Genomic DNA, 53,292 nt, shown 5'->3' on the forward strand with positions numbered 1-53,292 from the left:
GTTATATCCCGATTTTGAAAATAGTAAGGAATATTCAAGAATATTTTTCTTTAATCAAATATTAAATAACTTAAATAATTGCAATCATTTTTCCAATAAAGTAAGTTTTTTTGAAAAGAGAAATAAAGTTAAAGCAGTCTTAAATTCTGATATTTACACCTTTTCAAAACCAGCTTTAAATTTAAGTTCAATTAATTTTCTACTTAAATTTTTAATTCGTTTTAAAAGTTACATTGGAATTGTAATTTTCTATAAATTATATCAAGTATTAAAATGAGAAAGAAAAAAATAGTAATTATTATGAGTGCTTTAAATGGAGGTGGTGCTGAAAAAGTACTTATAGACTATTTACGTAATTTTAATTACTCAAAGTATGAAATCGATTTGTGTTTAGTTATTAATGAAGGAATCTATTTGAAAGATATCCCAAATGAGGTGAATAAGTATTATTTATACCCTAAGTTTTCAATTTTTCCATATAGGATAGAGCATTGGTTTTCTAAATTTTTAAACTGGAATTATTTTCAAAAAAGAAGAGTAGATACTATTTTTAAAAATAAAAAATATGATGCTGTTTTATCTTTTATGGAAGGCACTCCATTAAAGTTTCATCAATACTTTATTAAGAAATCTAAAAGACATATTACTTGGATACATATTGATTTATTTAAATTTCATTATTCTTTGTCTAATTTTAAAAATCCTAAACAAGAGTTAAGTTTATATAACCAAATGAATACTCTTGTTTTTGTGTCAAATGAAAGCGCCAATCAATTTGATAAATTATATCAAGTAAATGCTGAAAAAAAAATAATTTATAATTTAATTGATAAAGCAACGATTTTAAAAGGAATTGATGTGAATGTTAAAAAGAATGATTCTCAGTTAATTAAAATTGTTGCAGTCGGTAGATTAGAAATTCAAAAACGTTTCGATAGATTAATTAACGTAGCTAAATTGTTGAAAGAGCAAGGTTTGATTTTTCAAATTTCTATTATTGGAGAAGGTAGTCTAAGAGAACAACTTCAAAATCAAATTCAAGAAAATAATGTAGCAGATAATGTTAATTTAATAGGATTTGTAAAATCTCCATATAATATAATTAATGAAAATGATATTTTAGTTGTAACTTCAGAAGCAGAAGGTTTTTCGTTAGTTGTTGCAGAAGCATTGTGCTTAGGTAAAGCTGTTGTTTCTACTGCAACAGCTGGTCCTGTTGAATTATTAGAAAATGGCAAATATGGAATTGTTTGTGATCATAATGTTGAGAGTATTTCAAATGCTGTAAAATCTTTAATCATTGATAAGAATCTTTTGATAAAATATCAAGAATTAGCATTACAGCGAAGCGCAATTTTTGATGTAAAAAAATCAATTCAAGAATTTGAAAGTATAATTTGTAATGGATAAAAAAAAGATACTTTTTATTGTTAGCAACATGGAAAGTGGAGGAGTTTCTAAAAGTATGACTTCTTTATTAAATGCTATGGATACAACTCAATATGAAGTAGATATTTTTATAACAAATCCATCAGGTGTTTTTATGGAGTTAATTCCATCAGACATAAATAAAATTGTAGATAAAAGAACACAACTTTTATTGTCTTCTTTTCCGAAAAATTTAGTCAAATTATTAAAAGATGGATTTATTTTAAGTTTTTTTATTCGAATGATTGTAGCTAGCTGTATGGTTTTCAATAAAGCTTATGGTGCATGGATATTATCGCGTTTTATATATAAAATAAATAAAGAATACGATTTGGCTGTTGATTATAATGGACAACATCAATTGTATTATTTAGTTGATTTTATTAAAGCAAAAAAGAAAGTCAGCTTTTTTCATAGTGATTATTCGCAATGGAATTATTATTATGCTATGGATAAAAAATATTATTCGAAAATTGATGAAATATTTACAATTTCTGAGATTTGCGTTACTGCATTAAAAAAATATTTTCCAAATGAAAAACATAAGATAGGTTTATTTGAAAATATTTCTTCACCCATATTAATTGAAAAACTTGCCCATCAATTACAGCCTGATATGGTGGCAAATTCTATTTTATCTGTAGGGCATTTGTCTCTCGCTAAAGGTACAGCATTAGCGTTAGAAGTGGCCTTTATTTTAAAAAATAGAAAAGTTGATTTCAAATGGTATTTTATAGGAGCAGATTCAAAAGATAAAGATTACCTGAAACTTGTTGAAGAGTATAATATTCAAGAAAACATCGTTTTTTTAGGTGTGTTGGTTAATCCATATCCTTATATTAAAGCTGCAAAAATGATAGCACATTTGTCTTATTTTGAAGGTAAATCAATTGCTTTAGATGAAGCTAAAATTATGAAAAAACCTGTTGTTGTAACTCAATTTTCTACAGTTTCAGACCAGTTCAAAGAAGATTTTAATGCTTCAATTTGTGATTTTAATGCTGTCAAAATTGCTGATTCAATAGAAGAATTATTCAATAATAAGGAGTTATGTAATAAATATTCCTCAAATTTGAACTTGGAAAGCATCGATAATAGTAGTGAAATTAAGAAACTATATAAATTAATAGATTAATTTGGACACATTTACGTCACATGATTGGATGGTTTTTTGGAGTTACGGAAGTTTCTTTTTTGCCTTTTTATGCGCTTTTAGATTAATTTTTAATAAAGAACGCACTACAAGTGATATACCTTATTTTCCTTATCAAATCATTTATGTATTAATAGTGTTTATTGCTTTTTATTTTGCTTTAGAACCTATAGTAATGTATTCTGATAAATGGAATTATGAAATGATTTTTAAATCCATTTCTGAAAATGATCCCTATAGGATAAATACAGAAAGCGGATTTTATTTTTATAATAAACTAGTTTCTTTTTTTTCAAATTCAAGCTTTTTTTACTTTTTTGTTACCGCTATGGTTTATTTGTTAGGGTCTATAAAATTTATTAATAAAGTTTTTGATTCTTCAACTAGATATATTGTTTTTGTCGTTATTATTTCTTCACTAGGTTTTTATAATTATGGGACCAATACGATAAGACAAGGGCTTGCTTTAGCTGTATTTTTATATGTTTTTTTTGAAGTAAAATTAAATGTAAAAGTCATTTTGGTATCATTATTAGCAATTCTTTTACACAAAAGTATATTGATTTTAGTAACGATAAACTTTATGTTGAAAATATATAATAGAAAAGATAATTTTATTTCAATATGGATTGTGTTTCTTTTTATATCTTTTGTTTTTGGGAGTGTGTTTGTAGATACTTTTGGAGAATTTTTAATGGATAGTGATCAACGTATGATAAGCTATTTAAACGATACTTTTGAAAATTATCAAACAGGTTTTAGAATAGATTTTTTAATTTATTCTATGATACCTATTGTTTTTGGATGGCTTGTTAAGAAAAGAGGTTTTCAAGATGTGCTATTTGATAAAATTTTTTCTTTATATGTACTTGTAAATGCTATTTGGTTATTAGTAATTACATTACCATTTACAGATCGATTTGCTTATTTGAGTTGGTTTTTAATTCCATTCCTATTTATTTATCCACTTTCTAAAATGGTTGTTTTCAGAAACCAAAATTTTTTTATGGCAGCAATAATTATGTTTTTAGCGACAATAAATTTAATAATTTCTACAAAATAATGATTAGTGTTTTTACAGCAACTTATAATAGAGCACATACTTTAACTAGACTTTACCAAAGTTTATGTAGCCAAAGTTATTTAGATTTTGAATGGATTATTGTTGATGATGGTAGCTCTGATACTACTGAGGAATTAGTAAAACAATGGCAAAATGAAAACAAAATCAAAATTGCTTTTTTAAAACAAAAAAATGGTGGAAAACATAGCGCTTTTAATAAAGGAGTACAACTAGCGAAAGGCAATTTATTTTTTAATGTTGATAGTGACGATTATCTATTGTCTACATCTTTAGAAGTGATTAAAGGTACCTATGAAAATGCTTCTAAAAAGTATAATATTGCGGGAATAGCAGGAAGAAGGATGTACGAAAATGGTACTATAGTAGGTAATCAAAATTTTGACGAATTACTTTCAAATTCTATTGATATTAGATACCAATATGGTGTTATTGGTGATTTAGTTGAAGTTTTTGAGCTTGAGAAATTGAGAGAATTCTCTTTTCCAGAAATTGAAAATGAAAAATTTTGCCCCGAAGCTTTAGTTTGGAATCGTTTGGCTACTAAGTATAATTTGTTTTTTTTTAATAAGGGTATTTATGTAACTCAATATCTGCCAGATGGATTAACTGCTAAAATCACAAAGATTAGAATGGAATCACCAATTGCTTCCATAAATTATTATGGTGAATTAGAGAAATATGATATTCCTTGGTTGCAAAAAATCAAAGCAAATATTAATTTCTGGAGATTTTCTTTTAATTGTCAATCAACACTGTTTAATCACTTTAAAAAGGTAAAAATAATATATACAATTATTGGTTTGCCAATTGGTTTTATGATGTATGTAAAAGATAAATTATCGATATGAAAATTCTTCAAGTCATAAATTCTCTTGCCACTGGAGGTGCAGAAAAATTAATTTTAGATACAATTCCTCTATATATTCAACAGGGAATTGAAGTTGATGTTTTGTTACTTTGGGATAATGATTGTATGTTTACTAAAGAACTAGAAAAACTAAATTGTTCCAAAATTTATATCTTAAAGAAATCATCCAATTATAAAGATATTTATAAGTTGTCTCATGTTTTTAAAATAGCTAAAATTTTAAAAAAGTATGATTTAGTACATGTCCATTTATTTCCAGCTCAATATTTTGTTGTTCTAGCTAATATGTTGAATAGAAATAGGGCTAAACTTCTTTTTACAGAGCATAATACTACTAATAAAAGAATTCAGAATAAACTTTTTAAACCTATTGAAAGATTTATCTACAAGCGCTACACTAAACTGATTTGTATTTCTGATGAAATTAAAAACATCTACTCACAATATTTAAAGAATCAAATCGGAAAATTAATTGTCATTCAAAATGGGGTATCTATTGAAACTATAATCAATGCAAAACCTTACAAAAAAACGGTTTTAAATGCTAATTGTTTAGAAAATGATATTGTGTTGCTTCAAGTAGCGGCTTTTAGACCTCAAAAAGACCAATTAACACTTATAAAAGCTATGGAATATCTACCGCCTAATTGTAAGTTGTTTTTAGTAGGTGATGGTGTAAATAGAAAGAAATGTGAGACCTATGTAAACCAGGAGAACTTAAATAATAAAGTTTGTTTTTTAGGTCAGCGTTCCGATATTCCAAGATTATTAAAATCGGTTGATATTATAGTGTTATCAAGTCATTATGAAGGTTTGTCATTGTCTTCTATTGAAGGAATGTCAGCAGGAGTACCTTTTGTAGCTTCTGAAGTCCCCGGTTTAAAAGAAATAGTTGGTAATTATGGTGTTCTGTTCCAAGAAGGTGACCAACAAGACTTAGCAGATAAAATAAATCAATTGTTGATGAATGAAGCACATTATTTGGAAATTGCCACTTCATGCCTTGAAAGAGCTAAAGAGTTTGATATAAATATTATGGTTCATAGACATATTGAATTATATACCAAAGTTTATGAAGCCTAAAATTATTCGTATTGCAACAGTAGCGATGTCTTTGAATATCTTATTAAAAGGACAGCTAAAGTATTTGAATCAATTTTTTGATATAAAAGCCGTTTCAGGGTATGATGCCGATTTGGAAATGGTGAATGAAAGGGAAGGTGTGGAAATTATAAATTTGAAAATGGAGCGTAAGATCACTCCAATTAAAGACTTTATATCCTTACTAAAATTGTATTTTTTATTCAAAAGAGAAAAACCAACAATAGTACATTCCATAACACCTAAAGCAGGGTTGCTAAGCATGATTGCTGCTAAATATGCTGGTGTGCCTATTCGTATGCATACTTTTACAGGATTGATTTTTCCTAGTAAAAAAGGACTAATGAAAAAAGTACTAATAGTAATGGACAAAATACTTTGTTATCATGCTACTCATGTTTATCCCGAAGGCAAAGGAGTTCAGATGGACTTGATAAAATATAAAATAACGCATAAACCTTTAAAAATAATTGCTAACGGTAATGTTAATGGTGTCGATTTGGATTATTTTAATCAGAATAAAATTTCTACAAACGAAAAAAATGAGTTATTAAGTAATTTAGATATAAAAGAAAATGATTTTGTCTTTTTATTTGTTGGTCGTTTGGTAAAAGATAAAGGAATTAACGAATTAGTAACAGCCTTTGCAAAAAGTCAAGATGAAAGTGTTAAACTAGTTTTAGTTGGTCCTTTTGAGCACGATTTGGATCCATTACTTCCAGAAACCTATTTGGAAATTAAGAATAATAAGAATATTATTTCTGTTGGCTTTCAGCAAGATGTAAGACCTTATATGGCAATTAGTAATGTTTTAGTTTTTCCTTCCTATAGAGAAGGTTTTCCAAATGTAGTCCTTCAAGCAGGAGCTATGGAATTGCCTGCAATTGTTTCTGATATTAATGGTTGTAATGAAATTATTACTCATAATAAAAATGGAATTATCATTCCCGTTAAAAATTCTGATGCTATCTTTGCAAGTATGATAGCAATAAGAGAAGAAAAATTATATCAAAGCTTGAAAAATAATTCAAGAGAAAAAATTATAAATCAATTCGACCAAAATGTAGTTTGGCAAGCATTACTTGAAGAATATAATAAAGTCATTAATAATGTATAAAAACTTTTTCAAAAGAACAATAGATTTTTCTTTTTCCTTATTAGGATTTATATTCTTGAGTCCTGTTTTTATCATAATCACTATAAGTTTATTTTTTGCCAATCAAGGCAAGCCTTTCTTTTTTCAAAAGCGGCCAGGTAAAAATGAAAAAATCTTTCAGATTATAAAATTCAAAACTATGAATGATAAGAAAGATGCAAACGGCAATTTATTGTCTGATCAAGAGCGACTAACTAAAATAGGCTTATTTGTAAGAAAAACTTCACTAGACGAAATACCTCAGTTGCTTAATGTAATTATAGGCGATATGAGTTTAATTGGACCTAGACCTTTACTGGTTCAATATTTACCTTTGTATAATGATTTTCAAAAGCAAAGACATTTAATTAGGCCAGGAATAACAGGTTGGGCACAAATCAATGGTAGAAATGCCATCAGCTGGAATCAAAAATTTGAATATGATGTATGGTATGTTAAAAATTATAGTTTTTTACTCGATTTAAAAATAGTATTTTTAACCATAAAAAAGGTTTTTGTAAGAGAAGGTATTTCTCAAGAAGGTGTAGCGACAATGGAAGTTTTTAAAGGTAATGTATAAATAATGGAGTCAAACTATTATATTTTTGGAGCAAGTGGACATGCAAAAGTGGTGTTAGATATTTTATTCTCTAAAAATTATCAAATTAAAGCGATAGTTGATGATAATCCTAAAGTTGAAGATTTATTTTCAATTCCTGTTTTAAAAAATGAAAACATTCCACTTTCGGAATATTCAAAATTTGTGATAGCTATTGGTAATAATGCAATTAGAAAAGAGATCGTAGAAAAATCAACTTATAATTATTTTACTGCTATTCATACAAAAGCTTGTGTTTCTGAATTAGCAACCATTGATGAAGGAACCGTAGTAATGCCAAATGCAGTGATAAACGCAGCGACTAAGGTAGGAAAGCATTGTATTATAAATACAGCAAGTGTGGTTGAACATGATTGTGTTATATCCGATTTTGTACATATTTCACCTAATGCTTCTCTTGCAGGTAATGTTATTGTTGCAGAAGGAGCACATATTGGTATTGGCGCAAGTATTATACAAGGCATTACTATTGGAAAATGGGCTACAATTGGGGCTGGAGCTGTAATTATTGATAACATCCCTGATTATGCAGTAGTTGTTGGAAATCCAGGTAAGATAATTCGATACAATGAAAATGAATAAAAAAAGAATTTTTGATTTAGTATTAGCTATTATCGCTTTGCTAATAGTATCATGGATTCTTTTAATTTGTATTGTATTAGCTACAATTGATACAAAATCGTTTGGTTTATTTTTGCAAAAAAGAATTGGTCAATATGGTAACCCATTTCTCATTCTAAAAATAAAATCGATGCACGATGAATCTAAGAAAGTAACTTCTTTCGGCCGTTTTTTAAGGAAATCTAAAATTGATGAGTTACCGCAACTAATTAATATTTTAAAAGGAGAAATGAGTTTTGTGGGACCAAGACCTGATATACCAGGTTATTACGATCAGTTAAAGGGTGAAGCTAAAAAAATTCTTGAACTTAAACCGGGTCTAACCTCAGAAGCTTCTATAAAATATGCCAATGAAGATGCTATTTTAAGTCAGCAGGAGAATCCACTTTTGTATAACGATACAGTTTTGTTTCCAGATAAGGTAAAAATGAACTTAGAATACTACTATAAGCGAAGTATTTTAGTAGATTTGCAAATAATTTTAAAAACTATTTTTAAAAGATGAAACCAGAAAAAATTTGGCTTTCTTCTCCACACATGGGAGGAAACGAACAAAAGTTTATTGAAAAAGCCTTTGAAGAAAATTGGATTGCTCCATTAGGGCCAAACGTAACTGGTTTTGAGGAAGATTTACAAAAATATTTAGGAGAAGATTCATATGTTTCTGTTTTGAGTTCAGGTACTGCTGCAATTCATTTGGGATTAATTCATTTAGGAGTTGGACTTGGTGATGAGGTTATTTGCCAAACATTTACATTTTCAGCTTCTGCAAATCCAATTGTTTATTTAGGTGCAACTCCTGTTTTTGTTGATAGTGAAGAAGAAACTTGGAACATGTGTCCTATTGCCTTAGAAGAGGCTATTAAATCAAGAATTGAAAAAGGTAAAAAACCAAAAGCAATTATTGCAGTTCATTTATACGGTATGCCTTTTAAAGTGGACGAAATTCTACAAGTCGCTCAAAAATATGATATTCCCGTTTTAGAAGATAGTGCAGAAGCGTTAGGAAGTACTTATAAAAAACAAAAATGTGGCACTTTTGGGACCATATCCATTTTATCATTTAATGGAAACAAAATTATCACCACTTCTGGAGGAGGAGCATTGGTAACCAAACAAAAAGAAATAAAAGAAAAAACCATTTTTTTAGCTACACAAGCTAGAGATAACGCTCCACATTATCAGCATTCTCACATAGGTTATAACTATAGGATGAGTAATATTTGTGCAGGCATAGGAAGAGGTCAAATGGAAGTTTTAGATTTGCATGTTGAAAAAAGAAGAGCGATGCATCAATTTTATAGTGATTTTTTTGCATCAAATAGCGAAATTTCAATTTTAAAAGAACCTAATTCTGATTTTTATTCGAATCATTGGTTAAGTGCAATTATATTGCCAAATTATGCTACTAGAGAAGCATTGCGTTTAGCCTTTGAAAAAGAAAATATTGAAACTCGACCGCTTTGGAAACCCATGCATTTACAACCTGTTTTTAAAGAGTGTTTGTTTTTTGGTAAAAATACTGCTGAACAATTATTTGAAAAGGGACTTTGTTTACCATCTGGATCAAATTTAGAAGAGGATAATAAAGAAAGAATTACTGAAGTTATAAGATGCTTTTTTTAGTACCTTTGCAATTATAATGAAGTAAGAATTAATGATAAAATTAAACGAAAAGTTGTTTTCAATAGGATATCTACCAAGGTGGATTATTTTTTGTATTGATATATTTATTCTTATTCTTGCTAATTTATTAACATATGTTATTTTAATTAGTTTAACATTAGAATTTTATAAAACAATTTCTTTAACAAATCAATATCTAATGATATTGATTGTAAATATTATATTTTTTAGAGTTTTTAGGACTTTCTCGGGTATTATTAGGCATTCCACATTTATAGATGCAGTTAAAATATTTTTTGCTAGTTTTTGCTCATTTCTAGTTTTAAGTATTTTAAATTATGGTAGTTTTTTTGTATTTCAAAAAAAGATATTCCTTTTTCCAGGGTTAATTATCAGTTTCGTATTATCCTTTACATTTCTATTTTTTTTTAGACTAATTGTAAAGTTTGCATTTGAGATTAATACTACTGATACAAAGAGTTTGATAAGAACTGTTGTTTATGGTTCCGATGCGAATGCTATAGCAGTTGCGAATGCTGTTAAATATGAAATACCCACTCGATTTAAAATTGTCGCTTTCTTAGATAAATCGAGATACAATAAGTCTAAAAGCATTTTAGGGTTGCCTATTTTGTATAAAAATAAAAAGGCTTCTGTTTTATTGCGTTCTATGGGAGCAAAAGCGTTAATTCTTGCAGAAAAATCATTAACAAAAGAAGAGAAAATCAAAATTGTAGATGATTGCTTAGAGAATAACATAAAAGTGTATGTCGTTCCAATTATTTCTGATTGGGAAAATAAAAGTGAAATTTCTAAAAAAATTAAAAACTTTGAAATTCAAGACTTATTAGAAAGAAAACCTATTGTTTTAGATAATAAATTAATTTCAAAACAAATTTCAAATAAAGTCATCCTTATTACGGGTGGCGCAGGTTCTATAGGGAGCGAAATTGTTTGGCAAGTACTTGAATTTAATCCTGAAACGATAATTATTTTTGATCAAGCAGAATCGCCATTGCATAAATTGTGTATTGAGATTTCAAAATTTGAAAAAACGACTAACATTATTCCTGTAATAGGTGATATTAGAAATAAAGCCGTTTTGAAAAAACTATTTGAAAAATATCAACCTAATATGGTTTACCATGCTGCTGCATATAAGCATGTTCCTTTAATGGAAGAAAACCCATCAGAGGCAATTTTTACCAATGTTTTAGGAACAAAAAATTTAGCAGACTTATCGTTAGAATATAACGTGAAGAAATTTGTTATGGTTTCTACAGATAAAGCGGTGAATCCAAGTAATATAATGGGGGCAAGTAAGAGAATTGCAGAAAAATATGTGCAATCTTTATATTTCAAATTTAAAAATGATGAAAAGAAGATTACTAAATTTATCACTACTCGTTTTGGTAATGTTTTAGGTTCTAATGGTTCTGTAGTTCCTCTATTTACAGAGCAAATTCAAAAAGGAGGACCAGTAACGATTACACATCCTAAAATTATTCGCTATTTTATGACTATTCCTGAAGCATGTCAATTAGTGCTTGAAGCTGGTTCAATGGGAAAAGGTGGTGAAATTTATATTTTTGATATGGGCAAACCCGTAAAAATAATAGACTTAGCCAAAAAAATGATTCAATTAGCGGGTTACGAACCTTATAGAGATATTGATATAGAAGTGGTAGGACTAAGGCCTGGTGAAAAATTATATGAAGAATTATTAAATGATGCTGCTAAAACATTACCTACGCATCATGATAAAATTATGATTTGTCAGGAAATGCATGAAAACTACGAAGAAAATCTTATTAAGATAGCTAATTTGATTGACCTGAGTAAGTATTCGAGCGATATAGAAATTGTGTCAGAAATGAAACAAATTGTGCCAGAATTTAAGAGTATGAACTCCATTTATGAATGTTTAGATAAGTAATTTAATTTTATCTATTCTATATTTGCAAAAAAATAACTCTCAGAATGAAATATTTTACAAAATTTTTTTATGTCGTAATTGTATTAAGTTTGTTTTCCTGTGCTTCAAGAAAAAAAATAGTGTATTTACAAAACGCTAGTACAGAATCAAATAATCATTCTTATGAGCCTTATTTGCAATCAGATGATGTCCTTTTAATTATTGTCTCATCTGAAAACCCTGAAATAGCTGCACCATATAATTTGAAAAGCGTTTCTATACAAGGTAACTCTGAAGAAGCTATAAATTCCGAAAGACAACAAACTTATATTATCGATAATAACGGGAATATTGAATTTCCAATTCTTGGAACAATGCATCTAGGAGGTCTTACGAAAACACAAGCAGTTCAAAAAATTAAAAATGAATTAAAAGAACATGTGACTGATGCAGTTGTTAATATGAGAATTCTTAATTTTAAAGTATCAGTTTTAGGAGAAGTAAATAAACCAAGTAGTTACAATGTTAAAAGCGAAAGAATTACATTGTTAGAAGCACTTAGTTTAGCTGGAGATTTAACAGTTTATGGAAAAAGAAACAATATTTTGTTAATTAGAGAGCAAAATGGAACTAAAATTTTAGAGAGAATAGATATTACTAAAAGTGATTTTATTAATTCTGAGTATTATTATTTAAAACAAAATGATGTAATCTACGTAGAGCCTAATAAAACTAAAATTAACTCCTCATCAATTGGTCCAAATATTACAGTAGGTATTTCCGCTTTGTCACTTATTGTAACGATTATTGCTTTAACAACTAGATAAAATGCAAAATTTACATTCAACAGAAAATACAATTAATCAAAGTAACTTTAACATTAAAGAAGAAGTTGTAAAATATATAAAGCATTGGAAATGGTTTGCACTTGGACTTTTTATTTCACTTATGTGCGCATATCTTTATTTAAGATACACTGTAGCCAATTATAAGGCAGTAACAACAATTTTAGTTAAAGACGACCGAAAGGGAAATATGGTGTCTGAACTTTCTGCTTTTTCCGATTTAGGATTAATTACTAATATGAAAAGTAATGTGGATAATGAAATTGAAGTTGTTAAGTCTAGAACACTTGTTGAATCCACTATAAAAGACTTAGAATTAAATATCTCTTATTTTACACAAGGAAGAGTGAAATGGGAAGAATTGTATAAAAAATCGCCCATTAAAATTATTGTTGTTAAACAAAATAATGATTTTGGTAATCACAATCATTTTTATAGAATTGAAAATGTAACTAATGAATCTTTCTCCATTTTTGATAATTCTGATACAAAAATGGGGACATACAAATATGGAAATGAATTTAAAATAGAAGATAATAAATTTATTGTTTTAATAAATGCACCAGAATTTGTTAAAAATAACTACAATGTTGGTGTTCAGATTAATCCAATTAGTCAAATCGCTGAAAGTTTTAAAAGTAGATTAAATGTTGCGCCCTTAAGTAAAAACACAAGTGTTATTGAACTAAGTATAATAGACCCTGTTAAAGAAAAAGCCGAAGATTTTTTAAATGCATTAGTCATTAATTATAACAACGATGCTATCGAAGATAAAAAATATATCTCAGAAAACACTTCAAAATTTATTGAACAAAGACTAAGTATTATTTCTGAAGAATTACAAGATGTAGAAAAGGATAAAGAAGTTTTTAAAAAAAATAATAAGATAACAGATGTTGTTTCAGAAGCGGAACTATACTTAGAAAACGCTAGCGATTTTGAAAGAATGCAGATAGAAAATGCTACCCAACTTAGAGTGGTAGAAACTATGATAAAGTATGTAAATTCTTCAGATACAAAAGAACTCATACCTGTAAATATTATAGGACAAGAACAAGGAGCAAGTCAATTAATTTCGGAATATAATGCATTAGTATTACAAAAAAATAAACTTTTAAAAACGGCTGGTGAAAAAAATATTCTAGTACAAAATTTAGACGCAAAGATTAATGCGTTAAGAGGTAGTGTAAGCTCAAGCTTAAATCAATTAAAATCATCTTTGCAAATTAAAAGAAATGATTTGTCTAGACAAAATGCCATTTTAAGTGGAAAAATTTCTCAAATTCCATCTCAGGAAAGAAATTCAAGAGATATAGATAGAAAACAAAATATAAAAGAATCTCTATATTTATATCTTTTACAAAAGAGAGAAGAAACCGCTATTTCACTGGCAGTAACCGCCCCAAATGCGAAAGTAATTGATGCTGCAAAAGCTTCAAAAAATCCAGTTTCTCCCAATAGAAAAATGATTTATTTAGGAGCTCTATTCTTAGGAATTTTAATCCCTTTTGGGATATTGTATTTGATTGATTTATTTGATACTAAAATAAAATCACGTTTTGATTTAGAAAAGAATACAACGATTCCATTCTTAGGTGAAATACCAAAATTGGAAAATAATCAATTGATTATCGATAGTACAAGTAGGACAAGTACAGCAGAAGCAATCCGAATTGTGAGAACTAATTTAGAATTTTTATTGACAACTGTACCTGAAAATGAAGCAAAAATAGTTTTCTTAACTTCTACTTATCCAAAAGAAGGGAAAACATTTATATCTGTTAATTTGGCTTCAACAATAGCGCTTTCAGAAAAGAAAGTATTATTAATAGGACTCGATATTCGTAATCCTAAATTAGATGAATACTTAAAACTAAGTGCTAAAGGAGTTACCAACTTTTTATCATCTAAAGAGAATAATAATATTAATGAATTTATAACTAAAATAGAAGGTTTTAAAGATTTATATGCATTGCCTGCGGGTATTATACCACCTAATCCAGCTGAATTATTGATGAATAAAAAAGTAGGTGATATGTTTGCCGAACTTAAAAAAGAATACGATTACATTATTGTGGATACTGCACCAGTTAGTTTAGTTACAGATACATTATTAATCGCTAAATACGCAAATGCATTTATCTATGTAACAAGAGCTAATTTCTTAGATAAAAGAATGTTAGAATTACCAGAACGCTTGTATAAAGAAAAGAAATTACCTAACATGTCCATCTTAATTAATGATACCGAAATCAATACTAGTTATGGTTACGGTTACGGTTATGGTTATGGGCAAACGATGGAGAAGAAACCGTGGTATTCACTATCGTCTATTTTTAAGAGATAAGATAGATTTGTTACTCAAAAAATAGATTATTCTGCATAGCGTTTTCTAATTTTTCTAACGACTTTATAATTACTTTATCTTTAAATGATAAAATGTGGTTTTTATGATGAATATCCGAACCTGTAAAATTAATTAAATCTTGGGTTAATAATTTTTCAGCAATCAGACTAACTTCTTTTCCATAGTAACCCACGGTTGAAAGTAAGTTCAATTGAAATAAACATCCGGCTTTTTTTAATTTTTCATATTGAGAAAAGTTGGAATGAAAGAATGTATATCTTTCTGGATGAGCTAAAACGGGTTGGTAACCTTTTAGTTGTAATTCGAAAAGAATTTCAAAAAGTTGAATAGGAGCATTTAGATAAGACATTTCTACTAAAACATAATTGTTTTTAAGAGTTAATAACGGCTCTTTTTCAAAACGATTTACAAAACTTTCATCCATAAAATATTCTGAAGCACATGCCACTTGAAGACGGTAACTCTCATCAGGTAATTCTTTTTCAACTTTTGATAAGCTGCCTTTAATTGAATCACTAGTATTATCCCAAATAGTATTCATAGTATGCGGAGTAGCAATAGCTTTTTTAAAACCAAAACTTAACATCTGTTTCATAAGAAATTCAGAATCATCAATAGTTTTTGCTCCATCATCGATACCTGGTAAAATATGCGAATGAATATCTACATAAGAATCAGGTATAATTTCGTATAATTTCGGTTTAGATTTAAATAAGGAGAACATAATAGCAATTTTTTTTGCAAAAATAAGTTTATTACATAAATAAAATAGATTAAGTAGCTTATAAAACTTCCTAAATTATATAAAATAGTTTATTTTTGGAGCAATTCTAATAAAAGATCCCAATCTATATGAATAAACCAGAGCAGTTTGCTGAAGAATGGTTATTTGAGATAAGACCTAAAAACAACTTTTTATCTTTAAACTTAAAGGAAGTTTGGAGATATAGAGACTTATTATTTCTTTTTGTAAAAAGAGATATTGTTACCGTTTATAAACAAACGGTTCTTGGACCGCTTTGGTATTTAATACAACCTTTATTTACAGCCATTACATTTACTATAATTTTTAATAATGTTGCAGGAATTGAAACAGGAAATATACCTTCCTTTTTATTTAATTTATCTGGAATTATAATCTGGAATTATTTTGCAACTTGTTTAACCGAAACATCTGATACATTTAAAAAAAATGCTGCCATTTTTGGGAAAGTCTATTTTCCAAGGGTTATTATGCCTCTTTCTATTGTTATTACTAACTTGGTTAAATTAGGAATCCAATTACTCATTTTTATTAGTTTTTATGTTTATTATTTATGTAAAGGAATGCCTAATGCAATTTCTGAAACAATTTTGCTTTTTCCCTTTTTAGTAATTGTAATGGGATTTTTAGGACTAGGATTAGGTATGATTATTTCTTCTTTGGTTACTAAATATCGCGATTTAACTTTTTTAGTCACTTTTGGAGTACAGCTATTAATGTATGTATCAGCGGTAATGTATCCTATGGCTTTAATTCAGAAAAAATTACCTCAGTGGGGGTGGATAATAGAATACAATCCTTTAGCATATGTAGTTGAAACGTCTCGATATATTTTATTAAGAGAAGGTAATTTGTCCTATTTCGGACTCCTTTACACACTCGTTTTTACTATTGTAATATTCTTGTTTGGATTAGTTATTTTCAATCAGACAGAAAAAAAGTTCATAGATACGGTTTAGGAGAGTTGTGAGTTATGGGTTTTGCGAAATACTATTTTAATTTATGAGTGAAAAAAAGTCGTATAAGGATTTAGAAATATATGTATTGTCATTGGAATTGTTTTTTAATATTCATTCTTTAAGTTTGCAATTGCCTAAATATGAGCTATATGAATTGGGAAGTCAACTGCGAAGATCTTCAGATAGTATCGTTTCTAATATAGTGGAAGGATATGGACGTAGAAGATATAAAGCTGATTTTATTCGGTTTTTAGTGTTTTCACATTCAAGCTGTTTAGAAACGATCAATCATATTCATAAAATTAGTATTCTTTATCACGACTTAAAATCAAATTTTGAACCGTATATTGAAAAATATGAGTTGTTAGGAGGGAAAATTTTCAACTTTATTAAATATGTTGAACAGAATTGGAATGAGACAAACTCATAACCCAAAACTCATAACCTAGAAAGAATGAAAAATATCATATTAAAAGTTGAAAATATTTCGAAACAATATCGATTAGGTGTTGTAGGAACCGGAACGCTTAGTCATGATTTAAATCGCTTTTGGCATAAAATAAGAGGAAAAGAAGATCCTTATTTAAAAGTAGGTGACACCAATGACAGAAGTACAAAAGGGAATAGTGAATACGTTTGGGCGTTACAAGATATTAACTTTGAAGTGGAACAGGGAGAAGTGCTTGGGATTATTGGAAAAAATGGAGCTGGGAAATCTACATTGTTAAAAATATTATCTAAAGTAACCTCACCAACTACAGGTTCTATAAAATCCAAAGGAAGAATTGCTTCCTTGTTAGAAGTGGGAACAGGTTTTAATCCTGAATTAACGGGTAGAGAAAATATTTACTTAAATGGTGCTATCTTAGGAATGACCAAGAAAGAAATAACTTCAAAATTAGATGAGATTATCGAGTTTAGTGGTTGTCAGCGTTATATAGATACACCTACGAAAAGATATAGTAGTGGAATGACAGTTCGTTTAGCCTTTGCAGTAGCCGCTTTTTTAGAACCTGAAATCTTAGTGGTTGATGAGGTTTTAGCTGTAGGAGATGCTGAATTTCAAAAGAAAGCCATTGGTAAAATGCAAGATATTTCAAGAGAAGGTGGTAGAACAGTTTTGTTTGTTAGTCATAACATGGCTGCAGTTAAAAGTTTGTGTACTAGAGGTGTTTTAATTGAAAAAGGGCAAATTGTTGCCAATGGAGATATTGATGAAATCATTTATAGATATATAAATTCTGGAATCGAAAATGATATAAATGGTGTTGTAGAATTTGAACAGGATAATAAGCCAGTATTCATAAATAAAATATCTATTGAAGAGATCGATTTACAGAATAATTTTACTTTGACTAGTCGATTAAAAATGGGGGCAAAAATGAGATTAAATTACGCTATTAAAGTAACAAAGCCTGTTTTAAATTTTAAAACCAGTGTAATTATAAAAACAGCATCAAATATTGTAATTGCATCGATTAGAAGTCATGAAATGATTAATGAAAATTTGATGTTCGAAAAAGATAGCCAAGTTTCTTTATATATCAATGATTTAAAATTAATGCCTGGCGATTATTATATCACTATAGCAATTGCTGATACACATGGGCCACTACAGATACTTGAAAATTGTTTTACTTTTTCAATTATTGAAGACGATGTTTTTAAAACAGGGAGAATACCTAAAGGAAACAATATAATTTATTCTAATGCAGAATGGGAATTAAATTAAAAATAAAAAAATGGATTTCTAGAAAATTATCAACTATTTTAGCTTATTCGCATACACCACCATATACAATTTCTAGCAATAGCAAAGTTGAAGCTGGTGTTGAAAGTTATCATAATGGGAATCTAATAGTTAAAGGTAAGGGGCTTTTTAAAATTGGTAATTATTGTGCTCTTGGACAGGATATAAAAATTATTTTATCAAATCATGTTTATAATTATCCGTCTTTGCAGTACAATTTTTACAGAAAAAGATTCAATGAATTACCTTATAAGATGGATAAAGGAAACATAACTATAGGTAGTGATGTTTGGATTGGAGATAATGCAATATTATTGCCAAATATAACTGTAGGAAATGGAGCAATTATTGGAGCTGGTGCAGTAGTAACAAAAGACGTTCCAGATTTTGCAATCGTTGGAGGTAACCCTGCTAAAATTATAAAATATAGATTTAGTGAAGCTCAAATAATTGAAATTAACAATAAGAAATGGTGGAATTGGGATAATGAAAAAATTATTAAAAATAGGGACTACTTTTTTAAATCTCTTGATGAGTAATCAACCAAGAGTCTACTGGTGGTCAATGATTTATGAAAAAAAGTCCAATGTTGAAAATTTTGGTGATTATTTGACTCCTTATTTAGTAGAAAAATTAACTGGTAAAAAACCGATCTTGTTTTCTCCAAAAAGTAAGTTCGCTAGATTTTTTAAGCATAGTTTGATGGTGGGTAGTATAATTAGTAGATCAAATAATAAAACGTTGGTTTGGGGAAGTGGAATTATTAAGAAAGATGATCAAATCAAAGGTGGTAACTTTTTACTGGTAAGAGGACCAAAAACAAGAAAGAGACTAGAAGAGTTGGGATTAAAATTTACTACTAGGTATGGTGATCCTGCCATTATTTTACCTAAATTATATTCTCCTAAAATTGAAAAAAAATATGAAATAGGTATTATTCCTCATTTTTTTCACTATGAGGAATTAATATCTAATTATAAAAATGATGGTTCAGTATTCTTTATTAATCTTTTGACTAATGATATTGAGGAGGTTATAAAACAAATTCTTTCATGTAAAAAAATTATATCTACTTCTTTACATGGAGTCATTGTATCACATACATATAAAATTCCTGCTATATGGTGGAAATATGCTCATTTAAATGGTGATGATATTAAATTTTATGATTACTTTGAATCTGTAAATTTGAATGTGACTAATAATTATCAACAATATTCTTTAGAGGAAGTAATAAAAATAGCAGATTATTATTTGCCTGAAGATGAAATAGTAATGCAAGTAAGAAAAGATATTTTGGAAACTTTTCCTTATAAAATTAAAAAATTAAACTTTGAACTCTAAACAAATCAAATACTTATTCAAATTATATCTTAATGCATTTTTTTCAAAATGTCTTTACGTTTTATATGTTAAGAATAATCCAGTTATAATTAAAGATATAGAGTATAATTTAGAACATCGAAAAATTAAAAAGAAAAATGGTTTATTTAAAAATTTTTCTCATTTAATGATCCATTATCCAGAATTTGTGTTTGTTTTTTTTAAAAGAATTAATAAGAATGGAGGATTCTTTTATTGGTTTTATAATAATCAAACTTTCTGTTGTAAAATATTTTCAAGTACCACTATTGCTGGTGGTATAGTTTGTTATCATCCATTTGCAAGTGTAATTAATGCTAAAGAAATTGGAGAAAATTTTGTTTTTAGAAACAGTATTACGATAGGGAACAAAAACAATGATAATTCCCAAATACCTACAATTGGAAACAATGTTGAAATTGGTGCAAATGCCGTAATTATTGGTAGAATTACTATTGGGGATAATGTTATTATTGGTGCAGGAGCAATAGTAACTAAGAATATCCCTTCAAATTCTATTGCATATGGTAATCCTTTAATAATTAAAGATAGAATAAATGTCTAAAAAACTATCAATAATTACACCTCATAAAGACGATATTGATGGACTTTTTTCAATTTTTAAAATGTTATCCAATCAAACGTCAAATTATTGGGAATGGATAATTATTGACGATTTTTCTTCTGAAAAAAACCGATTAATATTAAGAGATTTTGAATCTAATCTTCTTGATGATAATGTAAAAGTTATTTTCAATAAAGAGAATTTCGGCCCATCGAAATCAAGGAATACAGGTGTTTTTTATGCTACATGTCAAAATATTATATTTTTAGATTCTGACGATGAAATTACTCCAAAATTTGTACAACACAGATTAATAACAGTAAACGATTTTACCGTTTTTTTGAATTTTAAAATTAAAGATAAAAATGGACAAATTGGAAGCTTTTCTAATATTAATACTGATTTTTTGACTAATTTTTTAAAAGCTAAATTTTCTTGGCAAACTACTGCAGTATTATGGAATAAAGATTTTTTGCAATCGATTAATCTATTTAACGAAGAATTAATACTACTAGAAGATATTGAATTGGTTATTAAAGCATTGTTTATAAGTAAAAATTTTAAAGTACTTTATGATAATGAGGTAGATTATTATTATTATTTAAAGCCTATTGATATAAAAAAAAGGAATATTCAAAAAGTGGCTACATCAGTTGATATATTAGTAAATTCACTTTGTAATAATAAAAATTTAAATCTTTCAAAAAGCGAATTAAAATTTCTAAGCAGTTATTATTATCTTTCAGTAAAATATATTTTTAGATCTAAAGAATATGGTAAAATAAAATTTGTTTATGGCAATTTAAATACTATTTTTAAAAATAAATGCATTAACTATAAAGAGTATATATTGGGTAACATAATTTTAAAATTATTTTCGCTCAGATTAATAAAAGATACTATATTCTTAAGGATAAATAGATACCTATATAAAAAATAATATGGATAGACTAACGGATCAAGATTATTGGGAAAAATATTATTCAAAAGCCATTACCCAAAAAAGTCAAATTTCAACAGTAGTTTCGGAATATGATAAATATTGGGATATTTTGATAAATCAAAATGATAATAAGGAAAAAAAAACAATTATTGAATTAGGAGGTTATCCAGGAAGATATTTGGCTTATCTAGCTGATAAATATAATTTAACTCCTACTTGTTTAGATTTTAATTCAGATACCATTAAAATTAAAGAAAGTATGACTGCTTTTGGAATTGAAGATTATAAAATTATTCAGGCAGACATCTTAAATTTTATCCCAACAGAAAAATACGATATTGTAATATCAAACGGTTTTATAGAGCATTTTGAGGATTTTAAAACTGTTTTAAATAATCATTCGAACTATTTAAAAAAAGGGGGAACTATGCTTGTAATGATTCCAAATAAAAGATGGCTAAGGAAGTGGTACGGTTATTTAGTAGATTATGAAAATTTAAAAGCACATAATTTAAGATGTATGTCAAAAAATACATTTAAAGATTTCGCACAAAAAAATAATTTAATTTTAATTGAAAATACTTTTTTTGGAGGATTTCCGTTTTCCGTGCATCAAAAATTAAATTTTTTTCAAAAAATAGTTTACAATGCTACAAGAGCAATTTTTAAAAAAGCAAATCCTTTTCTAAAAAGAAACCCATCTGCTTTTTACAGTAGTTCCTTAATTTCTATTTACAAAAAAAATGAAGACTAAAATACTTTATACTATTCCAAATTTTGACACAGCTGGAAGCGGTAAAGTGCTATACGATTTAGCCAAAGGACTAAATAAAGATAAATTCGAGGTCATTATTGCATGTTCTAATAATAAAGGAGCGTTTTTTAAAGAAGTTGAAAATTTGGGATTGCCAATATTTATTAAGCCAATAACAAAACCATTACGCCCTTATTATTCTTTTTTATTTAGATTAAAAGAGGATATAAGTTTTATAAAAAAACATAAGATTGATATTGTTCATTCTTGGCATTGGAGTAGCGATTGGTCTGAAGTATTAGCTGCCCGATTAGGCGGAGCTAAATTTATTTATACTAAAAAAGCAATGACTTGGGGTAATATTCATTGGAAAATAAAAAGTTATCTAAGCAATTTTATTATTACTATTAATGACGAGATGAAAAATTATTTTCCAAATAAGAGTTCTCAAAAATTAATACCCCTAGGATTAGATACAAATTATTATGATCCCAATTTATTTGTACAAAAAAAGGATAATTCCACTTTTAAAATAATAACAGTTGCTAATTTGGTTCCAGTAAAAGGAATAGAAGTGTTAATTAATGCTGTTAAATTGATTAATAATAAAAATATTTATCTTGAGGTTGTGGGAGATGATAGATCAACATATGCCTCAGATTTAAAAAAAAAGGTTATTGCTCTTGGATTAGAAAACCATATCTCTTTTTTAGGAAAACATAATGATGTGAGACCTTTTCTTGCTCAAGCAGATTTGTATGTAATTCCTACTTTAAATGAAGGACGTAAGGAAGGAATGCCTATGGCTTTAGTAGAAGCTATGTCTATGGGGAAATCTGTTTTGGGTTCAGATATTTCTGGAATAAATTATGTTTTAAAAGACTTTAAAAACTTATTGTTTGAAGCAAAAAATGAAAAACAATTGGCAGAAAAAATTAAGGAATGTTTTCAAATGACTATGGAAGAAAGAGTAAATTTAGGTAATCGATTAAGGCAATATTGTTTGGATAATTTTTCTTATGATGAATTTATAAACAACCATGAAGCATTATATACTAATTTATTAAATTAAAAGTGAAACGTTCTTTTCAAAATCCAATTATTCCTACTTTACCAACTTTTATTGGTGAAAAACAGACACTTAATTATAAAGCAATATGTGTATTTGCTGCTACAGGATTCTTTTTGGATCAAGATACTTATTATAATGAACAAACAGCTCTAAAGCCAGCAACTAATTATATTCTTAATGGAAATAAAATAGAAGATGAAGTTACCTATTTTAAATGGTATTACAATCCTATTGAGAGACCATTGCAACAAATAGTACAAGAGTTTGCTGAATTATTTGAAACAATTATTAAAGAGCAAGTCCAAGACCAAATTGTAATTTTACCTTTGTCAGGAGGATTAGATAGTCGCACACAAGCTGCAGCTTTATATCATTTAGGTAATGAAGTGAACGCTTATAGTTATGAATTTCTAAATGGACATAATGAAACACTTTATAGCGAACAGATAGCAAAAGCATGTGGCTTTTCATTTCAAAAGTGGGTTGTCCCAAAAGGCTATTTATGGGATAAAATTACCGAACTAGCTAAAATTAATAACTGTTATTCAGAATTCACTCATCCTAGACAAATGGCTTTTATTGAAAAGTATGCTCAAATGGGTGATGTTTTTAATTTAGGACATTGGGGAGATGTTTTATTTGACGATATGCATGTTGAAGAAGATTTATCCAATGAACAACAAATTGAAATATTGGTTAAAAAAGTAGTTAAAAAAGGAGGTATAGAATTAGCAAATTCACTTTGGAAATCTTGGAATTTGCAAGGAAATTTTGAAATATATTTGAAGGATAGAATTCGAATCCTACTTGAAAATATAAACATTCCTACAAGTGCCAATGCTCAAATAAGAGCATTTAAAAGCCTATATTGGGCACCAAGATGGACAAGTACAAATTTGTCAATTTTTAAATCGGTAAAACCTATTTCTTTGCCATATTATGATGACAGAATGTGCAAATTTATTTGTACGATTCCTGAAAAGTATTTAAATGGGAGACAAATACAAATTGAGTATTTAAAATTAAGAATGCCTGAGTTAGCCAAAATTACATGGCAAGAAAAAAGACCATTCAATTTATACACATACAAGAATAATAAATTTCCTTATAATTTTCCTTTTAGGGTGCTAGACAAACTTAAACGTATAGTTTCTTCTAAAAAGTTTATTCAACGTAATTGGGAATTACAATTTTTAGGAGAATCAAATGAAAAAGAATTAAAACAATGGTTGTTTGAAAATGATAATTTCAAAAATCTGGTAGAACCACAATTGGTCTTCGAACACTATTCCAATTTTAAAAATAGAGATGCTGTTTATTATTCACATAGTGTAAGTATGCTGTTAACTTTATCTTTGTTTGCTAAAATTAACCAATATGAAAAGTAAAAAGATAGCCATTTATTCAGGTGAAATACCATCTACTACTTTTATTGAAAGATTAATTATGGGTTTAGCAGAATCAAATAATAAAATTTATTTGTTTGGTAAACAAAATAAAAAAATTGACTATCCCAAAAAAGTGAAATTAATTACTTATTCTAATAAAATAAGTAAAGCAATATTATTATTTAAATATACAGTTTTAGTAACTATTTTTAAAAATAAAGACAAAAAGAAATTAGACCAATATATTCAACTTCAGCCAAATAATATTAGGATTAAAAAAATAAAATACTATCCTGTTTTATGGCATAGCCCGGATATATTTCATTTGCAATGGGCTAAAGGTATAGAAGATTGGATGTGGGTACAAGAATTTGGGATAAAATTAGTCTTAAGTTTACGTGGTGCTCATATTAATTATTCACCAATCACCTTTCCTAAATTTAAAGATATTTATATATCTTGTTTTCCAAAGATTGATGGTTTTCATGCTGTCTCAAATGCTATTTCAAAACAATCTCTTTCTTATAAAGCTGATGAAAAGAAAATAAGAACTATTTATAGCGGTTTAAACTTAGATAATTTAAAATATGAAGCTAAAGAGTTTGAAGATTTAACTAAGAATTTATCTATTGTTTCAATTGGACGAACTCATTGGGTTAAAGGCTATAATTATGCATTAGATGGAATGAAACATTTAGATTCTAAAAATATTTCATTCAATTACACAATCGTAGGAATAAATAATGAAGAAGAAATTCTTTTTCAAAGAAATCAATTAAATTTAGAATCTAAAATTTTTTTTAAAAATCAATTGCCATTTCAAGAAGTTTTAGAATTAATTAGAAAAGCACATATTATTTTGCTTCCTAGTGTGGAAGAAGGAATTGCAAATGTAGTTTTAGAAGCTATGGCTTTGGGAACTTTAGTTGTTTCTACAGATTGTGGAGGAATGCAAGAGGTAGTAAAAGATGGAGAAAATGGTTTTGTTGTTCCTGTAAGAGATGCTCAAGCTATAGCTCAAGCTATATTGAGAGCTAGAGATTTAACATTGAAAGAGTATAACGAAATGACAAAAAATGCTAGATTGATTATAGAAAGACAACATGCTACAGAAAAAATGATAGGTGATTTTAATTCGTTTTATAATATCATTTTAAATAAAGAACTATCATGAAAATAGGTATTGTACTTCCTTCAGTTCCTGCATATTCTGAAACATTTTTTGTTTCAAAAATAAATGGTTTGCAAGAAAATGGCTTTCAAGTAGTATTATTTGTAAATGATTACCAAGAGAATTCCAAAATTAATTGTCAAATAATTTCTGCACCTAAATTTTCTAAAAATAAACTTAAAAATGCTTTTATAAGTATTTATTATCTTTTTAGAAGCCTTTTTTTAAAATTTAAACCCGTAAAGAAAATGTATTTTTTGGATAAAAAGGATAATTTGTCTTTTTCTGATAGGATAAAGAATATAATTATAAACAGTCATATTTTAAATCATGAATTGGATTGGTTGCATTTTGGTTTTGGTACAATGGCTATTTATAGAGAAAATGTTGCAGAAGCAATTGGAGCAAAAATGGCAATTAGTTTTAGAGGGTTTGATCATTATGTGTATCCATTAAAAGATAAAAAATGTTATGAATTGGTATTCTCAAAAAAAATCAAATTTCATGTCTTATCTGAAGGGATGAAGAAAGATTTACTTAGTTTTGGAATTGAAGAAAAAAATATTGTTAAGATTACACCAGCTATAGATGAGAATTTGTTTTTCAGCGATTTAAAATTTGTTGATAAGCCAGTTTTTTTAACTATTGCGAGATTGCATTGGATAAAAGGACTAGATTATATAATTGAGTCTTTATCAATTTTAAAAGCAAAAGGACACAATTTTGAATATAGAATTATTGGTGAAGGCATTGAGAAAGAAAAATTACAATTTCTAGTGCACCAATTAGGATTGAATGATAAAGTGGTTTTTTTAGGAAAATTATCACCAATTCAAGTTAAAGAGGAATTAGAGAATGCTTCTTATTATATACAATACAGCCATCAAGAAGGTTTTTGTAATGCTGTCTTAGAAGCCCAATCCATGGGTAAAATTTGTCTAGTAAGTGATGCTGACGGACTCATTGAAAATGTAATAGATAATGAGACTGGATTTGTAGTGCCTAAAAGAAATTCAGAAATTTTAGCCAATAAAATAATATTAGCCTTAAAGTTGGGTACTGATGCAAAAGAAATATTAATTAATAATGCAAAAAAAAGGATAGCAACTAATTTTAGTATTGAAGATCAAAAAATAAAATTTATCGATTTTTATAAAAACCAATTCAATTGAAAATATTTATAGCACATAAAAACATACCAATTGAGAATGTAAAAAACCTATTTATATTGGTTAGGCCTTTCTATTCTTCGCATTGGAAAGATGACTATGAATTTATTGGTATGAATGGTTTGTCAATTTATATGACTTCTTCAATCAAAGAAGCAGATATCATCTTATTACCATTTTCAATTAATTATTATTTAAATACAGGAAAAAAACATTTGTTATTAGAAATAAATACAATTGGTATTCAGGAAAATAAAATGATACACTCTTTTGTTAGTGATGATTTTGGGCCTAAATATCCAGAATTTTCAAATATTATTTATTACAGAATGAGTGGATTTTATTCTAAATTAAGTAAAAATAATAAAGGTTTTCCTGTAGCTTTATCTGATCATTTTCAACGGTTTTATACTATTGACAATCCAATACCTAAATCTAAAAATGTATTACCTATAGTCGGTTTTTGTGGACATGCAACTAGAGATTTTTCAAAGCGAAATAAAGAAATTATAAAATGTATTATTGAAAATATTAAAAGATTTGTTAAAAACCCCTTCAATCGAGTTTATGAGCCACTTTTTGCTTCAGCATATGAAAGAGCTACAGTTTTAGAATATTTAGAAAATTCTGCTTTAATAAAAACAAATTTTATATTTAGATCATTATATAGAGGAGGAGCAAAATCAGTAGAAGATAGGTTAAAAACAACATTAGAATATTACAATAATATAAATGAATCCGATTATGTGCTTTGCATTAGAGGAGCAGGTAATTTTTCGGTTCGTTTTTATGAAACTTTAATGATGGGTAAAATACCTATTTTTGTAAATACAGATTGTTTATTACCTTTTAATAATAAAATAAATTGGAAAAAACATGTGGTTTGGTTAGAATGGAAGGATAGGAAAAACATAGCTAAAATTGTTTCTGGGTTTCATTCCAAATTATCAGATGAGGATTTTATTAAATTACAGTTAGAAAACAGAAAATTATGGAAAGAAACACTTTCTATAGAAGGAATGCTAGAAATGATTTCAAATGATATTTAGTTACTTAAAATATTTAAAACCTATTTGGTATTTTAATTTAATGCCAAAAGTTGATCATTGTTATTTTCCATCAAAAAAACAATTGGAAGAAGATGATTTTCATCTTGAAATGGATGATAATTATATTTCAGAAATAGCTAAATATCACGATTTAGCATGGCAAGCATTTCAATCAGGTTTTATTTCAAATAAAAATGAAAAAGGGATAGATGTTTGGGGAGGATATAATTTTTCTCCCGAAGATGAATTTCGATTCTTGAGAAAAAATTTCCATAGAGCTTGGGTAATTTATGTTTTGCTTATTAGGTTGTTTTCTTTTCATAATCCTTTTAAAGAAATCAAGGGGTTTTTAAAAACGAGTACCATAAAACGAGTTGATTATTCAAAAAACATTTTAAATAATTTATCTTATGATAGTTTTGTAAGTCCTTTAGTTGCTTCAAAGCCCTTTGTATCGGTAGTAATACCTACTTTAAATAGATATGAATATCTCAAAGATGTTTTGAAAGATTTAGAAAAGCAGACATATCAAAATTTTGAAGTGATTATTGTGGATCAAACAGACGATTTTAAAGAAGAATTTTATAGCAATTGGAAACTAAATTTAAAATTTTGGTTTCAAAAAGAAAAAGCATTGTGGAAAGCAAGAAATGAAGCCATTCAATCTGCAAAAGGAGATTATATTTTATTATACGATGACGATTCATTAGTTGATGAAAATTGGGTTTATGAGCATTTAAAATGTTTAGATTTTTATCAAGCCGATTTGTCTTCTGGAGTTTCTATTAGTAAAATAGGGGCAGAAATTCCTAAACATTATAGTTATTTTAGATGGAGTGATCAATTAGATACAGGTAATGTGTTGTTGAAAAAACAAATTTTTTATAGTATAGGTTTTTTTGATTTACAGTTTGAAAAACAACGTATGGGAGATGGTGAATATGGATTAAGAGCCTATCTTGCTGGTTATAGGAATATTTCAAATTGTAACGCAAAACGTATTCACCTTAAAGTAAGCCAAGGAGGTCTAAGACAAATGGGAAGTTGGGATGGTTGGAGACCCAAGAAAATCTTTGGACCAAGACCAGTTCCTAGTGTTTTATATTTGTCTAGGAAATATTTTGGTAATAAAGCTTCTATTTATTATATAATGCATTCTATTTTGCCATCATTAATACCCTATAAATTTAAAAAGAATAAGCTTTTGAAATTAATAGCGTTTTTGTTATTACCTTTATTATTACCTTTAATATTATATCAAATTTTTGTTTCTTGGAAAAAATCAACTCAAAAAATTAAAAAAGGAATGTTAATAGATAATCTATGAGAATAAAAAAAATTATTGGCGGTATTAAATTTAAAATCCTTCATAGGAAAGAAAAATTTGAAGACAGGATTTTAAATGGAAAAAAATTAAAGGTAGTTAAGAAAACATTGCCTTCAAAAAGTGATGTTGATGATATTTGGTTTACTTTATTAGCAAAAGAATCAAAAAACATTTATGATGTGGGCTGTAACGTCGGTTATACCAGTTTAATAGCATTGACAAATGAAAATGTAGAAAAAATCATTTTAATAGATGCCAATCCTGAAGCTTTGTCATTGGCTCATAAAAATATTATATATAATGGATTAATACATAAAACAGTCTCTTTCTTAGGTTTCGTTGGAAATTCAATGAATGAAGAATTGGATTTTTATACTGTAGGTCATGGGGCTGCAGGTAGTGTTTATAAAAGTCATGCAGAAACTGCTGCTTCTATTGGAAGTTCTATAAAGGTTAAAACAGTTACTTTAGATTTTTTAATTTCATTTTTTGAAAATATACCTGATTTTATAAAAATAGATGTTGAAGGAGCAGAATATGAGGCTTTAAAAGGACTAACAAATACAGTAAAAAGTAATAAAATTAAAATTTTGGTTGAAATGCATTCTAATAAGGAAATGACTATGGAAATGAATGCCGAAAAAGTTATTAAGTGGTGTGAATCTGTTAATTATAATGCATGGTATATGACATCAAAAGAAAAGTTAGTTGATGCAGAATTTGTTAAACATAGAGGTAGATGTCATTTTTTATTACTCCACAAAGAAGAAGTGTTTCCTGATTATTTAAGATAAACTGCACTTAGTTTCTTAAAATAGATTAAAAGATGAAAATTTTACAAGTAATAGATCGTTTAAATGTAGGTGGTGCAGAAAAAGTATTTGTTGATATATGTACAATTCTTTACGAAAAAAATCCAGATACAATTACTGCTTTTTTTCTATTAGATAAAGGTAAATTAAGTGATAAATTGCCTCATGAATTAAAAAAAATTGAACTCAATAGAAATGATAAATGGAGTTTAAAAAAAATGAGTCAATGTGCTCAGATAATAAAAGAATATGATATTATTCACTGTCATTTTAGACATGTTTATAAATATATTAGATTGGTATCTTTTTTATTTAATTGTAAAGTTGAAATACTCTTACATGATCATTATGGATCTATAATGATAGACAAGAAGATTCCTTTTTTAATGGATACTCTTTTAAAACCCAAGCATTATATAGGAGTTAGTTCTACTTTATGTGATTGGGCAAGAGAAAAATTGCTTTTAGATTTTAATTCAGTATATCTTTTAGAAAATATAGTTTTAAAAAGTAAAGAACATAAAAAATATCCTTTTAAAAATTTAGTTTTAGTTTCAAATATAAAGGCGGTTAAGAATAATCTATTTGCTGTTGAAATCATGAAATCCTTATCACTTTCACTTGTTTTAATAGGAAATAATCAAGATAATGATTATTTTAATCTTGTAAATAATAAAATTCATGATGAAAATTTACGCTGTTCAATAGACAGTACTATTACTAATGTACAAGAAGTATTACGTAATTTTTCTTTAGGATTGCATACTTCAATATCGGAATCAGGACCTTTGGTTTTGATCGAATATTTAGCGCAAGGATTACCTTTTTTGGCTTATGAGACTGGAGAAGTTGCAACCATCCTTAAGCCTCATTTTCCAGACTATTTTATCGACAATTTTGATTCTGATTTATGGAAAGAAAGAATAGAAATGTTATTAAATAAAAAACATGATATTAATAAGATGAAGCAAATTTTTGAGACTTATTTTGGTTCTGAAAATTATTATAATAAGCTAATTGCAATTTATAAATGTATAAAAAACTAATTGTTGTTTCTGATACAGCCATGTTAAAGAATTCAAAAGAAAATTTAGCTTTTGGTCCTGTAGTAGATGAGTTAGAGTTCATAGAATCACTATTTGACAAAATTATTTGGATAGGTTATCATTTTCCTGAAAAAGAAAATGATAAGTCCATGAAGATAATAAAAAAGTCTAAGATAAAATTGGTAATGTTGCCACAAATTGGTGGGAAATCAATTCTTTCAAAATTAAATATTATTTTGCGTTATCCTGTTCTTTTTTTTGTTATTTTAAGATATGTTTTTTTTGCTCCAGTGATTCATACAAGAGGTCCTTCGCATCCAGCCTTTATCGCTATTGTGATTTCTTTTTTTATTCGAAAAAAAATATGGTGGCATAAATTTGCAGGTAGCTGGGATGAATCAACTTTGCCCTTTTTTTATGTTTTTCAAAAAAGAATTTTACAGAAATATAAACATGTTAATGTTACGATAAATGGATTTTGGAACGATCAGCCTGAGCATTGTTTTTCTTTTGAAAATCCAAGTTTAAATGAAATAGATATAAGAAGAGGGGAAGAAATATTTAAAAATAAAACTTATACCGAACCTTTTGTATTCTGTTTTGTAGGTAGAGTTGATGAAGCAAAAGGGATGCATCAAGTTATTAGTGTGTTGAAAGGAATATCAACTGATAAAATCGAAGTTGTACATATTGTTGGTGATGGACCAAAAATTGGAATGTACAAAGAAGCATTAAGATTTTTAGGATCGAAAGTGGTTTTTCATGGCTTTCTAGAAAAAAATGAAGTACATTCTATCTATGAAGTTTCCCATTTCCTTTTATTGCCATCTGCATCAGAAGGTTTTCCAAAAGTTGTTGCGGAAGCTGCTTGTTATGGTGTTATTCCAATTGTATCTAATGTAGGTAGTATATCACATTATATAAATGATAAGAACGGTTTTCTATGGAATATTGGAAACGAAAATTATGATATGGTGTTTCTGAAAGCAATTTCAGAAAATGAAATTCTTCTAAAAGAAAGGGCAACAATTTTACTACCTCTTGCAAAAAAGTTTACTTTTACAGAATATTTTAAAAAGTTAAAAAACACTATTTTAAAAGATGATTGAACAATTTAATTTTTTTCTTAATGATATTGGAAGAATAATTGGTAAAAAAAAATACCGTTTTTTGATTGTTATTTTTACTAGATCATTTTGGGGATTATTTATATATAGGTTTGAAAGGAGTGGTTATTTAATATTTAAAAGATGGTATTCTTTTATAAGATTACCTCTATTGCCATTTTTGATTGTACTACAAAGTTTCTCTAATATAGATATTCATTATAAAGCAAATATAAAAGGAGGAATTTTGATTTTGCATCCTTCTTTAGGAATTGTAATATCTGGAAGAGCCATCATAGGAAAAAATATTACTCTTACAGGAGGAAATGTTATAGGTTACAATGAAAAATCAATTGGGAATGAATTTACTATAGGTAATAACTGTGTATTAGGAGCAAATGCTGTAATAATTGGTAATGTTGTTTTGGGTAATAATTTATTTGTTGGAGCATCTGCGTGTGTTACTAAGTCATTTTTTGAAAATGATTTAACTTTAGTAGGTGTGCCAGCTAAAAAAATGTTATTTAATGAAAAATGAGTTATTAGATAAATATAATAGTACTAACAAAACATATATTATAACCTTGTTTTTATATATGTTGTTAGGTGTTTTAATATATATATTTAAGCCTATTTCAGTTGTTTATGCATTACTAATTTTTGTGATTGGTTGTTTTGTAATCATAAGAAATAAGAATAAGAATAATGAAGTATTATTTTTTTGCGCCTATGTAATAAGTGCTGAGGTTTTTTTAAGAATGACAAAAGGAAATATTGGTAATGAATATGGGAAATATTGCGTCATAATATTTTCTCTTTTAGGAATTTACTTCAGTGGTATTTCTAAAAAAGCTATTCCATATGCTGTATTTCTTTTATTTCTAGTTCCAGGAATTATTTATGGAATTTTATCTTTAAGTTTTGATGCAAATATCAGAAAGGCATTAGTGTTTAATTTACTTGGACCTATATGTTTGGGAATTTCTTCATTATATATTGTTGGCAAATCTTTTAATTTCCAACAAATGGATAAGTTGACAAGATGGATGCTTTATCCTATCATTGCTATGGTGATTTATATGTTCTTGTATAATCCAAGTATAAGAGATGTAGTAACAGGTACAGATTCTAATTCTGCAACTTCTGGTGGGTTTGGCCCTAATCAAGTGTCAACCGTTTTAGGATTAGCCATGTTTATTGTATTTGTAAGAGTTCTTTTCTTTTCTAAAAATACTTTTCTATTGCTATTCAATATTTTCTTTTTGTTAGTTTTGGCATATAGAGGTATTATTACATTTTCTAGAGGTGGTGTTTACACTGGCTTAGCAATGATTTTATCATTACTGTTTTTTACTTATTTAATGGTTTCAATAAAAGCAAAAGTAAAACTTGGTTTAGCGAGTCTTTCTATGGTTTTTTTTGGAATTTTAGTGTTCGCATATAGCATTTCTCAAACAGGGGGATTAATTTTAAATAGGTATAAAGGTGAAGATTCACTTGGAAGAGAAAAAAAGAGTAGATTTTCTGGAAGAGAAGAATTAGCAACGACGGAGATACAAATGTTTTTAGACAACCCTATTTTAGGTGTTGGAGTAGGTAAAAATAAAGAATATCGTGAAGAATTAACAGGAATAAATGCCGCTTCTCATAATGAAATAACTAGAATGTTAGCAGAACACGGAATCTTAGGTGTATTTAATTTATTAATATTGTTTTTTACCCCTATTGTTTATTATTTTACAAATAGGAAATACATTTTCTTATTCTCGTTTTTTATTTTTTGGTTTTTAACGATTAATCATGCAGCTATGCGAATTGCTGCATCTGCTTTTATTTACTCATTAACCTTGTTAAATTTTTCATTTGATGAAAAGCCTATTATACATAGGGAATAAACTTTCTAAACACGGTCTCAATAAAACCACAATTGAAACCTTAGGAAAATCTTTGGAAGAAGAAGATTATATAATATTTTATGCTTCAGATAAGAAGAATTTCTTTTTTAGAATAATGCATATGATTTTTAGTGTTTTCAAATATTATAAAAAAATAAATTTTATAATAATTGATACTTATAGTACCAAGGCATTTTGGTATGCCTTAATGGTAAGCCAATTGGCTAGGATTTTAAGAGTCAAATATATCCCAATTTTGCATGGTGGCGATTTACCTAATCGGTTAAAAAATAACCCTTATTTATGCCGATTGATTTTTGAAAATGCCTATGCAAACATAGCTCCTTCAAATTACCTGAAAAGTGAATTTGAGAGCAAAGGTTTTACTAATTTAATTCATATCCCTAATGCAATAAATCTAAAATGGTATCATTTTAAAGAGAGAAATGAATTTCAACCTAAATTGCTTTGGGTAAGAGCATTTGCTACTATTTATAATCCTGTCATGGCAGTAGAGGTTTTCTACGAAATTAAAAAAAAATATCCCAATGCTATACTTACGATGGTTGGGCCAGATAAAGATGGAAGTTTAGCTGTTACTAAAAAAAGAGCGGATGAGTTAGGCGTTAAAGTAAATTTTACAGGGCAATTGTCTAAAGAAGATTGGTGGAAGTTATCTGAAAGCCATGATATATTCATAAATACGACTCATTTTGATAATACACCAGTAAGTGTATTGGAAGCTATGGCTCTAGGGTTACCAATTGTTTCAACTAATGTAGGAGGAATACCCTATTTAATAACACAAAATAAAACGGGGCTTTTGGTTAACGATAGTTCAATATCGGAAATGGTTTTGGCAATTGAAACCATTATTTTAGATGCTACAAGAGCAAAAATAATAACTCAAGAGGCTCGAGTATTTGTTGAAAACTTAGATTGGGAACAAGTTAGAGAAAAATGGAAATCAATATTACATTAGAAAATTAGTGAAATTGTGCATTTTAAGTATTTTATTGTTTAATTTGCAACTGAATTTTTCCCCAAATTATGTCAAGTACCAAAAAAATACACTTTGAAATTTCAGAAAGAAAGATCCTACTTCGCTTATTTGATGTGTTTTTTGTTCTATTATTCTTATTTATTATAGATAAGTATTTTGAATTTAATTATTTTGAGATTAAAGCTAATAATTATTATTGGGTCATAGTATTGGCTCTTTATATTAATATTATTGGAACTGTTTTTGAAATGTACAATTTGCAAACCGCAAATAATCGTTTTTTAGTAGTAAGAAGTATTGTGTTAACTGCAGCTGTAACCAGTTTGTTGTATTTATTAACTCCTTTTTATACTCCTATACTTCCTTCTAATCGGTTACAAATCCTTTTGTTTTTCTTTGCTATTCTTAGTGCACTATTAGTGTGGAGAAATCTTTATATCTATTTTTTTGCTGCAAATCGATTTTTGAAAAAAGTGCTTTTTGTAGGAAGTAGTAAAAAAATGGAGAGTTTGGTTGAAGAACTTACTAAAGTAAACCCACATTACCATGCAGTGGGTTTTGTTGCTACAGATGACAAAAGAAATAAGACAAAACTTACAGAATTTTCAATTTGCGAATTAGAATCGTTATTTGTAACTAATTATATTCCAGAAATAGTAGTTACAAACGAGAATAGTAAATCTATTTCTCCAGAATTATATACTCAATTATTAAAGCTACTAGAAAAAGGAGTTGTGATTAGGCAATATTCCGAAGTATATGAATACAGCACTAATAGACTACCTATCCATTTTGATGATAAAGAATTATACAAGTTTTTTCCTTTCAGTAGAAGTAATCATAATGCCTTGTATGTCTTTTACAGTCGTTTTTTTGATATTTTGTTCTCCTTTGTGGGGCTTTTCGCTTTAGGAGTCATTTTACCATTTTTATATCTCTTGAATTTTTTATGGAATAAAGGTCCTCTTTTTTATACACAAGAAAGAGTGGGTAAGAATGGCATCTCTTTTGAGATTTATAAATTGAGAACTATGATTGTAAATGCTGAAAGTGAAGGAGCGGTTTTTGCACAAGTAAACGATACAAGAATTACACCTTTTGGGAAATTTTTAAGAAAAACAAGAATAGATGAAGTGCCTCAATTCATTAATGTGTTAAAAGGTGAAATGGGAATCATTGGGCCTAGGCCTGAACGCCCTATTTTTGTTGAAGAAATTGCAAAAAATATCCCTTTATATCAAACTAGGCATGTTATTAAACCGGGTTTAACCGGATGGGCACAAGTCAATTACCCTTATGGAGCAACTCTAGAAGATAGTTTGATGAAATTAAAATACGATTTGTACTATATAAAACATCGCAGTTTGTTCTTAGATATTAATATTGTAATGAAAACGTTGAGTACTATCCTTTTTGCAAGAGGACAATAGCTTGGTTTCTCATTGGATTATTTCTATATCTGTTTTTTTCTTCTGCGTAATGATTCTGCTAAAAAGAAGGAAATGAGCAACGATAAAAGGCAACATCAAATACAAGTGAATTTTAGTTGTCATGTAAACCAAATAGAGAACTAGCATCCCAGCAATTATCTTAACCCATAACTTTATCATTTTGAAGTTGTCTTTCTTATAGTAATATACTAAAACTAAATACAGAGGGTTAAAAAGCATAGCATTATAATTCCACACTACTTCGTCATGAAAAGAATAAAAGCCTACAACACATAAAAAAACACCTATTATGCCTACAAGGGTAAAATAAAAAGTATTCAGCCACTTTTTATACAATAAAACAATAATGGAAAGAATTACAATTATTGTATAAATACTATTCCAAAAAGAAGGTTTAAAAGCAACAGCTTTAGCTTCAAAAAGCGTTTTTGTTTCATTAGCTAAAGGTTTTTTATCAATAGAAGTGTTTTTTAATACTTCCAAGAAATCAAAAGGTAAAAAAAGACGTTCCGCTTTTTTATCTACTTTGGTTCCAAATATGATGTTTATGCCCAATTGCTCAAAAAAATGATTTTTAGAATAGGGAAAAAGGATTTCCCTATAACTAATCTCAACCGGTTTTTGAGTATGAATCAAAGAATCACCTAGGATATCATTTAATTTATCCACAACCATGTTGGTGCAATTCCTATCAATAAATTTGTAAGTGTAAAAACGACTTTCACTATTTATATCATCATTTAATGAATCAAAAAGTTTTTGCTTTTGCTCTAGAGTAAGATTTAATATTTGTTGGTAAATAGAACGATTTTCATAGCGATAAGCATATTCAAAATGCTCATACTTACTTACAGAAATAAAATATTGTAAATCCCCTTTTACAAATTTTAAAACAAAGTTTGGAGTGTCAAAATCAAAGGTGCCATAATTGTAAACTAAATCAATCTGATTTGGAACATCTTTAATTCTTACAGCCGTATGACCATACAAAGAATAGGATTCGTTACCAGCTCCACAGGTTAAAATGCTAATTTCTGCTCCATCGGTTAATGTTACTTTTTGAGCCAAACTAGGTAATGTTAAAAGTAAAAAAAGAGGGAAAAGTAATTTTGTTATCATGTTATTTTATGAATTGACTGGTTTTTACTTTATCTAAAAATGCTAAAATCTACTTTTAAAGAAAAAATATTAGAATACAAAGCCGCACTTTGATTACCTAAATCGGTTAAAGCATAGTCAATTTGAATTCCTTTGTACTTAAATCCTAATCCTACATTGGGCTGAAAACTCAACTTGTCAGAATTGTCGATTTGTGTTATTTTCTGAAAATTACCCACACCAGCTCTTAGAAAAACAAGATCAATGTAACCAAATTCAAAACCAATTGCAGGGTCAATACTTACAATATCGCTAGATATAATATCATTAGTACGCGTAAATTGCATATTTAAATTGGCTGCAGCCGTTAAACTATAATCGTATCTAAAAATATATTTTTTGGCTAAACCGAGCTGTGCTTTTGGTAAGGTAGCTTCACTAGTTTCGGGTAATTCTTGATTTTCACCAGGAACAGCATTTTTAATCTTTTCATACGCTTCTTTATTAATCGACCACGTATTATAAGTTGTAGTTATATCGCGCAACATCAAACCAAACAACCATTCATTATCACTTTGGTATTGAATGCCTAAGTCGAAACCAAAACCCCATGAATTGGCAAAATCACCAATAATTCGATGGATTACTTTCGCGTTTACACCATAATTTATCCCTTGAACAGGCAAGCTTCTTGCATAGGAAAAGGTGAGAGCATAATCAGCAGTAGAGAAAAGAGAAATTCGATTGTAATCAATATTTCCTTGACTATCAATTAATTGAGTTGTATTTAAAATATCATCAACCCCAAAACGAATTAACGATAGCCCTAAAGCGCTTCTGTCGTCAATAGGCATGGCAAAACCAGCATAATCATACTGAGCAATATTCGCAAAATAATTGGCGTGCATTAAAGCGATTTGTTTATCTTCTAATTGTAGTAAACCAGCCGGATTCCAATAACCAGAGTTTACATCATCCGTATGTGCTGTAACAGCATTACTCATCCCTAAAGCAGCAGCATCAACTCCAATGCTCAAAAACTCATTAGAATATTTTCTAAAAGTCTGACTATGTGAAGTTAATACATAAAAAAACAAAACAACAACAACTGTTTTTCTCAAAGCAAATTAATTTTTTACAAAGATGAAATAAAAATCTTAATTAGTAAACTCTAAATGTATTAACTTATTGTATTACATTTGTTCCAAAATTAGTAAAAACCAAACAATTGGCTCTTTTTACATCTTTTTCCTGCTGTTCGTTACAATCTTTTGTTATTTATTGCTTAAATAAAAAAAGGATTTTCACTTCCATCAGGGTTAAAGAAACAATCTAAGAGCATTTTTTAAGATTTATTTTATGAAGATTACAAAATTTATACCTAATACATTAACTCTTTTTAACCTCTTAAGTGGATTAATTGCAATTATATGTGTTTTCAATAATTTTTATGATCATGCATTTATTTTTGTCTGCTTAGGTATATTTTTTGATTTTTGGGACGGTTTTCTAGCAAGAAAGTTAGACGCTCAAAGCCCTATAGGATTGCAATTAGATTCTTTAGCCGATATGGTTACTAGTGGAGTTGTTCCTGGTGTAATGTTGTATAAATTGTTTGACACTATTCAACAAAACCAACCTGAATATATGTTAACAGAAGAAACATTTTACATGGGTGTAGTGCCTTATTTAGGTTTGTTAATACCTCTAGCTTCTTGTTATCGTTTGGCTAATTTTAATATAGATACCAGACAAACTAATTCATTTATAGGTTTGCCTACACCAGCAAATGCCTTATTTATCATGAGTATCCCCATGATTCAATATGTCGATAATTATCAATGGTTAACTGATGCATTGGATAATCCTTATGTTTTATTAGGAATCACTTTATTAAGTACCTATCTCTTAAATGCTGAAATTCCTTTATTTGCTTTAAAGTTTAAGACTTTTTCATGGAAAGAAGCAAAATTGCAAATAAGCTTTCTAATTGTCGCTTTAGCTTTATTACTAATGCTCAATTTTGTAGCCATTCCGCTTATTATTTTAGTATATATTTCTCTTTCTGTTGTCGTAAATAGATTTCAAAAAAGCAACTAAAAAGTGACCTATAAAAAAAACTATTCTTCTCCTAAAAGAAAAGTGGTAAGAAAAAAGAATTTTTCTTTTGGAAGAATAATGTTGTATGTGTTTTTTTTAATTACGCTTATAATTATTAGTTTAGGTGTCTATCAATTTAAAGATGGATTGCTTTATTACTTAGGTTTTAAAACTACTCACTCAGACGGACTTTCCGATGAAGAAAGAAAAATTGCCGATATTCGTATTTATGAAGTCCTTAGTGAACACCAGGATTTTATTTTTGGTATGGATGTTTCCGAATATCAAGGCGATATTGATTGGGTAAAATCACAAAAAGTTGAGGATACTTTTGCTTTATCTTTTGTCTTTATTAGAGCAACAGCTGGAAAGAATAAAGTGGATAGTAAATTTAAAAAGAATTGGAAAGAAGCAAAAAAAAATAATTTTGTTAGAGGAGCTTATCATTATTATAGACCTAATGAAAATTCCATTCAACAAGCAAACAATTTTATTAAGACGGTAAAATTATCCTCAGGTGATTTTCCACCCGTTTTAGATATCGAAAAATTACCTAGAACACAATCCTTAGATAGCTTAAAGGTAGGTTTAAAAAGGTGGCTTACAAAAGTGGAAAAACATTATAAAATGAAACCTATTATTTATTCTGGAGAAAGTTATTATAAAGATTTTTTACGTAAAGAATTTTCAGATTACCCTTTTTGGATTGCTAATTATAATCTTTGGAAAAAGAAGCCCGAAAAAGAATGGCTTATGTGGCAATTTACTGAAAAAGCAAAAGTTGAAGGAATTAAAGGAACAGTAGACTTAAATGTTTTTAATGGTGATTTTGTTAAATTTATTGAAGCAACTAAGCCATAAATAAAAAAAAGTTTTATATTTGTTTAACGAAATTTGAAAAACGATGAACAATATAAAGACTTCTTTTAGTGTAAAAGATCTTGAAAACCTTTCAGGAATTAAAGCGCATACTATAAGAATATGGGAAAAGCGTTATTCAATCTTTTCTCCAGATCGAAATGAGAATAATATTCGGTCCTATAATTCCGATGATTTATTAAAGTTATTAAATATTACTTTTTTAAATAATTTTGGATATAAAATTTCAAAAATATCTTCGCTTTCAAATGAAGAAATGAATAAACTGGTGAAACAAATTTATTCAGATAAAAACAGTTCCTCATTAGCGATATCTTCTTTTAAGTACGCTATGTTTAATTTTGACTCCAAATTATTTCATGACACTTTTCAGCAGTTATCAGGAACTAAAAGTTTTGAAGAGATTTTTTATGAAGTATTTATTCCTTTGTTAGATGAAATAGGTGTTTTGTGGCAAACAGCTACAGTTAGACCTATTCATGAACATTTTATTAGTTCATTAATTAAACAAAAATTATATACCGAGATTGAATCTGTTCAAAAGAAACACGATGATGATTTTAATAAAGTATTCGTTCTTTATTTACCTTTAAATGAAATCCATGAATTAGGTTTGATCTTTATAAACTATCTTCTATTAAACAAAGGTTTTCATACGGTTTATTTAGGGGAAAGTGTACCTATGGAAGATTTATCAGATATGAAGCTTTATTTTGATCAAGTTCATTTTGTTACCTATTTTACAGTTCAGCCACATCCAGAAGAAGTAGATAATTATCTAGCAACATTTTATGAAACGATATTAAAAAACACAGAACATAAGCTACATGTATTAGGTAAGCAAATCAATTATGCCAGTCAAAAGCAGGATAAGATTGCCTTTTATTCTGAAATTCAAAGTTTATTTCTAGATCTATAACGAATAGTTTGATAATAAAAAAACGCAAATGAATAAGAAAATAATAGTAATTGGTTCTGGTTTTGCCTCCTTATCTGCTGCTTGCTATTTAGCTAAAGCAGGTAACAAAGTGACAATTTATGAGAAAAATGATACGATAGGAGGAAGAGCTAGAAGATTATCTCGCGAGGGTTTTCATTTCGATATTGGTCCTACCTGGTATTGGATGCCTGGTGTTTTTGAAAAATTCTTTGCCGATTTTGGTAAACAAGTCTCAGATTATTATGTTTTAGAAAAATTAGCACCCGCTTATGATGTCTATTTTAAAGGAAATGAAAAAGTAACTATAGCCGACAATTTAGAAGCCATTGCTACTACTTTTGAAGCAATAGAACCAGGAAGCGCAAAAGAACTAAGATCTTTTATCAAAGAAGCACAAGATAATTACGCTATTGCGGTAGATAAAATGGTATATAAACCTGGCGATTCTATTTTTGAGTTGGTTACACCTGAAACAATTGCTAGAGTAGGTCAATTTTTTTCAACCATTTCTAAAGAGGTGAGAAAGCGTTTTAAAAACGAAAAATTAATTAAAATATTAGAATTTCCCGTTTTGTTTTTAGGAGCAAAGCCTTCCGATACACCGTCTTTTTATAGCTTTATGAATTTTGCTGATTTTGGATTAGGTACTTGGCATCCTCAAAAAGGAATGTATGCAGTAGTAGAAGCAATGGCACAATTAGCCAAAGAATTAGGTGTTACAATTGAAACCAGTGCTAATGTAAAAAAGATTGTAGTAAAAAATAAAAAAGCAATAGGTATTCAGGTAAATAATGATGAAATTTTAGCTGATCTTGTTGTAAGTGGTGCAGATTACCATCATTCCGAACAATTATTAGATATAGAATATCGCATGTATTCTGAGGAATACTGGAATAAAAAAGTTTTTGCACCTTCTTCTTTGTTGTTTTATGTAGGGTTTGATAAAAAGATTGAAAATGTTTCCCATCATACTTTGTTTTTTGATACCCCTTTCGAACCTCATGCTCAGGAAATTTATGATACTAAAGTATGGCCAAAAGAGCCCTTATTTTATGCCAGTTTTCCTTCTAAGACCGATTCATTTTTTGCACCTGAAGGAAAAGAAGCAGCCACATTTTTAATTCCTATTGCTCCAGGTTTAGAAGATACTAATGAAATTAGAGAAAAATATTTTCAAGTTATTTTAGATCGATTAGAAAAAATAACGCAACAAGCAGTAAAACAAAATGTTATATTTGTAGAATCATACTGTGTGAATGATTTTATAAAAGATTACAATTCCTATAAAGGAAATGCTTATGGGTTAGCCAATATTTTAACCCAAACGGCATTTTTAAGACCTAAGATAAAGAGTAGAAAAGTTCAAAATTTATTTTTTACTGGCCAATTAACCGTTCCTGGACCAGGTGTTCCACCATCATTAATCTCTGGAAAAATCGTAAGTGAAAAAATTATAAAAGAATTCTCATCATGAAAGCATTATTTGACCAAGCCTCTTTAGAATGTAGTAAAAAAATTACTAAGAAGTATAGTACTTCTTTTTCATTGGCCATTAAAATGTTAGCTCCAGAAATTCAAGACGACATTTATGCCATCTACGGATTTGTACGCTGCGCTGATGAAATAGTCGATACGTTTGAGGGTTTTGACCAAACCACATTATTAGACGAATTTGAAGCAGAGTATCAAAAAGCATTAGAAAGAAAAATCAGTTTAAATCCTGTTTTAAATGCTTTTCAACATGTGGTACATCGATATGGGTTGTATGAGTTGGTTGAGCCATTTATGAAAAGCATGCGAATGGATTTAACTAAAAAAGAATATAATTCATTAGCCGAATATGAAGAATATATTTATGGTTCTGCAGATGTTGTAGGTTTAATGTGTTTAAAAGTTTTTGTAAAAGGAGATGAAAAAAAATACAACGAACTAAAAGCAAGTGCTATGAAATTAGGTTCTGCTTTTCAGAAAGTCAATTTTTTAAGAGATTTGCAACACGATTATGAAAACTTAGGACGAGTTTATTTTCCAGGAATCAATTTTTCTTCTTTAACGAATGCCAATAAAGAACAAATTGTTAAAGAAATCAATGCCGATTTTGAAGAAGCATTTAAAGGAATTTTAAAGTTGCCTACAGAAGCAAAATTTGGTGTGTACACAGCTTATCGTTATTATAAGAGTTTGATGCAAAAAATAAATAAAACACAACCTGAAGAGTTTTTAAGCAAAAGGATTAGTGTTTCAAATCCTTTGAAATTAGTAATTTTGGGAAAATCGTATTTGCGTTACCAATTAAATATTATTGCCTAATGATTATTCTACTTTACATACTTGTTACTGTTGGTACTTTTTTACTCATGGAAGGTGTAACCTGGTTGACTCATAAATTTGTCATGCATGGTTTTTTATGGTATTTACATGAAGACCATCATCAGCCCAAATACCAAGGGATTTTTGAAAAAAACGATGCTTTTTTTGTCATTTTTGCCATTCCAAGTATTGCTTTGTTTTATTTTGGAATTCATCCCGAACTCAACTTTTTGTTTTTTATTGGTTTAGGAATTTTATGTTATGGAATTGCTTATTTTTTAATTCATGATGTATTGATTCACCAACGTTTTAAATGGTTCAAACATACCAAGAATAAGTATTTAATTGGCTTACGAAAAGCACATAAAATACACCATAAACATTTAGGAAAAGAACATGGGGAATGCTTTGGCATGTTGTATGTGCCTTGGAAATATTTTTCGATGTAAATCGTTAAACATTCATTGTGTTATTATTTAAATCCTCTAGGGGATTTTTTTATTCTAAACCTATTTAAATAAAAGAAGTGCTCCAGTAAAAATAAAATAATCTATTGTTAATGAGGATGAATTTTAATTTTTCTGCGAATAATTATTTGTTTGGCTTTTACCTCATTACCCAATGTCTACTATTTTTTAGGAGCACTTAATCTATTTATGAGTGAATAAATAAAAAGAATTTGATATTCAGTGTTGATAAATAATAAGTAGCTGGTTTTAAACTGTTTTTAATCTGAAGTAATTAATTCTTCCATTTCATAATAGGCGATTGCTTTCTTCTTTAAAGGATTTGTACTCCAATCTTCCCATGCATTAGTGTAAGGATTATAGCCACATTTTAAAGGTTTAGATACATCAATATCTTTATTGTAATGCGTACGTTCTGTATAAGCTCTACAATCTGTGCATATATATCTAAACTCACAATCTTTACACACTTCAATTTGGTCTTTGGTAATATTCCAATATTTTTTAAAAAGAGGTTGTTGTAACGCTTCTTCTAGTGTGGTGTCTTTTATATTTCCAAAGCTTTGTGTCATGGAAGGGCAATTTTTTATATTGCCTTCTTTATCTATTGAAATTTTACGATTCAAGCAGGAATTATGGCTTAGTGATTCACTCAATAAATTAATATTTGAATAAAAATATTCTGTATTAATTATTCCACAATGTTTTTCATTTAGTATATTTCTTTCCACTTCTAAGATATATCCCATGTTTTCATTTATTGGATTGTAATTTTTTGTTGTTGGAGCATTATAGATTATTATAGCATGAATCCTACTATTTTTAAATACCAATTGTTCTATTTTTTCTTTATCAACATTTTTATTAAATGGAATTATGAAATCGACTGAAACTATTCTTGACTCAATATCAGAGATATAATCAAGAATCTCATTTAGAAAAGCAATGTTTACTATTTTGAAAAATCGAAATTGAACATAAGAGCATTTTAATATTTCAAATTGTTGAATTACAGCTTTATAATCATGAATAATTACATCAAAATCAACGATAGCATTAGTGATTTTAGAAGCATGTTGCCATTGTAAATTTATTTTTGGGAAAAATTGTGGATTCGAATTAAAAAAGATAAGCTTGTTTTTGATTAGAAAGTCAAAATATTCGTCAATAATCTCGTGATATTCATCATTAAAATCTTCTTTGATATTTTTGATGGTGTTACCATTATATTTTTCTAATATATCATATAACCCATTTGGAATGTAGAAATAAGTGTTGTTTTTAGTATCACAAATAACACTTCTATTCGCTCCTTTAACAGGAATACAGTCGGTAAAAAGGATAAAGTGTGTGTCTTTCAAATTAAATTATTTTCGAAATGGGTTTAACAAATGGCTTAGTTATATTCCTAGAATTTTGGTAGGCCTTAATCGCAATCAAATTACTTTTTGGTTTTTCTTGAATCAAATTTTGATTCTCACTTTGATTTTTAATTTTAAGACCATTAAAAACATTGATGGGTTTTCTAGTATTCATTTTTAATTTTTGAAGCTAAAAGTTTTTCAATATAAAAGTGGTAAGCATTATTTATAAAACTTACTTGTCCTGTAGGATTTATCTCTAAAAAATAGAATTCATCATTATAATACATTAAATCGGCAGAGCCATAATTAATAGTAAACTTTTTGAAAATAGCATCTAATTTGTTTTTAATATCAAGAGGTAATTCAAATGGAATTATTCTTAAATTTTCCATATTTCTCAGCTTCGTTCTATAGTCTATTTCGTTGTCAAAACAATAAATACATGCAGCATGAAATATTCCATCAATATAGATGACTCTAATTTCAAAATCGGCTATTATTCTTTCTTGAAAAAGAGAAATACTAAATTTATTAGGAACTTCATTTAAAATCTCTTCTGTAATTAAAAATGTTAGATTAAAATTATAGGTGTAATCTTCATCATAATACAAATAATCATCTAAAATTCTTTTAGATATAATGCCATTTTTAGATTGAAATAATTTAAAAAAGGATCTCAGTTTTTCTTTACTACTAGTTAATAAAGTATGCGGAATCTTTAACCCTTGTTTCTTAGCTTCCAGCATTACATCTAATCTATTAAACTCTATTTCTGATGTTCTTTTGCCTAACTTGTAAGTGCTCTTTTGCATTAAGTAAGCATCTGTAAGTACTTCATAACATTTGTCTTCATAAAAATCATAGCGCGAACCTACTGCACCACCATTAAACCAAATACTTTTTATTTCTTCAAGATTTTTATTTGTAACATACTTGTTTGTAATGGTATAAACATCCTTTTGATTGCTAAAATTGAGTTCGTCAATATTTATTTTATCTGATTCGCTAAATCTTATAAAGTCTTCGTCTAGACAATCGATAACCTGATTGACAAAATCATCTACATCTTTACTATAAATTAAAATCATAGCTAGTTATTTTTCGTAAAAGTACCAATCGTCAGTAAGTTGGGTTATGAAGTTGTAGTTTTCTTCATAATATCGATCCAATTCGAGTTCGTTTTCCTTTTCAAAAGAAATTACATCATATTGATTGTTATAAAAAGTAAAATTATATGGGTTTTTAAACAGATATTTTATTTTTTTTACTGTTAAATCATTTTCACTACAACCTTTTGCACTGTACAATTTCCCTTTGTAAATATGATAGCAAGAATTATATATTTCAGTTTTTAAATTATTTCTTGTATAATCATATTCGATATTTTTACCAAATTCAAACAGTTGTTTTTCAAGTTGCGGAAGTGTATTAACCTGAAGCTGTCTAGCATGCATGATTAAAACATTAAATTCTGGAGCATAATTTAATATTGTATCGTTTTTAGTTTCAATTCCTATTTTTTCTTCAGAGGGATATCCTTCTTTTTTTAATAAATTCACTAATTTTTCGGTAACTCTAACAGTGGTTTCATATCTTGTTTTATGATCTTTTCTAGTTGCTAAACGATAATCGATTTGATCTTCCTCTTTTAAGTTATCAATTTGTATTTTTAACTCGTTATTAAAGCTTAGTTTAGTATTTTTTAGAATGGAATCATAAGCAATAGAAAAATTTTTCCAATTTGGATTTCTTTTTAATGATACTAAAACGGAACTATTAAAATAGTTGATACCTACTCCTTTTTTTGCTAATTTTTCTCCCCAATAAAAAGCATTTTTATAATCTCTAGATAATGTTGCACATCGTAATGCATTATGAATATCTCTTGCAAACAATATCGGATATTCTTTGTCTAATAGTAGGTATTGCTCTTTTGCTTTGGCATATTGTTTTTTTAAAATAAAATCTTCTGCTTTTTCTGTAAAAGAATAATAAGATATGTCGTTTGTAGTTGCTTTATCTTTATCATTATCAGCCAATAGTTTGTTATTAACCATAAGCGTTTTGTAGGAAGGAATTTCTCTTGGTTCTATTTTTTTTCTTCGGTTCTTGTTTGGAGTATATACCATAGCACTCAAATCAAAAATTTCTGAGTAACAATTTAAGCCTCCAAAAGCAAGTAACGTATTATCTGTAATTTTTCCTTTAATTTTAAAATGTCGTTTTCCTTTAGGCGAGGTTTTGTACTGCGAAGAATTTTTAAGGTAGAAAGCAGGAAAGGTATCGAGTATTGTATTCTCATCAACTTGTTGATGATTTAATGTTACCTCAATAAATTCCTCATTCACAACGCTGCTGTAATAACAGTTTTTAATCGTGTCTTTTCTCTCTCCTAAGAATACATTTATATGGTTTTCTAAACCTGTTTCTTTTTTAACTTTATTGGCTAAGTCACCCCATCCACCAGATACATATCCTTCAATCTGCATGATGCTGTCATTTCGATTAAAAAGTGCTTTTTCAATTTCAACTCTTAAAAAATGCATGTGTCTTCCTTCCAGATAATGAAATAACCTAAAATCTTTACTCTTAAATTGAACCCCATAATTTATCAACCCTTTATAATTTCTATCGTCCACAAAATAAGGTTGTTTTAATGTGTCATTTTCTTTAGGAATCCACTTATTATTGAATTTCCATAAATGATAGGTTGCATCAAAAACTTTATTTTTATCAAAATGTATTTGTTTATACTCTTTTAAATTAACTTTTGATTGCCCTTGAACAAGGTAGAATGAACTAAAAAAAATAAAATAGAAGTAAAATTTCATAGGATTATTTTTCAAACAGATTATTTTAATATACTATTTAGTAATAAGCTTGAATACTATATTCTAATATTCAAGCTTAGAAAAAAAAGAAATTTAGTTTTATCTTGATTATCGATTGCCACCAATGTTTGGATCATTAATACAGGTATCTTCAACTCTTACAAAATTTGTTCTATTGTGTAAAGTTCTAATTCCTCCGTCTCTTATTGCATCATAACCGTAATCAAAAGTGAATGTTCTTCCATATTCATCTGTTTTACAAGCTGATCCTCCTGGAGTGGGTGTGTCACCTCCTTTCAATGTAAACATTTGTTCTTTTTTTAAGACCGCATCTTTAAATTTTGTTTCTTTTAAACTTTCAAGTTTCATAAATTTGTTATTTAATTAAATTAATTACAGTCATACTTTGTGTTCGTCAAAAACATTTAGAAAAGTATGGCTGTTTTTTTTAGTTGGAAAACTTTAAAACAAGAAAAAGCCAACTCTTTCTCTATTCTTGTTTGATAGTTTTGTTTTAGAAAATCTATCCATTCCTGTTTTGCTCGTCTTTTTAATGGGTTACTAGCAGCTGAATCAATCCCAGTATAGTGGCCAACTATTTTTTAAGAAAAGGGTTAGCAGTAGCTTTTCTTACATTTCATTCAAATTTATCTAACAATTCTATTATTTTTCTTAGCATCTTAACCAGATAATACACTATAATAAGAATTGTAATAATTAAAATGATTTGAAATAGGTAATTTATATCCATCATCATTTATTGTTTTATAAAGGAATAAAAAATATTTCTTATTTCTGATTTCAAAACTAAAGGTGTTTTTTGGGGATTGCAAACAAAGTAACTCGATATTCGGGAATTTCGACTGGTATTTCATGAATTGAATACTTTTTAAACACCGCAACAATAATATAAAACTTTATTTTGCAACATTTTAACAAGTCTCTTTGTTTGTTAAGCAAAAAATTATACTCAATTGTTTTACAGTTTTTTGAATGTTTTATTTTTTATTCATTTTGTGACAATTTATTTGGTGTCAAATGTTTTTGACACAATATTGTTTGACACAAGTTTGTGTCATTTTTGTTTTTTTTAAATTATTTTGTCACAGTTTTTAATAAATATTTTACAGAAACATGCTTAATTTATAAATAACATAATAGCTTAGTTATAACTATACAAGTTGTGAGAATAGCTAGTAATATAACCCCTAAAAATGCGTTAAAGGCTGAGCTAAAAAACATTAATGCATAATCTATTTGATCAAAGTAAACTATCCTTTATTCTTTTCTTGTTTTATAAGTTATCCTTTCCATAATTCATTTGTAATTAGTGAAATTTCTTCTTTATTCATTTCTAAATAACCTTTTTCGGTTATAATGTCTAATTCTTTCAACGATCTAAATCCATCTTCGTGAGACCATTTGCTTATGTATGGATTGTAGTTACATTCTTCCTTATGAGCCCAATTATTTTTCATTTTTACAGGTAATCGATTATCTACACATAATCTTCTAAATTCACAATCTTGACAAACTAATGTATCTTCTTTTTTTATATTCCAAAGCTTTTTAAACGTTGGTTTTTTTAAAACTGTAGCTATATCAAACTGATTATCATTATTTAGATTTCCATAGATTTCTTTTGTTTCTTGTGAATTTTTTATTTCACAATCCTTATTTATAAAGACTTTTTTATTAAAATAGGTATGATGCTTTAATGATTCCAAATAATTTATAAAATTTATTGATAGTCTAAAATGGATATCGTTCCAAGGATTTATATATCTATTTTTATTTATTGAAGGATCATCAATTTTAATTCCAGCAAAATTATTTAGTAATATTATCTTTTTAACTGATTTGATTAACTCGAAAAGATGTTTAGAATAAACAAATCCGTTTAAAAAAGTCAATTCAATCGTGTCAGATTCACATTCGTTTATAAAATCAACAAACAATTCAATTGATTTTAAAGAAGTATAATCAGCGAAAATAAAATTATATTGCAGTATATTTTGATTTTTAAGTTTATATAGGTTTTTAGAAGATGAACCAGATAATTCAAAAACTAAAGTTGCAATATCATAAGGTATTTGTATTTCATCATCTAAATCAATAAAACAATCTACAAGATCATCGCTTATTTCTTGAAGTAATCCTTTTTTATTAAGAAATTCAAAAACTTCATTATTTTTTTTGTCTACCATAAAATTATTTAATAACAATTGATTATATAAATCATTTGGCAAAAAATGAATTTTAGAGTTTAAGGAATCATATATCAAGGTTCTATTAAATCCTTTTGTTAAAAATATATTTTTAAAAAATTGATACATGCTTTATTTTTTTTCAGGAAAAAAAGATTGTCTAGGATATATTTCTCTCGCAAGATGCTTATTTGTTTGTAAGCTATTGCTTTCGATTTCATGAAAATTCTTTTCTGTAATTTCTGCAGACTGGATTTTCTTTATAATTATGGGTAATTTGATTTTGTAAATCATAAGATTTCTGCTATTTTTTTATGTAGATTATAATTACAAGGAAAAGAAACTTGTTCAAATTGGCCTACAGGATTAATTTCAAAAAGTAAATATTCATTTTCAGTGGTATATACTAAATCTAAACTTCCAGATTTTAAATCAATCAAGCGGCATAATTCTTTTAATTTAGTTTCTAACCCAATAGGTAATTTATATGGAACTACTCTGTTAGGGTTTTCAAAATCATAATTTCTAAAATCCAAAGACGTTTTTTCATTTTCTTGAGAAAAAATAGCTGAACTATAAAAAGTATTTGCAAAAAAGAAACTTCTAATTTCAAATTTCTTTTTAACTTCTTTTTGAATCAAAGTATTACTAATGTTTTCTCCATCTTCAAAACTTACTCTTTGTGTCATAGAATAGTAATTTTTATTCTCATGAAAAATTACTAAATCAGATATTGCTTTTGTTATGTAAGAATCTTTAAAATCAATTGATTCAAAATCATTAACTATATAGGTATTACTTATTTTTATCCCCAAATCTCTAGCTATAGAGAGCACTTTAAGTTTATTTATGTAGTTATCATCAAATTTATTTAAAATGGCTAGTTTATTTAATTCATATTCAAAAAATTCAATTGTTTTATGAAATTCTTTATTTAAAAACACATTGATTTTTTCATCTAAAGCTTGTTCTGTTTTATTTAAAATCTTTATAAAGTTTGGATTTTGAAATTTCAATTGAGACCTCCTATACCAATAGCATTTAAATTCAGAAAGTTTATATTCAAAATCATCAATGTCAAAAACGATATCTACATTTTTGTTTTCAATAATTATTTTTTTTATTGTAATTAGGTTCTTTTCTGAGATTCTTAAGAATTTTTTGTTATGATAGTTTAACCACGAACAAACAATATCTGTACTTGGCTCATTTTCATCGGAACAAATTAAAATGATTTTGTCATTTTTCATAATTTTCGGGTAATTGAACATTGTAGTTTTTACACTCCGTTTTTAAATCAATTAAAAAATGTTTTTTTCTTATAGTATCAATATTTATAGGATCTGCAAGACTCATTATAGCCGATTTATTATCATCATTTAGAATAAATACAGTACCAAAATAATTTTTATTTTCAGTAACATACCATTGATAATAATGATCATAAGTCATAGCATATTCACGTGGGGTTAATTTACCTGTTTCAACTAATGGCCATAATAAAGTAATGAACTCTAAAGCATCTTCTTTTTTTAAAAAACCAGCAATCGCATGATTTAAAAGCATTGTAATGGTATGTCCATTAAATCGTATGCATTTTCTCCTATCAGGGAATTTATTCTTTTTTAAAATTTCTAACATAAAATAACTACTAGGAGTTGCTCCATATTTTGAAATGGCATTGAATGCTAGAGAATCATTTACTTTATTATCATAAAACAAAAAACGCAAATCCTGAAAATAATGTTCATTATGAAGAAACGATTCAAAAATTTTATTATCCTCTGTATATGTGTTTTTTAAAAAGTCAGTTCTGAATTTTTTAATTTCTTTCTCATAATGCTGTAGTATGTATTCTTTAACTTTAGAAGTAAAAGAAAAAGAAGAGTAATCAATTTTATAAGGAATGAAGTTAACCAAAGTATCATTATCAATTTCATACCCTAGAGATACCGCTTTTAAGAATGCTTTTTTTGCTTTAGAAATTTCCTTTCGATTAAACAATTGCATGCTTAAACTCATTACATCTTCAGCAAAAGGAGTAGAAGTGGTTGTAATGGCTTTTTCTAGATAATAGAAGGAAGAATCGCTATCTGTCGTTTTTTTAGATTGGTTTAAAAGTGTATAATATGCTGTAAAATTTTCTTGAGAATGTATAGCATTATAAAATAAACTAAATAAAGAAACGAAAAGAATTTTAGATAATGAATCCATAATTAAAAAATATTAACTATTAGTAAAAAAATAAAGTGCTCCAGTAAAAATAAAATAATCTATTGTTAATGAGGATGAATTTTAATTTTTCTGTGAATAATTATTTGTTTGGCTTATGACCTCCTTCCGATGTAAATTATATTTTCTTTTGGAACACTTTATATTGTTTAAAATGGTTACTCTTGCGTTAATGTAGTTGGTACAGGTTGATCTTTTGTTCCTGCTCCTGTATTTTGATTATCCCAAACGCCATTACCTCCTTTTTCATCAGTAGTTTGAAATACTACATCATACTGAGTTGAACTTAATGCTGTGTCTGTGCCTCTTGAAGTATAATTTCCTCCAATACAAATTTGCATTTCGGTCTCACTTAATTGTAAGCTTTCAAAAAGCTTTGAATTTAATTTTTTCATAAATTTGTTATTTAATTAAATTAATTACAGTCATACTTTGTGTTCGTCAAAAACATTTAGAAAAGTATGGCTGTTTTTTTTAGTTGGAAAACTTTAAAACAAGAAAAAGCCAACTCTTTCT

The 53,292-nt window shown here is 27.7% G+C and carries 53 protein-coding genes; 41 read left to right on the top strand and 12 right to left on the bottom strand.

Annotated elements, in window-relative coordinates; translation table 11 throughout:
- The 14 genes from HALO113_RS17600 to HALO113_RS17665 form a co-directional block, all read left to right on the top strand.
- Window positions 1–277, top strand: a 277-nt coding sequence (locus HALO113_RS17600) for a hypothetical protein (protein ID WP_236554789.1), incomplete at its 5' end; no start/stop codon positions are given.
- On the top strand, window positions 274–1,410 hold the full coding sequence (locus HALO113_RS17605; protein WP_159780450.1) for a glycosyltransferase: 1,137 nt from the start codon (window positions 274–276) through the stop codon (window positions 1,408–1,410). The genes HALO113_RS17600 and HALO113_RS17605, both read left to right, overlap by 4 nt.
- On the top strand, window positions 1,403–2,563 hold the full coding sequence (locus HALO113_RS17610; protein ID WP_159780451.1) for a glycosyltransferase: 1,161 nt from the start codon (window positions 1,403–1,405) through the stop codon (window positions 2,561–2,563). The genes HALO113_RS17605 and HALO113_RS17610 overlap by 8 nt, the downstream gene beginning before the upstream one ends.
- A gap of 1 nt (window position 2,564) precedes the next feature.
- The gene (locus HALO113_RS17615; RefSeq protein WP_159780452.1) at window positions 2,565–3,644 is read left to right on the top strand and encodes an EpsG family protein; all 1,080 of its coding nucleotides are present in this window, start codon (window positions 2,565–2,567) and stop codon (window positions 3,642–3,644) included.
- Window positions 3,644–4,513 (top strand): glycosyltransferase family A protein, encoded by an 870-nt coding sequence (locus HALO113_RS17620; RefSeq protein WP_159780453.1) that lies wholly within the window; start codon window positions 3,644–3,646, stop codon window positions 4,511–4,513. The genes HALO113_RS17615 and HALO113_RS17620 overlap by 1 nt, the downstream gene beginning before the upstream one ends.
- The gene (locus HALO113_RS17625) at window positions 4,510–5,616 is read left to right on the top strand and encodes a glycosyltransferase (protein WP_159780454.1); all 1,107 of its coding nucleotides are present in this window, start codon (window positions 4,510–4,512) and stop codon (window positions 5,614–5,616) included. Before HALO113_RS17620 ends, HALO113_RS17625 begins: the two co-directional genes overlap by 4 nt.
- Window positions 5,606–6,751 (top strand): glycosyltransferase family 4 protein, encoded by a 1,146-nt coding sequence (locus tag HALO113_RS17630; RefSeq protein ID WP_159780455.1) that lies wholly within the window; start codon window positions 5,606–5,608, stop codon window positions 6,749–6,751. Before HALO113_RS17625 ends, HALO113_RS17630 begins: the two co-directional genes overlap by 11 nt.
- Window positions 6,744–7,349: a sugar transferase gene (locus HALO113_RS17635; protein ID WP_159780456.1), complete on the top strand. Its 606-nt coding sequence runs from the start codon at window positions 6,744–6,746 to the stop codon at window positions 7,347–7,349. Before HALO113_RS17630 ends, HALO113_RS17635 begins: the two co-directional genes overlap by 8 nt.
- Window positions 7,350–7,352: 3 nt before the next feature.
- Window positions 7,353–7,970 (top strand): acetyltransferase, encoded by a 618-nt coding sequence (locus tag HALO113_RS17640; RefSeq protein WP_159780457.1) that lies wholly within the window; start codon window positions 7,353–7,355, stop codon window positions 7,968–7,970.
- On the top strand, window positions 7,963–8,514 hold the full coding sequence (locus HALO113_RS17645) for a sugar transferase (RefSeq protein ID WP_159780458.1): 552 nt from the start codon (window positions 7,963–7,965) through the stop codon (window positions 8,512–8,514). The genes HALO113_RS17640 and HALO113_RS17645 overlap by 8 nt, the downstream gene beginning before the upstream one ends.
- Complete coding sequence (locus HALO113_RS17650; protein WP_159780459.1) at window positions 8,511–9,635, top strand: DegT/DnrJ/EryC1/StrS aminotransferase family protein; 1,125 nt, start codon at window positions 8,511–8,513, stop codon at window positions 9,633–9,635. Before HALO113_RS17645 ends, HALO113_RS17650 begins: the two co-directional genes overlap by 4 nt.
- Before the next feature lie 199 nt (window positions 9,636–9,834).
- The gene (locus HALO113_RS17655) at window positions 9,835–11,571 is read left to right on the top strand and encodes a polysaccharide biosynthesis protein (RefSeq protein ID WP_370519398.1); all 1,737 of its coding nucleotides are present in this window, start codon (window positions 9,835–9,837) and stop codon (window positions 11,569–11,571) included.
- A 44-nt stretch (window positions 11,572–11,615) separates the two neighbouring features.
- Window positions 11,616–12,377, top strand: coding sequence for a polysaccharide biosynthesis/export family protein (locus HALO113_RS17660; RefSeq protein WP_159780461.1), 762 nt, complete (start codon window positions 11,616–11,618; stop codon window positions 12,375–12,377).
- A gap of 1 nt (window position 12,378) precedes the next feature.
- A complete protein-coding gene (locus HALO113_RS17665) occupies window positions 12,379–14,742 on the top strand; it encodes a tyrosine-protein kinase (protein ID WP_159780462.1) in 2,364 nt (787 codons plus the stop codon).
- Window positions 14,743–14,752: 10 nt separating this feature from the next.
- Here the strand turns inward: HALO113_RS17665 and HALO113_RS17670 are convergent, their stop codons facing one another.
- Entirely contained in the window at window positions 14,753–15,487 is a 735-nt protein-coding gene (locus HALO113_RS17670; protein ID WP_159780463.1) for a tyrosine-protein phosphatase, read from the bottom strand.
- Window positions 15,488–15,615: 128 nt separating this feature from the next.
- Here HALO113_RS17670 and HALO113_RS17675 point away from each other — a divergent pair, with 128 nt between their 5' ends.
- Genes HALO113_RS17675 through HALO113_RS17695 form a run of 5 tightly spaced genes read left to right on the top strand, consistent with a single transcriptional unit; the run spans window position 15,616 to window position 19,579 of the window.
- The gene (locus HALO113_RS17675) at window positions 15,616–16,485 is read left to right on the top strand and encodes an ABC transporter permease (RefSeq protein ID WP_159780464.1); all 870 of its coding nucleotides are present in this window, start codon (window positions 15,616–15,618) and stop codon (window positions 16,483–16,485) included.
- A gap of 43 nt (window positions 16,486–16,528) precedes the next feature.
- Window positions 16,529–16,915, top strand: coding sequence for a four helix bundle protein (locus HALO113_RS17680; protein ID WP_159780465.1), 387 nt, complete (start codon window positions 16,529–16,531; stop codon window positions 16,913–16,915).
- A gap of 24 nt (window positions 16,916–16,939) precedes the next feature.
- Window positions 16,940–18,217: an ABC transporter ATP-binding protein gene (locus HALO113_RS17685; protein WP_159780466.1), complete on the top strand. Its 1,278-nt coding sequence runs from the start codon at window positions 16,940–16,942 to the stop codon at window positions 18,215–18,217.
- Window positions 18,202–18,774: a CatB-related O-acetyltransferase gene (locus HALO113_RS17690; RefSeq protein ID WP_159780467.1), complete on the top strand. Its 573-nt coding sequence runs from the start codon at window positions 18,202–18,204 to the stop codon at window positions 18,772–18,774. The genes HALO113_RS17685 and HALO113_RS17690 overlap by 16 nt, the downstream gene beginning before the upstream one ends.
- Window positions 18,767–19,579, top strand: coding sequence for a polysaccharide pyruvyl transferase family protein (locus HALO113_RS17695; protein WP_159780468.1), 813 nt, complete (start codon window positions 18,767–18,769; stop codon window positions 19,577–19,579). The genes HALO113_RS17690 and HALO113_RS17695 overlap by 8 nt, the downstream gene beginning before the upstream one ends.
- A gap of 274 nt (window positions 19,580–19,853) precedes the next feature.
- Here HALO113_RS17695 and HALO113_RS17700 read toward each other — a convergent pair whose 3' ends face one another.
- Entirely contained in the window at window positions 19,854–19,988 is a 135-nt protein-coding gene (locus HALO113_RS17700; protein ID WP_370519399.1) for a hypothetical protein, read from the bottom strand.
- Window positions 19,989–19,997: 9 nt separating this feature from the next.
- Here HALO113_RS17700 and HALO113_RS17705 point away from each other — a divergent pair, with 9 nt between their 5' ends.
- The 16 genes from HALO113_RS17705 (at window position 19,998) to HALO113_RS17780 (ending at window position 36,327) form a co-directional block, all read left to right on the top strand.
- Window positions 19,998–20,162, top strand: a complete 165-nt coding sequence (locus HALO113_RS17705) for a DapH/DapD/GlmU-related protein (RefSeq protein ID WP_370519400.1) — start codon at window positions 19,998–20,000, stop codon at window positions 20,160–20,162.
- On the top strand, window positions 20,155–21,102 hold the full coding sequence (locus tag HALO113_RS17710) for a glycosyltransferase family A protein (RefSeq protein ID WP_159780469.1): 948 nt from the start codon (window positions 20,155–20,157) through the stop codon (window positions 21,100–21,102). The genes HALO113_RS17705 and HALO113_RS17710 overlap by 8 nt, the downstream gene beginning before the upstream one ends.
- A 1-nt stretch (window position 21,103) precedes the next feature.
- Window positions 21,104–21,859: a bifunctional 2-polyprenyl-6-hydroxyphenol methylase/3-demethylubiquinol 3-O-methyltransferase UbiG gene (locus HALO113_RS17715; protein WP_159780470.1), complete on the top strand. Its 756-nt coding sequence runs from the start codon at window positions 21,104–21,106 to the stop codon at window positions 21,857–21,859.
- A complete protein-coding gene (locus HALO113_RS17720) occupies window positions 21,849–22,931 on the top strand; it encodes a glycosyltransferase (protein ID WP_159780471.1) in 1,083 nt (360 codons plus the stop codon). Before HALO113_RS17715 ends, HALO113_RS17720 begins: the two co-directional genes overlap by 11 nt.
- Window positions 22,932–22,933: 2 nt before the next feature.
- Entirely contained in the window at window positions 22,934–24,319 is a 1,386-nt protein-coding gene (locus tag HALO113_RS17725) for an asparagine synthase-related protein (protein ID WP_159780472.1), read from the top strand.
- The gene (locus HALO113_RS17730; RefSeq protein WP_159780473.1) at window positions 24,309–25,493 is read left to right on the top strand and encodes a glycosyltransferase family 4 protein; all 1,185 of its coding nucleotides are present in this window, start codon (window positions 24,309–24,311) and stop codon (window positions 25,491–25,493) included. Before HALO113_RS17725 ends, HALO113_RS17730 begins: the two co-directional genes overlap by 11 nt.
- Complete coding sequence (locus tag HALO113_RS17735) at window positions 25,490–26,662, top strand: glycosyltransferase (RefSeq protein WP_159780474.1); 1,173 nt, start codon at window positions 25,490–25,492, stop codon at window positions 26,660–26,662. The genes HALO113_RS17730 and HALO113_RS17735 overlap by 4 nt, the downstream gene beginning before the upstream one ends.
- Window positions 26,659–27,708, top strand: coding sequence for an exostosin family protein (locus HALO113_RS17740; RefSeq protein ID WP_159780475.1), 1,050 nt, complete (start codon window positions 26,659–26,661; stop codon window positions 27,706–27,708). The genes HALO113_RS17735 and HALO113_RS17740 overlap by 4 nt, the downstream gene beginning before the upstream one ends.
- Window positions 27,698–29,035, top strand: a complete 1,338-nt coding sequence (locus tag HALO113_RS17745) for a glycosyltransferase family 2 protein (RefSeq protein ID WP_159780476.1) — start codon at window positions 27,698–27,700, stop codon at window positions 29,033–29,035. The genes HALO113_RS17740 and HALO113_RS17745 overlap by 11 nt, the downstream gene beginning before the upstream one ends.
- On the top strand, window positions 29,032–29,829 hold the full coding sequence (locus tag HALO113_RS17750; RefSeq protein ID WP_159780477.1) for an FkbM family methyltransferase: 798 nt from the start codon (window positions 29,032–29,034) through the stop codon (window positions 29,827–29,829). Before HALO113_RS17745 ends, HALO113_RS17750 begins: the two co-directional genes overlap by 4 nt.
- Before the next feature lie 32 nt (window positions 29,830–29,861).
- Entirely contained in the window at window positions 29,862–30,893 is a 1,032-nt protein-coding gene (locus HALO113_RS17755) for a glycosyltransferase family 4 protein (protein ID WP_159780478.1), read from the top strand.
- Window positions 30,878–32,002: a glycosyltransferase family 4 protein gene (locus tag HALO113_RS17760; protein ID WP_159780479.1), complete on the top strand. Its 1,125-nt coding sequence runs from the start codon at window positions 30,878–30,880 to the stop codon at window positions 32,000–32,002. Before HALO113_RS17755 ends, HALO113_RS17760 begins: the two co-directional genes overlap by 16 nt.
- Window positions 31,995–32,537, top strand: coding sequence for a serine acetyltransferase (locus HALO113_RS17765; protein ID WP_159780480.1), 543 nt, complete (start codon window positions 31,995–31,997; stop codon window positions 32,535–32,537). Before HALO113_RS17760 ends, HALO113_RS17765 begins: the two co-directional genes overlap by 8 nt.
- Window positions 32,527–33,894, top strand: a complete 1,368-nt coding sequence (locus HALO113_RS17770) for an O-antigen ligase (RefSeq protein ID WP_236554793.1) — start codon at window positions 32,527–32,529, stop codon at window positions 33,892–33,894. Before HALO113_RS17765 ends, HALO113_RS17770 begins: the two co-directional genes overlap by 11 nt.
- Complete coding sequence (locus HALO113_RS17775) at window positions 33,866–34,876, top strand: glycosyltransferase family 4 protein (RefSeq protein ID WP_159780481.1); 1,011 nt, start codon at window positions 33,866–33,868, stop codon at window positions 34,874–34,876. Before HALO113_RS17770 ends, HALO113_RS17775 begins: the two co-directional genes overlap by 29 nt.
- A gap of 68 nt (window positions 34,877–34,944) precedes the next feature.
- Window positions 34,945–36,327, top strand: a complete 1,383-nt coding sequence (locus HALO113_RS17780) for an exopolysaccharide biosynthesis polyprenyl glycosylphosphotransferase (RefSeq protein WP_159780482.1) — start codon at window positions 34,945–34,947, stop codon at window positions 36,325–36,327.
- A 9-nt stretch (window positions 36,328–36,336) separates the two neighbouring features.
- Here HALO113_RS17780 and HALO113_RS17785 read toward each other — a convergent pair whose 3' ends face one another.
- Both HALO113_RS17785 and HALO113_RS17790 read right to left on the bottom strand, forming a co-directional pair.
- Window positions 36,337–37,467, bottom strand: coding sequence for a DUF4105 domain-containing protein (locus HALO113_RS17785; protein ID WP_159780483.1), 1,131 nt, complete (start codon window positions 37,465–37,467; stop codon window positions 36,337–36,339).
- A gap of 29 nt (window positions 37,468–37,496) precedes the next feature.
- Window positions 37,497–38,483 (bottom strand): PorV/PorQ family protein, encoded by a 987-nt coding sequence (locus tag HALO113_RS17790; protein ID WP_159780498.1) that lies wholly within the window; start codon window positions 38,481–38,483, stop codon window positions 37,497–37,499.
- Between the two features lie 322 nt (window positions 38,484–38,805).
- Between HALO113_RS17790 and HALO113_RS17795 the strand changes: the two genes are divergently transcribed.
- The 6 genes from HALO113_RS17795 to HALO113_RS17820 are packed head-to-tail and all read left to right on the top strand — an operon-like array spanning window position 38,806 to window position 44,124.
- Window positions 38,806–39,546 carry a phosphatidylcholine/phosphatidylserine synthase gene (locus tag HALO113_RS17795; protein WP_201297709.1) on the top strand — a complete coding sequence of 247 codons (741 nt, stop codon included), beginning with the start codon at window positions 38,806–38,808 and terminating at the stop codon, window positions 39,544–39,546.
- Window positions 39,547–39,549: 3 nt separating this feature from the next.
- Window positions 39,550–40,407, top strand: a complete 858-nt coding sequence (locus tag HALO113_RS17800) for a glycoside hydrolase family 25 protein (RefSeq protein WP_236554797.1) — start codon at window positions 39,550–39,552, stop codon at window positions 40,405–40,407.
- 43 nt (window positions 40,408–40,450) lie between these two features.
- Window positions 40,451–41,344: a MerR family transcriptional regulator gene (locus tag HALO113_RS17805; protein WP_159780484.1), complete on the top strand. Its 894-nt coding sequence runs from the start codon at window positions 40,451–40,453 to the stop codon at window positions 41,342–41,344.
- A 28-nt stretch (window positions 41,345–41,372) separates the two neighbouring features.
- Window positions 41,373–42,839, top strand: coding sequence for an NAD(P)/FAD-dependent oxidoreductase (locus HALO113_RS17810; RefSeq protein WP_159780485.1), 1,467 nt, complete (start codon window positions 41,373–41,375; stop codon window positions 42,837–42,839).
- On the top strand, window positions 42,836–43,675 hold the full coding sequence (locus HALO113_RS17815; protein WP_159780486.1) for a phytoene/squalene synthase family protein: 840 nt from the start codon (window positions 42,836–42,838) through the stop codon (window positions 43,673–43,675). Before HALO113_RS17810 ends, HALO113_RS17815 begins: the two co-directional genes overlap by 4 nt.
- Window positions 43,675–44,124, top strand: a complete 450-nt coding sequence (locus tag HALO113_RS17820; protein WP_159780487.1) for a sterol desaturase family protein — start codon at window positions 43,675–43,677, stop codon at window positions 44,122–44,124. The genes HALO113_RS17815 and HALO113_RS17820 overlap by 1 nt, the downstream gene beginning before the upstream one ends.
- 278 nt (window positions 44,125–44,402) lie before the next feature.
- On the opposite strand, the gene gwsS is transcribed toward HALO113_RS17820, so the two are convergent.
- The 8 genes from gwsS to HALO113_RS17860 form a co-directional block, all read right to left on the bottom strand.
- Window positions 44,403–45,503 carry a grasp-with-spasm system SPASM domain peptide maturase gene (gwsS, locus tag HALO113_RS17825; protein WP_159780488.1) on the bottom strand — a complete coding sequence of 367 codons (1,101 nt, stop codon included), beginning with the start codon at window positions 45,501–45,503 and terminating at the stop codon, window positions 44,403–44,405.
- Between the two features lie 164 nt (window positions 45,504–45,667).
- A complete protein-coding gene (locus HALO113_RS17830; protein ID WP_159780489.1) occupies window positions 45,668–46,594 on the bottom strand; it encodes a hypothetical protein in 927 nt (308 codons plus the stop codon).
- Window positions 46,595–46,600: 6 nt separating this feature from the next.
- Window positions 46,601–48,337: a hypothetical protein gene (locus HALO113_RS17835; RefSeq protein ID WP_159780490.1), complete on the bottom strand. Its 1,737-nt coding sequence runs from the start codon at window positions 48,335–48,337 to the stop codon at window positions 46,601–46,603.
- 108 nt (window positions 48,338–48,445) lie between these two features.
- Window positions 48,446–48,706 (bottom strand): TIGR04149 family rSAM-modified RiPP, encoded by a 261-nt coding sequence (locus tag HALO113_RS17840; RefSeq protein ID WP_159780491.1) that lies wholly within the window; start codon window positions 48,704–48,706, stop codon window positions 48,446–48,448.
- A gap of 932 nt (window positions 48,707–49,638) precedes the next feature.
- Window positions 49,639–50,544, bottom strand: coding sequence for a hypothetical protein (locus HALO113_RS17845; RefSeq protein ID WP_159780492.1), 906 nt, complete (start codon window positions 50,542–50,544; stop codon window positions 49,639–49,641).
- A 290-nt stretch (window positions 50,545–50,834) separates the two neighbouring features.
- Window positions 50,835–51,794: a grasp-with-spasm system ATP-grasp peptide maturase gene (gene gwsG, locus HALO113_RS17850; protein ID WP_159780493.1), complete on the bottom strand. Its 960-nt coding sequence runs from the start codon at window positions 51,792–51,794 to the stop codon at window positions 50,835–50,837.
- Window positions 51,784–52,758: a hypothetical protein gene (locus tag HALO113_RS17855; RefSeq protein ID WP_159780494.1), complete on the bottom strand. Its 975-nt coding sequence runs from the start codon at window positions 52,756–52,758 to the stop codon at window positions 51,784–51,786. The genes gwsG and HALO113_RS17855 overlap by 11 nt, the downstream gene beginning before the upstream one ends.
- A 176-nt stretch (window positions 52,759–52,934) precedes the next feature.
- Window positions 52,935–53,171 carry a hypothetical protein gene (locus HALO113_RS17860; protein WP_159780495.1) on the bottom strand — a complete coding sequence of 79 codons (237 nt, stop codon included), beginning with the start codon at window positions 53,169–53,171 and terminating at the stop codon, window positions 52,935–52,937.
- Window positions 53,172–53,292 lie beyond the last annotated feature (121 nt).

The sequence above is a fragment of the Flavobacterium sp. 9AF genome (assembly GCF_902506265.1).
Taxonomy (GTDB): Bacteria; Bacteroidota; Bacteroidia; order Flavobacteriales; family Flavobacteriaceae; genus Flavobacterium.

Bases quoted from the DNA above. Each gene is read 5' to 3' on its own strand.
- HALO113_RS17805 (WP_159780484.1), top strand. From the start codon at position 40,451: ATGAACAATATAAAGACTTCTTTTAGTGTAAAAGATCTTGAAAACCTT.
- HALO113_RS17855 (WP_159780494.1), bottom strand. From the start codon at position 52,758: ATGGATTCATTATCTAAAATTCTTTTCGTTTCTTTATTTAGTTTATTT.
- HALO113_RS17625 (WP_159780454.1), top strand. From the start codon at position 4,510: ATGAAAATTCTTCAAGTCATAAATTCTCTTGCCACTGGAGGTGCAGAA.
- HALO113_RS17720 (WP_159780471.1), top strand. From the start codon at position 21,849: ATGAAGACTAAAATACTTTATACTATTCCAAATTTTGACACAGCTGGA.
- HALO113_RS17730 (WP_159780473.1), top strand. From the start codon at position 24,309: ATGAAAAGTAAAAAGATAGCCATTTATTCAGGTGAAATACCATCTACT.
- HALO113_RS17750 (WP_159780477.1), top strand. From the start codon at position 29,032: ATGAGAATAAAAAAAATTATTGGCGGTATTAAATTTAAAATCCTTCAT.
- HALO113_RS17660 (WP_159780461.1), top strand. From the start codon at position 11,616: ATGAAATATTTTACAAAATTTTTTTATGTCGTAATTGTATTAAGTTTG.
- HALO113_RS17830 (WP_159780489.1), bottom strand. From the start codon at position 46,594: ATGATTTTAATTTATAGTAAAGATGTAGATGATTTTGTCAATCAGGTT.
- HALO113_RS17710 (WP_159780469.1), top strand. From the start codon at position 20,155: ATGTCTAAAAAACTATCAATAATTACACCTCATAAAGACGATATTGAT.
- HALO113_RS17775 (WP_159780481.1), top strand. From the start codon at position 33,866: ATGAAAAGCCTATTATACATAGGGAATAAACTTTCTAAACACGGTCTC.
- HALO113_RS17690 (WP_159780467.1), top strand. From the start codon at position 18,202: ATGGGAATTAAATTAAAAATAAAAAAATGGATTTCTAGAAAATTATCA.
- HALO113_RS17795 (WP_201297709.1), top strand. From the start codon at position 38,806: ATGAAGATTACAAAATTTATACCTAATACATTAACTCTTTTTAACCTC.
- HALO113_RS17815 (WP_159780486.1), top strand. From the start codon at position 42,836: ATGAAAGCATTATTTGACCAAGCCTCTTTAGAATGTAGTAAAAAAATT.
- HALO113_RS17760 (WP_159780479.1), top strand. From the start codon at position 30,878: ATGTATAAAAAACTAATTGTTGTTTCTGATACAGCCATGTTAAAGAAT.
- HALO113_RS17695 (WP_159780468.1), top strand. From the start codon at position 18,767: ATGAGTAATCAACCAAGAGTCTACTGGTGGTCAATGATTTATGAAAAA.
- HALO113_RS17745 (WP_159780476.1), top strand. From the start codon at position 27,698: ATGATATTTAGTTACTTAAAATATTTAAAACCTATTTGGTATTTTAAT.
- HALO113_RS17675 (WP_159780464.1), top strand. From the start codon at position 15,616: ATGAATAAACCAGAGCAGTTTGCTGAAGAATGGTTATTTGAGATAAGA.
- HALO113_RS17635 (WP_159780456.1), top strand. From the start codon at position 6,744: ATGTATAAAAACTTTTTCAAAAGAACAATAGATTTTTCTTTTTCCTTA.
- HALO113_RS17680 (WP_159780465.1), top strand. From the start codon at position 16,529: ATGAGTGAAAAAAAGTCGTATAAGGATTTAGAAATATATGTATTGTCA.
- HALO113_RS17845 (WP_159780492.1), bottom strand. From the start codon at position 50,544: ATGGTAGACAAAAAAAATAATGAAGTTTTTGAATTTCTTAATAAAAAA.
- HALO113_RS17785 (WP_159780483.1), bottom strand. From the start codon at position 37,467: ATGATAACAAAATTACTTTTCCCTCTTTTTTTACTTTTAACATTACCT.
- HALO113_RS17650 (WP_159780459.1), top strand. From the start codon at position 8,511: ATGAAACCAGAAAAAATTTGGCTTTCTTCTCCACACATGGGAGGAAAC.
- HALO113_RS17630 (WP_159780455.1), top strand. From the start codon at position 5,606: ATGAAGCCTAAAATTATTCGTATTGCAACAGTAGCGATGTCTTTGAAT.
- HALO113_RS17640 (WP_159780457.1), top strand. From the start codon at position 7,353: ATGGAGTCAAACTATTATATTTTTGGAGCAAGTGGACATGCAAAAGTG.
- gwsG (WP_159780493.1), bottom strand. From the start codon at position 51,794: ATGAAAAATGACAAAATCATTTTAATTTGTTCCGATGAAAATGAGCCA.
- HALO113_RS17645 (WP_159780458.1), top strand. From the start codon at position 7,963: ATGAATAAAAAAAGAATTTTTGATTTAGTATTAGCTATTATCGCTTTG.
- HALO113_RS17820 (WP_159780487.1), top strand. From the start codon at position 43,675: ATGATTATTCTACTTTACATACTTGTTACTGTTGGTACTTTTTTACTC.
- HALO113_RS17835 (WP_159780490.1), bottom strand. From the start codon at position 48,337: ATGAAATTTTACTTCTATTTTATTTTTTTTAGTTCATTCTACCTTGTT.
- HALO113_RS17840 (WP_159780491.1), bottom strand. From the start codon at position 48,706: ATGAAACTTGAAAGTTTAAAAGAAACAAAATTTAAAGATGCGGTCTTA.
- HALO113_RS17605 (WP_159780450.1), top strand. From the start codon at position 274: ATGAGAAAGAAAAAAATAGTAATTATTATGAGTGCTTTAAATGGAGGT.
- HALO113_RS17715 (WP_159780470.1), top strand. From the start codon at position 21,104: ATGGATAGACTAACGGATCAAGATTATTGGGAAAAATATTATTCAAAA.
- HALO113_RS17780 (WP_159780482.1), top strand. From the start codon at position 34,945: ATGTCAAGTACCAAAAAAATACACTTTGAAATTTCAGAAAGAAAGATC.
- HALO113_RS17810 (WP_159780485.1), top strand. From the start codon at position 41,373: ATGAATAAGAAAATAATAGTAATTGGTTCTGGTTTTGCCTCCTTATCT.
- HALO113_RS17685 (WP_159780466.1), top strand. From the start codon at position 16,940: ATGAAAAATATCATATTAAAAGTTGAAAATATTTCGAAACAATATCGA.
- HALO113_RS17770 (WP_236554793.1), top strand. From the start codon at position 32,527: ATGAAAAATGAGTTATTAGATAAATATAATAGTACTAACAAAACATAT.
- HALO113_RS17735 (WP_159780474.1), top strand. From the start codon at position 25,490: ATGAAAATAGGTATTGTACTTCCTTCAGTTCCTGCATATTCTGAAACA.
- HALO113_RS17655 (WP_370519398.1), top strand. From the start codon at position 9,835: ATGATATTGATTGTAAATATTATATTTTTTAGAGTTTTTAGGACTTTC.
- HALO113_RS17755 (WP_159780478.1), top strand. From the start codon at position 29,862: ATGAAAATTTTACAAGTAATAGATCGTTTAAATGTAGGTGGTGCAGAA.
- HALO113_RS17670 (WP_159780463.1), bottom strand. From the start codon at position 15,487: ATGTTCTCCTTATTTAAATCTAAACCGAAATTATACGAAATTATACCT.
- HALO113_RS17610 (WP_159780451.1), top strand. From the start codon at position 1,403: ATGGATAAAAAAAAGATACTTTTTATTGTTAGCAACATGGAAAGTGGA.
- HALO113_RS17665 (WP_159780462.1), top strand. From the start codon at position 12,379: ATGCAAAATTTACATTCAACAGAAAATACAATTAATCAAAGTAACTTT.
- HALO113_RS17765 (WP_159780480.1), top strand. From the start codon at position 31,995: ATGATTGAACAATTTAATTTTTTTCTTAATGATATTGGAAGAATAATT.
- HALO113_RS17860 (WP_159780495.1), bottom strand. From the start codon at position 53,171: ATGAAAAAATTAAATTCAAAGCTTTTTGAAAGCTTACAATTAAGTGAG.
- HALO113_RS17620 (WP_159780453.1), top strand. From the start codon at position 3,644: ATGATTAGTGTTTTTACAGCAACTTATAATAGAGCACATACTTTAACT.